We start from the raw sequence: 57,671 nt of genomic DNA, 5'->3' as shown, positions 1-57,671 counted from the left end.
GACATGGCACCAGGAGATCTGCACCCAGCTCGTGGACCGGGCACTGGCCGTCGCCGAGGCCTCCGGAGCGGCCGTCACCCTCGCTCGCGTCACCGGGGCCGTGGAACTGCCCGTCGTGGCGCAGGAGCTCGCGCGCACCCACGACGCCGTGGTCGCGCTCGGCGTCGTCATCCGGGGCGCCACGCCCCACTTCGACTACGTCTGCCGCTCGGTGACCGACGGCCTCACCCGGATCGCCCTCGACGAGGCCACGCCCGTCGCCCACGGCGTCCTCACCACCGAGGACGAGGACCAGGCCCGCGACCGCGACGGCCACGAGGGCGCAGCGGAGGACAAGGGCGGGGAGGCGGTGGCCGCCGCGCTCGGCGCCGCCATCGCCCTGCGCGAACTGAGGACCATCCGATGAACGGCACCTGGGAGTTCGAGCACACCCCGCGCCGGATGCGCACCACCGTCATCGCGCTGGCGGTGCTCATCGTCATCATCCACGTCGTGTGGGCCGTCATCCTCGTCCGCGGGGACACCGGCGTCACCATCGGCGTCGCCGACCAGCTGGCCTTCGTCGTCACCGGCCTGATCTTCGCCGGCGTCCTGCTCACCCTTCTGCGCATCCGCGTCCGCGCCGGAGAGCAGGGCGTGGAGCTGCGCGGCCCCCTGCGGACCCGGGGGTGGGGCTGGGAGGACATCGTGGGCGTGACCTTCCCCCGCTCGAGCTACTGGCCCCGGCTGGAACTGCCGGCCTATGAACACGCGGGGATCTGGGCGATCCAGTCCTTCGACGGCCGGGACGGCGTCGAGGCCATGTCGCGACTGCGCGAGGTCATCCGCGCTCACAAGCCCTCGGCCGCCGACCCCGAGACCGTCGCCGACCGCTGACGCGCCGTGGCCGACCCGCGTTCCTACCGCCCGGCCCCCGGCTCGATACCCACCGAGCCGGGGGTGTACCGCTTCCGTGACGAGCACGGTCGCGTCATCTACGTGGGCAAGGCCAAGAACCTCCGCAGTCGGCTGAGCTCGTACTTCGCCGATCTGTCACTGCTGCACCCGCGCACCCGGCAGATGGTCACCTCCGCCGCCGGCGTGCAGTGGACCGTCGTCTCGACCGAGGTCGAGGCGCTGCAGCTCGAGTACACGTGGATCAAGAAGTACGACCCGCGGTTCAACGTCCGCTACCGCGACGACAAGACCTACCCGATGCTCGCCGTCACCGTCGGCGAGGAGGTGCCGCGCGCGTTCGTCTACCGCGGCCCCCGCCGGCCCGGCACCCGCTACTTCGGCCCCTACTCCCACGCGTGGGCCATCCGCGACACCCTCGACACACTGCAGCGGGTGTTCCCCGTGCGCTCGTGTTCGGCCGGCGTGTACAAGCGTCAGGCCCAGCTCGGGCGGCCCTGCCTGCTCGGCTACATCGACAAGTGCGCGGCCCCGTGCATCGGCCGGGTCACCCCGGACGAGCACCGGCTGATCGTCAATGAACTCATCGACTTCCTCGCCGGGCGGACCGACGCCATCATGCGGCGCATCGAGAAGCAGATGATGGAGGCCTCCGCCGATCTGGACTTCGAGCGCGCCGCGAGGCTGCGCGACGATCTCGGCGCGATGCGCCGGGCCATGGAGAAGCAGGCCGTCGTGCTGGGCGACGGGACCGACGCCGACGTCGTGGGCGTCGAGGTCGACGAGCTCCAGGTCTCTGTCCAGGTCTTCCACGTCCGCGGCGGACGTATCCGCGGTCAGCGCGGCTGGGTGGTCGAGCACGCGCACGGGATCGACGAGGACGGCGAGTTCGACGCGGCCCGGGCGATCCCCGGCGTGGTCTCGGACTACCTCGCGCAGTTCTACGGCGGGGAGGCGGACCTGGCCGAGGCCGCCGAGTCCGGTGACATCGCCTCCGCCGTGCCCCGCGAGGTGCTGGTACCGGCCCTGCCCGAGGACTCCGACGAGCTCGCCGACTGGCTCTCGGGCCTGCGCGGCTCCCGGGTCTCGCTGCGGGTCCCGCAGCGCGGGGACAAGCGGGCCCTGGCCGAGACGGTCCACCGCAACGCCGTCGAGGCCCTGACCCAGCACAAGCTGCGCCGCAGCGGCGACCTCACCGCGCGCTCCGCCGCCCTGCAGGAGATCCAGGAGACCCTCGAGCTGGACTCCGCGCCGCTGCGCATCGAGTGCGTGGACATCTCGCACACCCAGGGCACGGACGTCATGGCGTCCCTCGTGGTGTTCGAGGACGGCATCCCCCGTAAGAGCGACTACCGCCTGTACCGCATCCGCGACGCCGCGGGGGACGGCCACTCGGACGACGTGGCCAGCATCGCCGAGGTCACCCGCCGACGCTTCCGTCGTCATCACGAGGACCCGGCGCTCACCCCGGACGAGACGGACGGACCGGTCGACGACGAGGCGGGCGACCCGGAGGCGGCCCCGCCCGCCCGCCGGTTCGCCTATCCGCCGCAGCTGTTCGTCGTCGACGGCGGGCGCCCGCAGGTCGAGGCGGCCGCCGAGGTGCTGTCCGAGCTCGGCGTCACCGACGTCCCGGTCATCGGCATCGCCAAGCGACTCGAGGAGATCTGGCTGCCGGGCGAGGAGTACCCGGTGATCTTCCCGCGTCACGGCGAGGGCCTGTTCCTGCTCCAGCGCCTGCGTGACGAGGCCCACCGGTTCGCCATCCGCGCGCACCGGGGCGCGCGCTCCAAGCGGATGACCACCTCCGTACTCGACGACGTCCCCGGACTCGGCCCCGCCCGCCGCGCGGCGCTGGTCGAGAAGTTCCCCACCGTCTCCGCGCTGCGCGCCGCCACCGTCGAGGACCTGTGCACGGTCCCCGGCATCGGTCCCGGCGTCGCGGCGTCGATCCTCGCGACGCTCGGAAACGGCGGGTCGGTCGGTACCGGGCCCGACGACGGGGCCGGGGCGGCGGGGGAGCCGGCGACCGACACCGACACCGATACCGGGCCCGGGGACGCGGACGGCACCGACGTGGAAGACTCGGCGGGGCGGCCCGGGCCGGGCGAGACGAACGACGCGAGGTGACACGATGAACGACGACGGCGACGACCCGGGGCGTGAGCTCCTCCTGATCAGCGGCATGTCGGGAGCCGGCAAGGGGACCGCCTCGAAGGTCCTCGAGGAGTTCGGGTGGTACGTCGTGGACAACCTCCCGCTGCCCTTCGTGGGGGAGTTCCTCGGCCGTTTCGACGACTCGGACGACGAACCCCGCAGGCTCGCGATCGTCGCCGACACGCGCAGCCTCGGCTTCGACGAGCACCTGGGTGAGCTGCTCGAGCTGTTCGCCGGCCGGCAGCGGTCCCGCATCCTGTTCCTGGACGCCTCCGACGAGGCGCTGGTGAACCGGTTCAACAACGTGCGCCGCTCGCACCCCCTGCAGTCCGGCGGCGGGCTCATCGACGGCATAACCAGGGAACGCAGGACCCTCGAGGTCCTGCGCGGACGGGCCGACGTCGTCGTGGACACGACCGCGCTCAGCGTCCACGACCTGCGCCACCGACTGGAGACCCCGTTCGGCGACCTCGGGTTCGACTTCCACCTCACCGTCGAGTCGTTCGGCTTCAAGTACGGCGTCCCGGTGGACGTCGACATGCTCCTCGACATGCGCTTCCTGCCCAACCCGCACTGGATCCCCGAACTCCAGCCCCACACCGGGCGCGACAAGCCCGTGCAGGACTACGTCCTGGCGGACGAGTCCATCGAGGAGTATCTGCGCGCCGCCGTGACGATGATCCGGCTCGCGATGACCGGCTACCGACGCGAGGGCAAGCGGTACATGACCATCGCCGTGGGGTGCACCGGCGGCAAGCACCGCAGCGTGGCCATCTCCGAGTCCCTCGCGGGCCGGTTGACCGGCCTGGACGCGGTCGACGTTCACGTCCGCCACCGCGACCTCGGACGGGAGTGACCCGGCGATGACGGAACCCACGAAGCGGATCCCCTCGCTCGTCGCGCTCGGCGGCGGCCACGGCCTCTCGGCGACCCTGAAGGCCGGTCGGCTCGTCGCCGACCACGTCACCGCGGTGGTCACCGTCGCCGACGACGGGGGCTCCTCGGGACGCCTGCGCCGCGAGCTCGGCATCCTCCCGCCCGGTGACCTGCGCATGGCGCTGTGCGCCCTCGCCGGTGAGGACGACGAGCACGCCCGCCTCACGAGGCTCTTCCAGCACCGCTACGGCGGGACCGGGGCCCTGGCGGGCCACGCCGTCGGCAACCTCGTCTTCGCCGGACTGTGGGAACTCCTCGGCGACCCGATCGAGGCCCTCGACGCGGTCGGGTCGATCCTCGGCGTCACGGGACGGGTCCTGCCCATGTCCCCGGTGGCCCTCGACATCGCGGCCGAGGTCGTCGGTCTCGAGGCCGACCCGAGGGTCGTGCGCACCATCATCGGGCAGGTGGCCGTGGCGACCACGCCGGGCAGCGTCCGACGGGTGCGCCTGATCCCCGACGCCCCGCCCGCCGCGGACGGGGTGGTCGAGGCGATCGACCGGGCAGACCTCGTCGTGCTCGGCCCCGGCTCGTGGTTCACCAGCGTCATCCCCAACGTCCTCGTGCCGGAGATCGCGGCGGCCCTCACGCGGACCGCCGCCACCAAGGCCCTCGTGCTCAACCTCGTCCCGCAGCCGGGGGAGACGGCGGGCTTCTCCGCCGAGCAGCACCTGCACGTCCTGCGCCAGCACGCGCCACGGGTCGATGTCGACGTCCTGCTCGTGGACCCGCGGATGCCGCTCAGCGCCACCGAACGCGAGCACCTCGAGCGCGCGGCGGCCGGGCTGGGTGCCCGCGTGGTGACCGCGGAGATAGCCGAGACCGGCTCGGATGGGACCATGAGGGCTGTCCACGACCCCGCCTCGCTGGCGAGGGCACTCGCCGCCTCGCTGCCGGGGGGCGCGGGGTGATGACCGGAGAACGAAGGAGCAGGGCGTGTCGCTGACCGCACAGGTCAAGTCCGAACTGGTGAGGGTCCCCGTCGGGAACACCGAGACCAGGAGGGCCGAGGTCGCCGCGCTGTTGAGGTTCGCCGGAACGCTCCAGGTCCTCTCCGGCCGGCTCGTCATCGAGGCGGAGGTCGACTCCGGCGAGATCGCCGACCGGCTCGCCGCCGAGCTCGACGCCCTCTTCGCCGTGACCTGCGAGATCCACCCGATCGGGGGCTCGGGCGGCCGGCCCGCCCGCAAATTCGTCCTCCGCGTCATCGACCGGGGTGCCGACCTCGCGCGCCAGCTGGGGCTCATCGACAACGCCGGGCGGGCCGTCCGCGGGCTCCCCGCGGCCGTGGTCGGCGGGTCCGTCGCGGCGGCCGAGGCCGCGTGGCGGGGGGCGTTCCTCGCGCACGGGTCGCTCACCAAGCCCGGTCGCTCGTCGGCGCTCGAGGTGACCGCCCCCGGGGCGGAGGCGGCGATGGCGCTCGTGGGTACCGCGCGCCGACTCGGCGTCACCGCCAAGGCGCGCGAGGTGCGGGGAGGGGACCGTGTCGTCATCCGCGACGCGGAGGCGATCGGGGTCCTGCTCGCCCGCCTCGGGGCCACGTCGACCAGGGACATCTGGGAGGAGCGTCGTTCGCGAGGCGAGGTCCGCGCCACCGCCAACCGCTTGGCGAACTTCGACGACGCCAACCTCCGTCGGTCCGCCCGCGCAGCCGTCGCCGCCGCCGCCCGCGTCCAGCGGGCGCTGGAGATCCTCGCCGAGGACGTCCCGGACCACCTGCTCGCGGCCGGCGAGCTCCGCGTCCAGCACCGCCAGTCCTCGTTGGAGGAACTCGGACAGCTCGCCGATCCGCCGATGACCAAGGACGCCGTCGCCGGGCGCATCCGGAGGCTGCTGTCGATGGCGGACCGCAAGGCCGCCGAGCTCGGCATCCCGGACACCGAGTCCGTGGTGACCGAGGACATGCTCGACGACGCCTGATCGACCCCCAGAACACCCTGCACGGGGCCGGGCACCGGCGGGTAGTCTGGGTCACGTCCCCGGGCCCCACCCGGCCCCGGTGACGTCCAGCGTTCTCGCACCACCAATAAGGAGACATCACGTGACCGTGCGCGTAGGCATCAACGGATTCGGACGTATCGGCCGCAACTTCTACCGCGCGGTGGAGGCTCTCAAGGCCGAGGGCAAGACGGACATCGAGATCGTGGCCGTCAACGACCTGACCACGAACGACATGCTCGCTCACCTCCTCAAGTACGACTCGATCCTCGGTCGCCTCGGCAAGGACGTCACCTACGACGACAGCTCGATCACGGTCGGCGGGACCAAGATCGGCGCGCTCGCCGTCAAGGAGGGCCCCGCCTCCGTCCCGTGGGGTGACTACGGCGTCGACGTCGTCGTCGAGTCCACCGGCATCTTCACCTCGGCCGAGAAGGCCCGCGGCCACCTCGAGGGCGGCGCCAAGAAGGTCATCATCTCGGCCCCCGCGTCGGACGAGGACATCACCATCGTGATGGGTGTCAACGACGACAAGTACGACGGCTCGCAGACGATCATCTCGAACGCCTCCTGCACCACCAACTGCCTCGCGCCCGTGGCCAAGGTCCTGTCCGACGAGTTCGGCATCGTCAAGGGCCTCATGACCACGATCCACGCGTACACCCAGGACCAGAACCTGCAGGACGCGCCCCACAAGGACCCGCGTCGTGCCCGCGCCGCCGCGCTGAACATGGTCCCGACCTCCACCGGTGCCGCCAAGGCCGTCTCCCTGGTGCTGCCCGAGCTCAAGGGCAAGTTCGACGGCTACGCCGTGCGCGTCCCGCTGCCCACCGGCTCCCTGACCGACCTCACCGTCGAGCTCGAGAAGAAGGCCTCGGTCGACGAGGTCAACGCCGCGGTCAAGGCCGCCGCCGAGGGCCCGATGAAGGGCATCCTCAAGTACACCGAGGACCCGATCGTCTCCTCTGACATCGTCACCGATCCGCACTCGTCGATCTTCGACGCGCCGCTGACCAAGGCGATCGACGGCCAGATCAAGATCGCCTCCTGGTACGACAACGAGTGGGGCTACTCCAACCGCCTCGCCGACCTCATCGGCCTGGTCGGCAAGTCGCTCTGAGAGCCTTCAGGGCCTGACGACACCCGTACCACCACCGGGCCCGGTCCGGGGACGCCGCGAGCGTCCCGGCCGGGCCCGGCGCACATCGACCGGCGCCGCACGGTCAGCCCACCCACCCGGTGACCCACCGACAGTTCTTCCGACAGGAGTTCCACCACATGGCCGTGAGCACGCTCTCCGACCTGCTCGACGCCGGCGTAGAGGGCCGCAAGATCCTCGTCCGCTGCGACCTCAACGTCCCGCTCGACGGGAAGACCATCACCGACGCCGGTCGCATCACCGCCTCGCTGCCCACGCTCAACGCGCTCCTCGACGCGGGCGCGGCACTAGTGATCACCGCCCATCTCGGCCGCCCCAAGGGCGAGGCCGATCCCGAGTTCTCCCTCGCGCCCGTGGCGGAAAAGCTGGGCGACGAGCTGGGACGGTACGTCCAGCTCGCCGGTGACGTGGTGGGCCCGGACGCGCGCGAGCGGGCCAACGGCCTGACCGACGGCGACGTCCTGCTGGTCGAGAACGTCCGCTTCGATCCCCGCGAGACGAGCAAGGACGAGTCGGAGCGCGCCGCGTTCGCCGCGGAACTCGCGAGCCTGGTGGGCGAGGACGGCGCGTTCGTCTCCAACGGCTTCGGCGTGGTCCACCGCGCCCAGGCCTCCGTCTACGACGTCGCCAAGCTCCTGCCGGCCTACGCGGGCGACCTCGTGCAGAGCGAGGTCGACGTGCTCGCCGACCTCACCGGTGACCCGAAGCGTCCGTACGCGGTGGTCCTCGGTGGATCCAAGGTCTCGGACAAGCTCGCCGTGATCGAGGCGCTGGCGCCGAAGGTCGACACCCTCGTCATCGGCGGCGGCATGTGCTTCACCTTCCTCGCCGCGCAGGGTCACGGCGTGGGCTCCTCGCTGCTGCAGGAGGAGATGATCGACACCTGCAAGGACCTGTTGGCCAAGTACGGCGACGTCATCACGCTTCCCGTGGACGTCGTCGCCGCCGACGGTTTCGCCGCCGACGCCCCTCACACCACGGTCCCGGCCGACGCGATCCCCGAGGGCAAGATGGGCCTCGACATCGGCCCCGAGTCGGTCGCCGCCTTCGCCGAGAAGCTCACCTCGGCCAAGACCGTGTTCTGGAACGGGCCGATGGGCGTGTTCGAGTTCGAGGCCTTCTCCGCCGGCACCCGCGGCGTCGCCGAGGCGATCATCACCGCGACCTCCGCCGGCGCGTTCTCCGTCGTCGGCGGCGGCGACTCGGCGGCCGCCGTGCGCACCCTGGGGCTCGGCGAGGAGAACTTCTCCCACATCTCCACCGGCGGCGGCGCCTCGCTGGAGTACCTGGAGGGCAAGGAACTGCCCGGCGTCACCGCCCTCGAGCGCGGCAACTGACCCGGACACCCAGGAACCACAAGGAGAGAACATGGCACGCACCCCGCTCATCGCCGGCAACTGGAAGATGAACCTCAACCACCTCGAGGCGATCGCGCTCGTGCAGAAGGTCGCCTTCTCCCTCCCGGAGAAGTACCTCGAGAAGGTCGACGTGGCGTTCATCCCGCCGTTCACCGACATCCGCGGCGTCCAGATCGTCATCGAGGGAGACAAGCTGGGCTTCGCCTACGGCGCCCAGGACGTCTCGGTTCACGAGTCCGGCGCCTACACCGGTGAGATCTCGGCCTCCATGCTCGCGAAGCTCGGCTGCACCTATGTCGTCGTGGGCCACTCCGAGCGCCGCGACTACCACGCCGAGACCGATGAACTGGTGGCGGCCAAGGCCGCAGCCGCCCACCGTCACGGCCTGACCCCGATCGTCTGCGTGGGGGAGAAGCTCGAGGTCCGCGAGGCCGGTGACCACGTGGACTTCGTGGTGAACCAGCTCAAGGGTTCACTGGAGGGTCTGACGACCGCGCAGTTGGCCTCCACGGTCATCGCGTACGAGCCGGTGTGGGCGATCGGAACCGGCAAGACCGCCTCCGCCGCCGACGCGCAGGAGGTGTGCGCGGCGATCCGTTCGGCGCTGGCCGAGCTCGCCGACGCCGAGACGGCCGAGTCGATGCGCGTGCTGTACGGCGGCAGCGTCAACGCCTCGAACGTCGGCGAGCTGCTCGAGCAGTCCGACGTCGACGGCGGTCTGGTGGGCGGGGCGTCGCTCAAGCCCGACGAGTTCGCTCAGCTGTGCGCGATCGCCGCCGGCGGCCCGCTGCCCTGATCCGTTCCAGCCCCCGGCGGGTCGGGCCCTCGTCGGCCCGGCACGCCGGGATCAACCGCGGACGCCCGACCGGGTAGTCTGTAGCGGTCGCACCCGACCGCCCGACCTGACGTGAGGCACGATCCCTACATGAAGCTCGCCCTGGATATCTTCCTCATCATCACCAGCCTGCTGCTGATGCTGTTCATCCTGCTGCACCGCGGCAAGGGCGGCGGCCTGTCCTCGCTGTTCGGTGGCGGTGTCCAGTCGAGCCTGTCGGGCTCGAGCGTCGTCGAGCGCAACCTCGACCGGGTCACCGTGGTCGTCGCGGTCCTCTGGGTGATCGCGATCATCGCCGTCGGCCTGCTCGTCCGCTTCGGCTGATCCCCGCTCGGGGCCCATACGCGCGAAACGGGGTGCGCGCTCTCCCATGAGGGAGGGCGCGCACCCCGCTTCGTCGTACCGGGTGATCCGACGTGGCGCCGGGCCGACTCCGTGGCGCCGGGCCGACGAGCAGTGCCGGGCCGGCTCTGCGGCGCAGGGCCGGCGTCAGCTCACCAGCGAGGCGGCGGGCCCATCGAGGTGGTAGGTCGTGGACTCGGTGCCGACGGCCCCGGCGACCGGCCAGTCCGCCGGATCGGCGCCACCCAGACCCTTCGCGACCGCCTCGGCCTTCCCGTCTCCGGTGGCCACGACGATGACATGCCGGGACCTGCGCACCGCCGGCAGCGTGAACGTGAGTCGCTCCGGCGGCGGCTTCGGACAGTCGCGGACGCCCACCGCCAGCCGGTCGGTCTCGGCGATCGCCGGGGTGTGCGGGAAGAGGGAGTCGATGTGTCCCTCCGGCCCCATCCCGAGGAGGGTCACGTCGAACAACGGCTCGTCGCCACCGGGCAGGTTCACCTCGGCGAGGAACGCCTCCGCAGCGGCGTCGACGTCGTCGAACTCGTCGCCGCGAGCCGGCCAGCGATGGACGGTCGCCCGGTCGCCGATGGCATCGAGCAGGGCCTCGGCGAGCTGTCCGTCGTTGCGCTCGGGGTGATCGGCCGGGACGAAGCGCTCATCCCCGAGGAAGATCGTGACCCGACTCCAGTCGACCTCGGTCCCGGCGAGGGCGGCGGCCGTCTTCACGCCCACCGAACCACCGGTCAGGGAGAGGGTCGCCCGGCCGGACGCGGCGATGCGTTCGTTGAGGTGCCCGGCCGCGGCGAGTGCGGCGGCCTCAGCGAGGGACTCCGCGTCCTCATGGACGAGATGACGGCTGACTGACATCGACGCTCCTGTCGTGATGGTGGGGTGATAACGGACGCGGGCGCCGGCCTTTGCCGACCCGGCTCAGCGAACCGACGCCGAGGTGTAGATAACCCGATCATGGTTGGCCAGCGCGTCCGCGTACACACCATCAGTGTCCATGCGGCGCAACTCCTCCGCCAGACAGTCGGCCACACTCCGGCCCACGAGAGCGACCCGCGTGGGGGACTGCCCGGTGATACGCAGCTCCGCGGAGGTTGCGCTGACCTGCTCGATGACGATGGATCCGGAGGCCCGCTCCAGCACGACCATCCTCGGCCCGACCGCGCGCAGAACATCGATCCCCAGTCGGGACGCGAGCCACCCGCCGGCGAGATCGACCGACGCCGCACGCTCCGGGCCGCACACGGTGGCGCCGGTGATCGGCTCGAAAGGAGGTCGGTCGAGGGTCGCGGCCAGGAGCGACCGCCAGTGGGTGATGCGCGCCCACGCCAGATCCGTGTCGCCGGGGGAGTACCCGGCCGCTCGCTTGGCCAGGGCGTCGGTCGGATGCCCCTCGGCGTCCGAGTCGACGATGCGGCGCCGGGCGAGCCGACCCACGCGGTCCTCGGACAGCAGGGTCGGGGAGTGGCGGGGCCACCACACCGCGAGCGGGGTGTCGGGCAGCAGCAGCGGCGTCACGAGGGACGCCGACTGCGACGCCATCGCGCCGGACGTGCGCAACACGACGACCTCCGCCGCGCCGGCGTCGCCGCCGACTCGGATCTGGCCGTCCAGCCGATCGGCGTCAGCGCGCCGCCCCCGGATCACCACAATGACGCGGCACGGATGCTCCCGGCTGGCCTCGTTCGCCGCGTCGATCGCCGATTCGCTGCCACGGACGTGATCCGTGATGACGATGAGCGTGAGAACGCGGCCGATAGTGCTCAGGCCCGCCTCCTCGCGGATCTGCACGAGCTTCTTGGCGATTGCGCGGGTCGAGGTGTCGGGTAGGTCGATGATCACGGTCGCCTCCATGCGCGGCCGCTGCGGGCCAGGATCTCGTCGGCACCCCTGGGACCCCAGGTGCCCGCCTGGTACTGCTCCGGTTGGCCCTCGGACTCCCACTCACGCAGGACCGGGTCGAGCAGTTGCCAGCTCAGCTCCACCTCACGCGAGACGGGGAAGAGGGACGGCTCGCCCAGCAGCACGTCGAGGATGAGCCGCTCGTACGCCTCGGGCGAGGATTCGGTGAACGCCTCGCCGTAGGCGAAGTCCATGTTGACGTCCCGGACCTCCATCGCCGTCCCCGGCACCTTCGACCCGAACCGCAGGGTGACCCCCTCGTCCGGCTGGACGCGGATCACGAGGGCGTTCTGCCCCAGTTCCTGTGTCATCGTGGCGTCGAACGGCAGGTGCGGGGCGCGCCGGAAGACGACCGCGATCTCGGTGACGCGGCGCCCCAGGCGCTTACCGGTGCGCAGGTAGAACGGGACGCCCGCCCACCGTCGGTTGTGGACCTCCAGGGTGATGGCCGCGTAGGTCTCGGTCGTCGAGGACGGGTCGTAGCCCTCCTCGTCCTTCAACCCGACGACCTGCTCGGAGCCCTGCCAACCGCCGGCGTACTGACCACGCGCGGCGGTCTCGGAGATCGGCAACGCCAACGAGGTGGACTCGAGGACCTTGGTCTTCTCCGTGCGCAGCGCGGCCGCGGAGAAATCGGTCGGCTCCTCCATCGCCACCAGCGCCATCAGCTGGATGAGGTGGTTCTGGATGACGTCGCGCGCGGCACCGATGCCGTCGTAGTAGCCGGCCCGCCCGCCGAGACCGATGTCCTCGGCCATCGTGATCTGGACGTGGTCGACGTGATTGGCGTTCCACACCGGCTCGAAGAGCTGGTTGGCGAAGCGCAGCGCCAGGATGTTCTGGACCGTCTCCTTGCCGAGGTAGTGGTCGATACGGAACACCGAGTCCTCGGGGAACACCGCACCCACGACCGCGTTGAGCTCGCGCGCACTGGCCAGGTCATGACCGAAGGGCTTCTCGATGACCACCCGGCGCCAGGACCCCTCGGGGCCCCGCGTGCACCCGGTGCGATCGAGGTGCCGGCACACGGTCGGGAAGTCATCCGGGGGGATCGACAGGTAGAACGCGTAGTTGCCGGCCGTGCCCCGCTCCGCCTCGAGCGCGACCAGCTGGTCCGCCAGGCGGTCGAAGCCCTCGTCGTCGTCGAAGGTCCCGGTCACGAACCTCAGTCCCGCGGCGAGCTGCTCCCACACGTCCTCACGGAACTGTGTCCGGCAGCGCTCGCGGGCCTGTTCGCGGGCGAACGCCGCGAACTCCTCGTGCGCCCACTTACGCCGACCGAACCCGATGAGGGAGAACCCCGGCGGGAGCAGACCGCGGTTGGCCAGGTCGTAGATCGCCGGGATGAGCTTCTTCTTGGACAGGTCACCGGTGACGCCGAAGATCACCAGGCCGGAGGGCCCGGCGATACGCGGCAGCCGCCGGTCGCGGGGGTCCCGGAGCGGGTTGACCCAGCCCTCCGGGGCCCCGGTCGAGGTGTCGGCGCCGGACGTGTCCAGACGGTCGGGGTCGGTCACGAATCCGACGGGATCTCGTCGATCCGCGCCCTCACCGTGTCCAGCAGGTCGTCCCAGGCGGTGACGAACTTCTCCACGCCCTGGCGCTCGAGCAGCGCGAACACCTCGTCCAGGTCGATGCCCTCCGCACGCAGCGCGTCGAGGGTGGCACGGGAGGCCTCGGCGGTGCCCCGCACCGTGTCACCCTCGACCACCCCGTGGTCTGCGAACGCCTGCATCGTCGCGAAGGGCATCGTGTTGACGGTCCCGTGCGTCACCAGGCCCGTCACATACAGCGTGTCGGGGTACGCCGGATCCTTGACTCCCGTGGAGGCCCAGAGCAGTCGCTGCGGCCGGGCTCCGCGATCCGCCAACTCGCCGAAGCGGCCGGCGGGGTCGAAGACCTCGTCGTAGACCTCCTGGCACAGGCGGGCGTTCGCGAGCCCGGCCTGACCGCGCAGTTCCGACGACTCCGGCAGGCGCGAGTCGATCTCGGTGTCCAGACGGGAGACGAACACCGACGCCACGGAGTGGATCGACGACAGATCGTGCCCGGCGGCCACGGCCTGCTCGAGGCCGGTGAGGTACGCCTCCGCGACCTTCCGGTACTGATCCACCGAGAAGATCAGCGTGACGTTGACGTCGATGCCCTTGCCGATGACGTCGGTGATCGCCGGCAGTCCCGCCGCGGTGGCGGGGATCTTGATCATCACGTTGGGCCGGTCGACCGCGGCGGACAGCTCGACCGCCTGCTGGACGGTCTCCGCCGTGTCGTGTGCGAGGCCCGGGTCCACCTCGAGCGAGACGCGACCGTCCACGCCGTCGGTCGCCCGATAGGTCGGCGCCAGCAGGTCACAGGCGTCCCGGACGTCCGCGGTGGTGAGCGCCCGGATCACGGAGGCGAGTTCGCGGTCCTCACGCACCGCCTCGGTGAGCGCGCCCTCGTACGCCGACGAATCCGCCAGCGCCGACTGGAAGATCGCCGGGTTGGTGGTCACGCCCACGATCGAGTATTCCGCCATCCGCTTCTCGAGCTCACCGGAGGCGAGGAGCTGACGGGACAGGTCGTCGAGCCACACGGAGACCCCGGCGGCACTGAAAGCGGCGAGATTGGCGTTGGTCATCATGCCTCCCCGGCAACGGCCGCGAGCGACTCGCGGGCGGCGGAGACCACCGCGTCGGCGGTGATCCCGAACTCGGTGAACAAGGTCTCGTAGGGCGCGGAGGCGCCGAAGTGCTCGAGCGAGACGGCCCGGCCGGCGTCTCCGAGGAACCGGTGCCACGGCATCGCGATGCCGGCCTCGACCGAGACCCGGGCACGCACGGCACGCGGGAGGACCGACTCGCGGTACTCGGCGTCCTGCTGGTCGAAGAACTCGACACAGGGCATGGAAACCACTCGCGTGGGCACGCCCTCGGCCTCGAGGGTCTCCCTCGCGGCCACGGCCAGCTGGACCTCGGACCCGGTACCGAGGAGGATCACCTCGGGGGTACCCGTCGACGCCTCGGCGAGGACGTAGCCGCCCCGCTCGACACCCTCACGGGCGAGCTGCGCGGTGCCCTCGAGCACGGGCACGTTCTGCCGGGTCAGGCACAGCCCCTTGGGCCCGTCGAGCGCCTCGAGCATCGCCCGCCAGGCGGCGGCGGTCTCGTTGGCGTCCGCAGGACGGAGGACCGCCAGTCCCGGGATGGCCCGCAGCGCGGCGAGCTGCTCGACCGGCTGGTGGGTCGGGCCGTCCTCGCCCAGACCGATCGAGTCGTGGGTCCACACGTAGTACGCGTTGCTGCCCTGGAGCGCGGCCAGCCGGACGGCCGGCCGCATGTACTCACTGAAGATGAGGAACGTCCCGCCGTACGGGCGGGTCGGACCGTGCAGTGCGATGCCGTTGAGGATCGCGCCCATCGCGTGCTCACGGACACCGAAGTGCAGGTTCCGCCCATAGGGGGAGGCGGTCCACGTGGCGGTGGTGATCGACGCGGGGCCGAACGAGTCCGCGCCCTTGATGGGGGTGTTGTTGGAGCCCGCGAGGTCGGCGGAACCGCCCCACAGCTCCGGAAGCGTGGCCGCGAGGGCCTGGATGGCCTCGGCGGAGGCCTTGCGGGTGGCGACGCCCTTGGGATCGGCCTCCCAGGTGGGCAGGTCCGCGTCCCAGCCCTCGGGGAGCTGACCCGAGTACAGCCTGTCGAACAGTGCCTTGCGCTCCGGGTTCGCCTCCGCCCACGCGTGGAACATGTCGCTCCACTGAGCGTGGACGCGGGCGCCGCGGTCGCGGGCCGCGCGGGTGTGGGCGATCACCTCGTCCTCGACGGTGAACGGCTCCGTGCCGGCCATGCCGAGCGCCTCCTTGACGGCGTCGACCTCGTCCTGGCCGAGCGCGGCACCGTGCGCGGCGCCCGTGTTCATCGCGTTGGGCGCCGGGTAGGCGATGATCGTGCGCAGGACGATGATCGAGGGCTTGTCCGTGACGGCGCGCGCGTCGGCGATCGCCTCCTCGATGGCGGCCACGTCCTCACCGCCGTTCACCGTCTGCACGTGCCAGCCATACGCCTCGTAGCGGGCCGCGACATCCTCATTGAACGCGATCTTGGTGTCGTCCTCGATCGAGATCTCGTTGTCGTCGTAGATGGCGATGAGGTTGCCGAGCTGCTGCGTGCCCGCGAGCGAGGCGGCCTCGGCCGTGACGCCCTCCTGGATGTCGCCGTCGGAGGCGATCACGTAGATGAAGTGGTCGAACGGGCTCTTGCCGGCGGGGGTGTCCGGGTCGAACAGCCCGCGCTCGTAGCGGGCCGCCATCGCCATACCGACCGCGGAGGCCAGTCCCTGTCCGAGCGGGCCGGTGGTGATCTCGACCCCGTCGGTGTGCCGCCACTCGGGGTGGCCGGGGGTCTTGGAGCCCCAGGTGCGCAGGGCCTTGAGATCCTCGAGCTCGAGGCCGAAACCCGCGAGGTACAGCTGGATGTACTGCGTGAGCGAGGTGTGCCCGCAGGACAGGATGAACCGGTCCCGTCCCACCCACGTCGGATCGGACGGGTCGTGCCGCATGATGCGCTGGTAGAGCGTGTACGCAAGCGGGGCGAGGCTCATCGCCGTGCCCGGGTGACCACTGCCGCACTTCTGCACGGCCTCGGCGGCGAGGACGCGCGCGGTGTCCACTGCACGGGTGTCCAGTTCGGTCCAGTCGGATGGGTGGCGGGCGGTGGTGAGCTCGGTGATCTCCGACGCGCTGGTCACTTGTGGTTCTCCCGGGTCTGAGGGTGCGGCGCGGATCCGCGCGTATGTCGTGAACCACCTTAGTGGTCGCCGCCACGGCGGGGCGTACCGTCCCCGCCCCCGCTCTTTCGCGGACCGCGCAGGGGGGACGTAGTATCGGCTCGGTAGTGCGTTGACGTCTGCTGCGAGGAGTTCCGGTGCACGATTCCACCCCGACCCGGAGTGGGGGGCCATCAGTCTCCCCTCCAGAGTCCACGGGGCGGCCGGCTCCGGCGAGCGGGCGGGCCCGTGTTGTCGACGTGGTGATGGCGTACATCGCCCTCACCAAGCCGCGGGTCATCGAGTTGCTCCTCGTCGCCGCGATCCCCGCCCTGTTGCAAGCGGACCGTGGGAACATCCACCTCTCCCTGGTCCTGCTCACCCTCGTCGGCGGCTGGATGGGCGCGGCGAGCGCGAACTCGCTGAACATGGTCGTCGACTACGACATCGACCAGGTGATGAAGCGCACCGAGCGCCGCCCGCTCGCGCGCCACGCGATCACCCCGCGGGCCGCGCTCGTCTTCGGCCTGGTGCTCGGCGCGGCCAGCATCCTCTGGCTGGGGCTCCTGGCCAACAGCTGGCTCGCGGCCTTCTTCATCCTCATCACGATCCTGTTCTACGTAATCGTGTACTCGATGATCCTCAAGCGCCGCACCGCTCAGAACGTCGTCTGGGGCGGCGCCGCGGGCTGCATGCCGGTCTTCGTCTCGTGGGCCGTCATCACCGACAACCTGCCGGACGGTCAGCCCCATAACTGGTGGCAGGCGGTCGTGCTGTTCCTCATCATCTTCTTCTGGACGCCGCCGCACACGTGGGCCCTCGCCATGCGCTACAAGGAGGACTACAAGGCCGCCGGCGTGCCGATGCTGCCCGTGGTCATGGGCCCCGAGGGCGTGACCCGCCGCATCACCATCTACACGTGGGTCACCGTGCTGTGCACGTTCGCGCTCATCCCCGCGGCGGGCTGGGTCTACGCGGCGGGCGCGATCGGCTTCGGCGTGTGGTTCATCGTCATGGCGCACCGTCTCGAGGCGGGTGTGCGCCGCGGCGTCGAGGTCAAGCCGCTCAAGCTGTTCATCCTGTCGAACAACTACCTCGCCGGAGTCTTCGTAGCGCTGTCCATCGACGCGGTGCTCGGGCTTCAGACCGTGGCGGAACTCCTGCCGCTGGCCTGACCGCGCCCGGCGGGCGGCGGTCAGCGCTCGGGGTCGAGTGTCACCGAGCCCGTCGTCCGCCGCTCCTGCAGTGCGCGGTGCGCCTCCGCGGCCTCCGACAGGCCGAACGTCGCCCCCACCGACAGCCGCAGCGCGCCGTCGACGACCCCCTCGAGGACCTCGCCGGCCCGGCCGCGGAACTCCTCGGTCGTCGCGATGTAATCCGCGAGGGTCGGGCGGGTGAGGAACACCGAACCGGCCGCGTTGAGTCTCTGCGGGTCCACCGGCGGGACCGGGCCGCTGGCCGCCCCGAACAGCACGAGCGTGCCGCGCCGCGCGAGGACCGCCAGACTGTCGTCGAAGGTGTCCCTACCCACGCCGTCGAAGACGGCGGCGACGCCCCCGTCCGCCAACCCGCGCACCTTCTCCGGCGTCGCCTCCGGGTAGAGCAGCACGTGGTGCGCCCCGAGATCGCGGCAGAGGTCGGCCTTCTCCTCGGTCGAGGTCGTCGTGATCACCCGGAAGCCGTGGGCCACCGCCAGCTGGATGAGGAGCTGGCCGACGCCGCCCGCCCCGGCGGTGATCAGTACGTGATCGCCGGCCGAGGCCCGGTGGGTGTCGGTGATCAGATAGTGCGCTGTGAGCCCCTGCAACAGCATCGAGGCCGCCACGTCGTCGTCGATCCCCTCCGGCACGGTGACCACCGACTCGGCGGGGGCGACGACGTACTGGGCGTAGGACCCGGGCACCTGGCACCAGGCCACCCGGTCGCAGGCGACCAGGTCGGGCGTGCCCTCGCCGACCGCCTCGATCACCCCCGCGCCCTCGCTGCCCGGGATGAACGGCAGGTCCCGCTCGTAGACGCCCTCGCGGAAGTAGGTGTCGATGTAGTTGACCCCGATGGCGCGGGTACGGACGAGCACCTCACCCGGGCCGGGCGACGGCACGTCGACCTCCACGGGAGTGAGCACCTCGGGTCCGCCGTGTCGGGAGATCTGGATCGCACGCATGGCGCCCAGTATCCGGTAGGGCGCGGCCCGCCGCAGCCGGAGCGCCGTCAGCGGTTCGGGGCAACGCGGGAGTGCCGACCGATCCACGGCGGGGGAGGCGATAGGCTACGCCCCATGAGCCTGCAGATCCTTTCCCAGTACGCCGGGGGGCCGCGAGTCCGGGCCACCGGCAGGTCCGAGATCACCACGACGGGATCCGATACGGCATCCGAGCCCGTCCAGTCGTCGACGGACGCTCAGGAGACGACGGCGACCCCCGCGGCGGCGAAGGCCGAGTCGTCCGGATCCGGGGCGGACGAGCAGGCCTCCACCGTCCAGGACGCGCCGGAGGCGACGGAGCCGGCCGCGAAGGCCGGGACCCAGGAGAAGCCGAGCCCGGCCCCCGCCGCAGCCGGCGGGGGCGGTGCGGGCGGCGGTATCTCTCTCGGCCGTCGCGCCCCGCGCGCCCCGGGCGGCGGTGCGTCGACCCTGCACGGCTCGCGCATCACGGAGCTCGGTGGCGGTTCTGCCCCGGCGCCCTCCGCGTCCGAGCCCACTTCCACCGAGTCTGCGCCGGCGGCGTCGTCCACCTCGGCCACCGAGGCGGACGCTGCTCCGGCAGCGCCCGCGGCGAAGACCGACACCGCTCCTGATACGAAGGCCGACGCCGCGCCCGAGGCGCAGGACGCGGCGCCCGACTCGCCGAAGCCGGCGACCGGCGCTCCCGCGTCCGGTGGCGGCCTCAAGCTCGGTGGCGGGTCCAAGGCCAAGGCCCCCGGCGGCGGTTCGGCCGCCAAGCTCGTGCTCGGGGGCGGCGCCGCCGCCGCCGCGGCGGGAGCCGCCGGCACCCCGGAGAAGTCCACCGCGGCGGGGGAGTCCGCCCCGGCTCCGGCGTCCGGGCAGGCCGAAGCGAAGAACGAGCCGAAGAGCGAGGCCGCCGACACCGCTGCGCCCGTCGCAGAGGAGAAGGCCCCCGACACCGCTGCGCCGGCCGAGAAGAAGTCCGGCGGTCTCACCCTGGGTGGCGGTTCCGGTGCGAAGGCACCGGGCGGCGGCGCGTCCGGCGGCCTGACGCTCGGCGGCGGGTCCAAGGCGAAGGCCCCCGGCGGAGGCAAGTCCGGTGGCCTCACGCTCGGTGGCGGCGCGGCCGCCGCGAAGCAGACCGCGGAGCCCACCACTGACGCGAAGAAGTCCGACGCGCCGTCGGCCGCCGATCGCCCGGCGGACGCCCCCGCCGCGTCGCAGCCCGCCGCGGTGCCCCCGGCGGAGGAGCCGGCCGAGAAGCAGGGCACGCCCGCCGCGGCATCGGACAAGCCCGCCGGCAAGACCCCGGCAGACAAGGCCGCGGCAGACAAGACCGAGAAGGCCCCGGCCGAGAAGATCGAGGCCGCGCCGGTTCCCGCGGGTCCGACGCCTCCGGCCAAGACCGCCAAGTTCGTGGAGAAGTTCCTGGCGCGCCACGGCGGGTCGGCGGACGTCGTCCTCCAGCCGGTCGGTCGTCGCGGCGTCCGTATCACCCTCGTGGGTGCCGACGGCGTCCTCGGGGACACGATGGTGGACTCGCTGTCCGAGGCCGAGGCGGTCCGCGACGGAATCTCCGGCCTCACCGGCTCGGACTGGACCCGCGAGCTCGTGTCGCGCACCGATGTCCCGGCCGGGCACTGGAAGCGCATGGCGGGATCGGGCGCCCTGGTCTGACCGCTCGGGCGCCGGACCCGCTCCCGGGCCCGGCGCCGGAACGCGAGAATCTGCTACTCCACCCGCAGATCCGCTACCCGTACAGGGGTAGCGGATCCAGAATCGGGGTAGCGGATTCCGGCGTTTCAGGGGGTTCGGGGCGCGGGCGTCGACCGGCGCCCGCCCGCTCCGACGCCCACTCCGGGGTCGGTCAGCGTGCGGCGGACGCGGGGATCCGGTCGCGGATGACCCCGGCGGCCCACAGGGCGCCGGTCACGGCGGTGATCGCGCCGGCCAGTGTCACGTGCGCCACGACGAGGACCTCCGGGACGCCGAGCTGGTACTGGGTGATGCCGATGACCGCCTGCGCGGCGATGAGCCCGATGAGAATCGCACAGCGCCGGATCGCGGGCCCCTCGGTCCGCAACGCGATGAGTCCGGCGAGCAGGCCGATGAGCAGGCAGACGTAGCCGATCATCAGCTCGGCGTGGAAGTGGACGAGCCACTGGATGGGCAGCTGCAGGCGGTCGGCGGCCTCGATCCGGGCATCCCCGGCGTGGGGGCCGGCGCCGGTGACCATGGTCCCGGTCGCGAGGACGCCGGCGAGCAGGACCGCCGACAGTGCCGTGAGCCAGGCGAGCGGCCGGGGCATCACGCGCCTGGGCGGGGCGGTGTCGTCTTCTCCGATCCGGACGTACAGTACCGCCGCCACCCAGGCCAGGAGCATGGACGGCAGGAGGTGCAGCGCGACGGTCCACCACACCAGCCCGGCGAGCACGGTGATGCCGCCGATGACCGCCTGCGCGACGATGCCCAGCGGCATGGCGAGGGCGAGCACCTTCAGTTCGGTGCGTCGCCCCGCCCGGAAGACCGCGAGGATCAGGGCCGCGGCGACCGCCACCAGGACAAAGGTGAGGAGTCGGTTGCCGAACTCGATGGCCTGGTGGATGGCGGGCCCGGCGCCGGGGACGGGGACGAAGCTGTCCTGGTTGCAGCGCGGCCAGGTTTCGCACCCGAGCCCGGAGGCGGTCACGCGGACGGTGACGCCGGTGGTCATGATGCCGATCTGGGCGATCACGTTCGCCAGGGCGATGCCCTTCTGGACCCGCAGCGACGGCATCGGCAGCCGGGAGAGCGGACCGCCGGATCCCTTCGACGCGGGCGCGGCCGGGGCTCCGGAGGTCGGGGCGTGCGATGTCGAGGTCACGGCCCCGATTCTAGGCCGCGCGGCGCCGGCCTCTGCTATCAGGTGAACGAGAAGTGACGCACGGCAAAGCCGCCGCAGACGGCCGTCCACAGGGCCAGGGACAGCGCGGCCAGTGCGGGGACGCCGCCGCCGGTCGCGGTGACCAGTGCGGTGGTCAACGCGTAGGAGGGGACGACGACGAGGAGGTCGTGGACCGCGGTGGGGAGATCGACCACCCCGATCGCGAGTCCGGCCCCACCGATGAGGACGAACCAGATGAGGTTGGCCAACGCGAGGACGATCTCCGCACGCAGGGTGCCCCCGAGGAGCAGCCCCATCGAGGAGAACGCGACCGAGCCGAGAGCGACCGCCACGGCACCGAGCGAGAGCCCGGCGAGGTCGGGACGCCATCCGAGTACGGCCGCGATTACTCCGAGGATGACGGCCTGCCCGGCCACCAGCACCAGGGTCGCGAGCATCTTGCCCGCGATGATGACGGCCGGTGGGAGCGGGGTGCCGCCCAGACGTTTGAGGGCGCCGTAGCGCCGGTCGAAGCCGACGGCGATCGCCTGCCCGGTGAACGCGGTCCCCATGACGGAGATGGTGAGCACCGCGGTGATCGCGTGGTCGATCCGCGGCTCGGGCACGGCTCCGAACTCGACGGCGGTGAGGGCGAACAGGATCGCGACCGGGATGACGAGCGCGACCAGCAGTTGCTCGCCGTTGCGCAGGAACAGCGCCAGTTCCATGCGGGTCTGTGCCGCGGCCATCCGGGCGACGGACGCCGGGGCGGACGGCCGGGCGAACGTGCCGGGGGCGAAGCGGTTTCCGTCTTCGGGGGCGTGGGTCATCGCAGTTCCCGTCCGGTCAGGTCGAGGAAGACCTCTTCGAGGCTCCTGGTGCGGGTGGCCAGGGAGGTGAGCTGCACATCGGCCCGCTCGAGCGCGGCGCACATCGCTGTCATGAGGCCGGGGGAGACGGGGCCGTGGACCTCCAGAACGCCGGCCGCGGTCCCCTCGGCGACCGTGTGCTCGTCGCCGAGGACGTCCGCGAGCAGGGACGGGGACACCTCGCCGTCGACGACGAGGGTGACCCCTTCGGCGGTCCCGGCGCGTTCGAGTTCCGCCGGACTGCCCGAGGCGACGCGCCGTCCGTGGTCGACGATCACCACCTGGTCGGCGAGTGACGCGGCCTCGTCCATGAGGTGGGTGGTGAGCAGGACGGCCGCGCCGTCGCGACGCAGCGCGTGGACGAGGTCCCACACGGCCCGCCGTGACTGGGCGTCGAGCCCGGCGGTGGGTTCGTCGAGGAACACCAGTTCCGGCCGTCCGACCACCGCGATCGCCAGGGACAGTCGCTGCTGTTGCCCGCCGGACAGCCGGCGGTAGGGGGTCCTGACGTGGTCGCTGAGGCCGAGCTCGCCCAGGAGCCAGTCCGGGTCGAGGGGGTCGGCGTAGTAGGAGGCCACCAGGTGGAGCATCTCGCCGACCCGCGCGGCCGGGTAGGCGCCGCCGCCCTGCAGCATCATGCCGATGCGGCTGCGTACCCGCTGGCGGTCGGTCAGCGGGTCGAGGCCGAGGACGCGGACCGTTCCGGCGTCGGGGCGCACGAAACCCTCGCAGATCTCGACCGTGGTGGTCTTGCCGGCGCCGTTCGGTCCGAGCAACGCCATGACCTGACCGCGGTCGAGACGCAGGTCCAGTCCCGCGACCGCGGTGGTGGCGCCGAACCTCTTGACGAGTCCCTCGACGTGCAGTGCGGGGGAGTCCGTCGATGAGGTCACGGGTGCCGATTGTAGGCCCGCCCGGCTACCGGTACCGCAACAGCCCCGGCCACCGGAAGAGGGCGATCAGCAGCGCGGCGACGATCACCACCGTCGCCGCCCACGCCTGGACGGTGACGAACGGCGGCAGCCCCGCGCCGGGCGGCAGGGTGAAGCAGGCGAGGACGGCGCTGACCGCGACCACGGGGACGCGGAACTCCCACCGTGACGCCCACGCCGCGAGGGGGACGAGTGCCCACAGGATGTACCAGGGATGGACCACGGGGAAGCACAGCACGATCGCCGCCATCGAGACGCCGAGCCCACCCACCGGATCGATGCGTCCGGCCTGGACCGCGAAGAGCATGCGGACGGTGAAGGCGCCGGCGATCACGAGGGCCGCGGTCTGGACCATCACGAGGATCTGCGCGGTGTGGTCGCCCAGCCCGAGGTGCTGACCGATCCCGCCGACCAGCACACCGAGGGCGGTCGGCGGGGAGAGCCAGCTCCGCAACGAGGTGGCGGCGCCGAGCTTGGTGACCCAGCCGAGGCCCGACGAGGTGGCGACCATGGCCACACCGGTCGTGACGCCCGAGATCAGGACCATCACGGCCGTCGCCCGGATCGTGGCCCGCCAGTCGCCGCCCCATCGGCGGGCGAGTGCCATGCCGACGAAGCCCAGGGCGACGATGGTCGGCAGCTTGACCAGGGCCGAACCGGTGATCAGGACGGTTCCCAGGACGAAGAGCGGGATCGCGCCGCGCCCGCGGCCCGCGTGGTCGACGGCGCGGAGGGCCAGTACCAGGCCGACGGCCAGGAGGCCCATCATCAGGGACTCGGAGTGGATTCCGGAGACCAGGTGGAACAGCACGAGCGGGTTGGCGACCGCCAGCCACAGCGCCGCCACGTCCGACACGCCGCAGTACTCGGCCAGTCGCGGCACCGCCCAGCCCAGCATGAGGATGCCGAGCACGGCCACGACGCGGTGCAGGACGGTCCCCGCCACCACGTCGTCGCCCGTGAGCCCGTGGATGGCCTTCTGCACGCCCAGGAAGAGCGGGCCGTACTGGTTGGGCGTGTCGCGCCAGATGTCGGGGACGTTGATCGTGAGCGCGTGGCCGGTCCCGAGCGCCGAGACCGGTCCGCGCTCGTAGGGGTCGTCCAGCGCGTTGCCGATGGCGCCCTGGGCGAGGTAGCTGTAGACGTCCTTGCTGAACATCGGGGGCGCGAGGGCCAGCGGGAGCGCCCACGAGGCGATCACCCTGTCGAGCGTCGCCCGGTCGATGCGCCCGCTCATCCGGCCCCGGCGATCGCGCCCCAGCACGTACGGGGCTAGGAGCAGCCAGCAGAGCGTGACGACGACCATCCCGGCCATGACCACCGTCATCGACGACTGCTGGAGGCGGAGCCAGAGCCCGAACAGGCGCTCACCGGCGATCGGGTTCTGCAGCACCGGCAGCGCGCCCGCGCCGAGGGCTCCCACCGCCATCGCGACGGATGCCGTGGTGCCGATACGCCGGATGCGCCACAGTCGCGCCATCTCCGCGGACGGCGGGGAGCCGGTGAACCGCTCCTGCGCGTGGAGCCGCGAGGTGACCGAGCCCGCGCCACGTGTTGGGACGTCGCGTGCCATCGTCTCGTCCCTCCTCCACCTGGACCTGTCGGGCATGTCGGCGCCCCGAGGGACGCGCCCGGGGGTGGGGGAATAATTCCGAAACGAAAGTGTTGCGTAATATCAGGAGGTGCGCCCCGCCCGGGCGCACAGAGCATATCCGGAAGGGAGTGGCGTATGAGCGTGCAGCACGCGATGGACAGCGGCACGCGCCCCGACACCCGCTCGACGATCCGGGAACTCCTGCTGGAGCGCGGAGCGCTGACCGCGGCCGAGATCGGACAGGAACTGGGGCTCACCGCCGCAGGGGTCCGACGCCATCTGGACCACCTCGTCGAGGCCGGCGAGGTGGAGGCCGCACGCACCCGTCCGGCGGGAACCCGCGGTCGCCCGGCCAGGGCGTTCCAGGTGACGGCCACGGGTCGGAGCACCGCACGGCACGGGTACGATCACCTGGCGGTCGAGGCCATGACGGCACTGCGTCGCATCGGCGGCGCGGAGGCTGTCTCGGAGTTCGCCCGCGAGCGGGTGCGCTCGGTCATCGGACACGTCCGACCGGCCGAGGGTGCCCACGACGTCGAGCGCGCCGCGACCGACATCGCCGTGGCCCTGTCGAAGGCGGGCTACGCGTCCTCCGTGGAGGACGCCGGGACGGGGCTGCAGATCTGTCAGCACCACTGCCCGGTGTGGAACGTCGCCTCCCGGTTCCCCGAACTCTGCGAGGCCGAGCAGGAGGTGGTGTCCGAGATAGTGGGCACCCACGTCCAGCGTCTCGCGACCATCGCGGGCGGTAACTGCGCCTGCACCACGAACATCCCGACAGGGACCGTGACCGCGGAGGATCTCGCGGCCACGATCCCCGCACCGGCCGGCGCACCCGCGTCGGCACCGACCGCCGAAAGGACAGTGCGATGACCCTCACCCCCGACCAGGTGACGGCCGACGTCACCGAGCCGACCACCGATGAGGAGCGGATCGCCTCCATCGGCCAGTACAACTACGGCTGGCACGACTCGGACGATGCCGGTGCCGCCGCGCAGCGAGGCCTGTCCGAGGCGGTCGTGCGTGACATCTCCGCCAAGAAGAACGAGTCCGAGTGGATGCTCGACAAGCGGCTCAAGGCCCTCAAGATCTTCGACAAGAAGCCGATGCCGAAGTGGGGCTCGGACCTGTCCGGGATCGACTTCGACAACATCAAGTACTTCGTCCGGTCCACGGAGAAGCAGGCCACCAGCTGGGAGGACCTGCCCGAGGACATCAAGAACACCTACGACAAGCTCGGCATCCCCGAGGCCGAGAAGCAGCGGCTCGTGGCCGGAGTGGCCGCGCAGTACGAGTCCGAGGTGGTCTACCACCAGATCCGCGAGGACCTGGAGAGCCAGGGTGTCATCTTCATGGACACCGACACCGCGCTCAAGGAGCATCCGGAGTTCTTCGAGGAGTACTTCGGCTCGGTCATCCCCTCGGGTGACAACAAGTTCTCCGCCCTGAACACGGCGGTGTGGTCCGGCGGCTCGTTCATCTACGTCCCCAAGGGCGTCCACGTGGACATCCCGCTGCAGGCCTACTTCCGCATCAACACGGAGAACATGGGCCAGTTCGAGCGGACGCTGATCATCGTCGACGAGGACGCCTACGTCCACTACGTCGAGGGCTGCACGGCGCCGATCTACAAGTCGGACTCCCTGCACTCCGCGGTGGTCGAGATCATCGTCAAGAAGGGCGGCCGTTGCCGCTACACGACCATCCAGAACTGGTCGAACAACGTCTACAACCTCGTGACCAAGCGCGCCCGCGCCGAAGAGGGCGCGACCATGGAGTGGATCGACGGCAACATCGGCTCCAAGGTCACCATGAAGTACCCGGCCGTCTGGCTGACCGGTGAGCACGCCAAGGGCGAGGTGCTCTCGGTGGCGTTCGCCGGCGAGGGCCAGCACCAGGACACCGGCTCCAAGATGCTCCACCTGGCGCCCAACACCTCGTCGAACATCGTCTCCAAGTCGGTGGCGCGTGGTGGCGGACGCTCGGCGTACCGCGGGCTGATCCAGATCAACCCCGGCGCCAAGGGCTCCAAGTCCAACGTCGAGTGCGACGCCCTGCTGGTGGACAACATCAGCCGGTCCGACACCTACCCCTACATCGACATCCGCGAGGACGACGTCACGCTGGGGCACGAGGCCACGGTCTCCAAGGTGAGCCAGGACCAGCTGTTCTACCTCATGAGCCGCGGGCTGGCCGAAGAGGAGGCGATGGCCATGATCGTGCGTGGCTTCGTCGAGCCGATCGCCAAGGAGCTCCCCATGGAGTACGCGCTCGAGCTCAACCGCCTGATCGAACTGCAGATGGAAGGATCGGTGGGCTGACCCCATGACCGACACGACCACCCCCGAGACCGGGTCCGCCCCGGCCCCCCTCACGGATCGCTACGGCGTCCCCGTCGACGCGACGAAGGGTGACCAGTTCACCTCGTACGACGTGGGCGCGTTCGAGGTCCCCAGCCACAAGGACGAGATCTGGCGGTTCACCCCGCTGCGTCGTCTGCGCGGTCTCCACGACGGCTCCAACGTCACCGCGACCGGTCGCCTGACGGCGTCCGTCGGCGAGCGCGAAGGCCTCACCGTCGAGACCGTCGCGATGGACGACAAGCGCGTCGGCGAAGCCGGGGCCCCCCGCGACCGCGTGGCCGCGCAGGCGTTCAGTTCGGCCGCCGAGGCCTCGGTCATCACCGTGGCCAAGGAGGTCGTGCTCGACGAGCCCGTGTACGTCACCGTCGACGGTCCGGGCGAGGGCCAGCTCGCCTACGGCCACACCCAGGTCCGCCTCGAGCCGTTCGCCAACGCGACCTTCGTCGTGGACCAGCGCGGTGGCGGCACGATCGCCGAGAACGTCGAGTTCATCGTCGGCGACTCCGCCCACCTCGAGGTCGTCCTCATCCAGGACTGGGACGACGACGCCCTGCACATGGCCGGGCACCACCTGCAGGTCGGCCGCGACGCGACGCTGACCTACACCACGGTGACGTTCGGCGGCGAGGTCGTGCGTATCTCCCCGTTCGCGCGGTTCACCGCGCCCGGCGGCACGGTCACGCTCAACGGCCTGTACTACGCCGACGACGGGCAGCACCTCGAGCATCGCCTGCTGGTCGACCACTCGGTGCCCAACTGCACCTCGCGCATCCTGTACAAGGGCGCGCTGCAGGGGGACGCCTCGTCGAACCTCCCGGACGCGCACACCGTCTGGATCGGCGACGTCCTCATCCGGGCGGCGGCACTGGGCACCGACACGTACGAGATGAACCGCAACCTCGTGCTCACCGACGGCGCCCGCGCCGACTCGGTGCCGAACCTCGAGATCGAGACCGGCGAGATCGCCGGTGCCGGCCACGCCAGCGCCGTCGGCCGGTTCGACGAGGAGCACCTGTTCTACCTCATGTCGCGGGGCATCCCCGAGGACGTCGCCCGACGCCTCGTCGTCCGCGGGTTCTTCGGCGAGGTGATCAACCGCATCGGCGTGCCCGAGGTGCGCGAGCGGGTCACCGAGGCCGTCGAGCTGGAGCTGCAGTCCTCCGGCATCTGACCGAGCCCGCAGGCCCCCGATCATCCCCCGAAGACTTCTCACACAGATTGCGAGCACACCAATGACCACTCTCGAGATCAAGGGCCTGACGGCCCGCGTCGCCGCGACCGAGGACTCACCCGAGACCGTCGAGATCCTCAAGGGCGTCGACCTGACCATCGAGTCCGGGCAGACCCACGCCATCATGGGTCCGAACGGCTCCGGCAAGTCGACCCTGGCCTACGTCATCGCCGGCCACCCCAAGTACGAGGTCACCGGCGGCACCGTGACCCTGGACGGCGAGGACGTCCTGTCCATGGAGGTCGACGAGCGGGCCCGCGCGGGCCTGTTCCTGGCCATGCAGTACCCCACCGAGATCCCCGGCGTCTCCACCGCCAACTTCCTGCGCACCGCGGCCACCGCGGTCCGTGGCGAGGCGCCCAAGCTGCGCCACTGGGTCAAGGAGGTCAAGGAGGCCATGTCCGACCTCGACTTCGACCCCGCGTTCTCCGAGCGCAGCGTCAACGAGGGCTTCTCCGGTGGCGAGAAGAAGCGCCACGAGATCCTCCAGCTCGACCTGCTCAAGCCGAAGATCGCCGTGCTCGACGAGACCGACTCCGGCCTCGACGTGGACGCGCTGCGCGTGGTCTCCGAGGGTGTCAACCGCTACAAGGCGGAGGAGAACGGCGGCATCCTGCTCATCACGCACTACACCCGGATCCTTCAGTACATCAAGCCCGACACCGTCCACGTGTTCGTCGACGGCCGCATCGCCGCCTCCGGTGGCGCCGAGCTGGCCGACGAGCTCGAGGCGAACGGGTACGAGAAGTACCTGACGCCCGCCACCGCCTGATCGGAACAGCTGGGAGAACATGACCTCGACCCTCGACCTGACAGCAGTCCGCGCGGATTTCCCGATCCTGTCGCGGACGGTCCGTGACGGAAAGCCCCTGGTCTACCTCGACTCCGGGGCGACGTCGCAGCGCCCGACCCCGGTGCTCGACGCCGAGCGGGACTTCCTCCTGCACTCCAACGCCGCGGTCCACCGTGGCGCGCACCAGCTCGCGGAGGAGGCCACGGACGCCTACGAGGGCGCCCGCGCGGACATCGCGCGGTTCGTCGGGGCCGACGTGGACGAGCTGGTCTTCACCAAGAACGCGACCGAGGGGCTCAACCTCGTGGCGTTCGCCCTGGGGGACCAGCGGTTCGGCGACCACGCCGTCGGCCCCGGCGACGAGGTCGTCATCAGCGAGCTCGAGCACCACGCGAACCTGGTGCCGTGGCAGGAGCTGTGCCGGCGCACCGGCGCGACCCTGCGCTGGTACGGCGTGACCGACGACGGGCGTATCGACCTCGACTCGCTCGAGCTCACCGACGCCGTCAAGGTCGTCGCCGTGACGCACCAGTCCAACGTGACCGGCGCGGTCACCGACGTGACCCGCGTGGTCGAGTCGGCCCGGAAGGTCGGCGCGCTGGTCGTGCTGGACGCCTGCCAGTCCGTCCCGCACATGGCCGTCAACTTCCACGATCTGGGCGTCGACTTCGCCGCCTTCTCCGGACACAAGATGCTCGGCCCCACCGGTATCGGCGTCCTCTACGGTCGTCGCGAGCTGCTCCACGCGATGCCGCCCGTGCTCACGGGGGGATCGATGATCTCCACCGTCACGATGGAGGAGTCGACGTTCGCCGAGCCGCCGCAGCGGTTCGAGGCCGGCGTGCCGATGGTGTCGCAGGCCGTCGGCCTGGCCGCGGCCGTGCGCTACCTCGAATCGGTGGGGATGGAGACCATCGCCCGCCACGAGGAGGCGCTCACCGTGGCCGCGCTCGAGGCGCTGCAGCAGATCCCGGGCGTCCGCATCGTCGGACCGGAGAACATGGTCTCCCGTGGCGGCGCGGTCTCCTTCGTCGTGGACGGCATCCACGCGCACGACGTGAGCCAGGTGCTCGACGACGACGGCGTCGCCGTGCGGGTGGGCCACCACTGCGCGTGGCCGCTGCACCGGCGTCTCGGCGTCCAGTCCACGGTGCGGGCATCGTTCGCGCTGTACAACACGCTCGACGAGGTCGAGACGTTGGCCCGGTCCCTGCGCCGTGCCCAGGAGTTCTTCGGAGTCGACGGGGGTGGTCTGAAGTGAAACTCGAGCAGATGTACCAGGAGGTCATCCTCGACCACTACCGCCACCCGCACCACAGCGGGCTGCGGGAGCCCTTCGGCGCCGAGGTGCACCACGTCAACCCGACGTGCGGTGACGAGCTGACGCTGCGGTTGCGCTTGTCCGAGGATCTGGCCACGGTGGAGGATGTGTCCTACGACGCACAGGGATGCTCGATCAGCCAGGCGTCGACCTCGATGATGGCCGACCTCCTGGTGGGCCGTCGGGTCGAGGAGTCACTGGAGGTCGTCGACGCCTTCCAGGCGATGATCTCCTCCCGCGGCCAGGACGAGGGCGACGAAGAGGTCCTCGACGACGCGGTGGCCCTGGCCGGGGTGTCGCGGTACCCCGCGCGCGTCAAATGCGCCCTGCTGGGCTGGATGGCGTTCAAGGACGCCCTCGGCCGACAGACCGAACACCATCAGGAGTGATGTGACATGACCGAGCAGATGACACCTGCCAACGATCCGACGGTCGACGACCCCATGTCGGCCGCCGAGAACGACACGCCCGCGGGCACCGCCTACAACGGGGAGTTCCGCCCGGACCCCAACCGGCCCGAGCAGTCGGAGGAGGACCTCGCACTGGTCGCCGACATCGAGGAGGCCATGCGTGACGTGGTCGACCCCGAGCTCGGCATCAACGTCGTGGACCTCGGTCTGGTCTACGACATCTGGGTCCGCCCCGGCGAGACGGAGGGTTCGACGATCGCGCGCATCGACATGACGCTGACGTCGGCCGCCTGCCCGCTCACCGACGTGATCGAGGACCAGGCCCGCTCCGCGACCATCGGCTCCGACCTGGTCAACGAGCTCGAGCTCAACTGGGTCTGGATGCCGCCGTGGGGACCCCAGATGATCACCGACGAGGGACGCGAGCAGCTGAGGGCCATCGGCTTCACCGTGTAGCCCTCCTCGCGGCGCCGCCGCCGCGATCCGCGTGCCCGCTAGAGCGCCCGCCCCGTTCCGGACGGGGCGGGCGTCTCCGTGTCGTCGCCGGCGATTACGGTTCCGTTCGGCCGACATTTACGCTGGGGGACATGTCCGCATCCGCTGATCACATTGTTGGCGACCGGTCTGAGGCCGAGAGTGGGGGCGGGCGTGTCAACGAAGGAACCCGCCTCACCCAGGCGACGGCGTGGCTGGTGTTCCCCCCGTCGCTTCTGCTAGCCCCGCTGTCGGGTTTCCTGCTCTACATGGTGCACGCCACTGGCAGCGATCAGCCGTGGCACGTCTGGAACCTGCTGTGGACCGCCTTCGACATCGGTGCCGAGGGCAACGCGGCCGTGTGGTTCGCCTCGGCGGTCTGGCTCCTCGTGGGCGCCTTCGCGGCCCTCGCCGCCGTCACCACCGCCCGTTTCCGCTCGTCGTGGTGGCTCTTCTCCGCGGTCGCCGTGACCGCCTCCGTGGACGAGGCGGGCGCCCTCCACGAGCGGCTCTTCGTGGTGGGGGACCGGCTGGCCCCGTACCTGCCGTTCGACACCTACTACAACTGGGTGATCCCCGGCGCCGTGATCGCCCTGATCGTGGGCGGTCTGCTCATCAGGCTGGTCCTCGCTCTCCACCGCCGCGTCGCCGTCTCGTTGATCGCGGCGGCCGTGGTCTTCCTGTCCGGCTCGCTCGTGATCGAGAGCCTCACCGGGCTCGTCGACCGCGAGATCGGCGCGTCGTCGACTCTCTACCTCACACTGATGTACATCGAGGAGACCTTCGAACTCCTCGGCGTTGCGGGGGCCGCGGTCGCGCTGTCGTCGATGTTCCGCGTCGCTCGCCGCCCGGGCGGCCTGTTACTCACGTTCGACGGGTTTCGGTCCCGCGACGCCTGACAGAGCCGCGGGACCGCGGGCAGAGCGCCGCAGGACCGCGGCCACCATCCCGGCCTTGTCGCGCACGGGCATGGTCACCCACATGTCCCACATCGCGGCAGCGACCTGGTACGACGGGCTCGCCCCGTCGAGGAACCGCCGCTGGCGGCGGCCGTCGAGGCGCCCGAACGCCGCGAACAGCGCCCGGAGGGTCCGGTCGTCCGCACGGAGTAGCGCCCGCAGGCCAACACCGTGAAGGGTCGTGCTCAGGGGGGACCGCGGCTCGGGAAGCGGGTAGCCGGCCCCGATCGCGAGGACGGCCGCGGGGACGGCCGCGAGCATCGCGGCCACCGAATACCCCGTCGCCGCGTGTCCGTGCCCGCCCGCGGTGCCGAACGCCTCGACCAGCGGGGTCCCGGACCCGCCCGGCCGCGGCAGGAGCGGGATGTGCACCCGCTCGACCGATAGCGGGTCGTCGATCGCCGCGCTGGGCACCCCCCGGCCCGCCAGGCGCGAGCGCAGTCGGCTCGCCAGGACGGCGGGATCCGGGGCGGGCAGCCCCGCCAGACACGTCTCCTCCAGCAGAACCCGATCCGCGGACAAGGGGATCGCGTACAGGAAGCTGGGGCCGATCTCGTCGTCGTCGTTCCCGTCACGCGCGTAGTCGGTGCGCCAGTCCATGAACAGGGCCGCCTCCCCACCCAGCGCGGGGGCGGCATCGGCGGCGTCCAGCACGATGCCGTAGGCCGTCTGCAGCGGGCCCGAGTTGAGCCGGCCCCCCGCGCCGCGGCAGTCCACCACGCGGTGGGCCCGGGCGGTCAGGGCAGGCAGTGCCTCGTCGTCGATCGCCTTCCGCTCCACGGTGACCCCCGCCCCGAGCGGGAGGGCGCGCCGCAGTGCGTCGTTGTCAAGCACCGCGTACTCGCGGTGGAGCACCGCGCGCCCGGGCGCGTACAGGGCGGGGGAGGAGACCCGGTGCGCGAGCACGTCGATCCCACACACTTTCGGACGCAGCCACGGCGGCACCTGGTCGGTCCACACCGACAGGGTCTGATGCCACGGCGCGTCGGGCCGCGGGTCGAGCGCCAGGACCGTGAGACCGTCTGCGGCGCAGCGGGAGGCGAGCGCGCGGCCGGCGGGGCCGAGCCCGACGACGGCGACGTCGAACAACTCGTCACCCGTAGCATTCATACGGACCGACACTACCGTCGCGCGAGAGGAACCCATGTCCGGCGCGTTCTACCAGCAGATGGACCACGGTCGCTTCGAGTCGACCGCGCTCACCGCAGGCCCGTGGTCCGCCGAATCGCAGCACGCCGGGCCGCCGAGTGCGCTGCTGGTGAGGGCGATGGAGAGGTTCGAGGCGGACCCGACGCTGCGGCTGGCGCGGATCTCGGTGGACGTGCTGGGCCCCGTTCCCATCGCGCCGCTCGACATCGAGGTCCGCACCGTGCGCCCGGGACGCAGCGTCGAACTGCTCGAGGCCAGCGCCTCCGTGGCCGGTCGGCCCGCGCTCGTCGCCCGCGGGTGGCGCATGCGCCGCACACCCGACGACTTCCCGACGGTCGGGACCCACGACGGGCCGCCCGTGCCCGCCACACGCGAACGCGGACCGATGATGAGCTTCGCCCACGCCGACGGCTACCTGTCCGTGGTGGACTTCGCCTTCGTCTCCGGCGGCGGCGACGAGCTCGGGCCCGCGGAGACCTGGGGCCGGGCGCGCGTCGACCTCGTGGAGGGGGAGCGGATGACCGGCTGGCAGCACACCGTGGTGGTGGCCGACTCCGCCAGCGGCGTGTCCCTGGCCAGCGATCCGCTGAGTCACCCGGCGGTCAACTGCGACCTCGTGGTCTCGCTGCACCGCGACCCCGAGCCCGGCTGGGTGCACCTGGACAGCGAGACCGTCGGCGGGCCCGGTCAGGGAGTGCTCACCGACACGGTGATCTCGGACGATCGAGGGCGGCTCGGCCGCTGCGTGCAGAACCTCTACGGTCGACGCGCGGGCTGAGCTTTCGCAGCCGCCCCTCACGATGGCGTCTGGCCTGCCCCGATGCGCGGGCGAGACGCCATCGTGAGGGGCGAGGAGGGCTGTCGTGGACATCTGCAGGAGCGAGACGCCAGGCAGACGAGCGGCTGTGCGGAATCGCGACGCGGCCGCGCCGGGCGGGAATGCACGGGCGGGAGCGATGAGCCAGGGCCGGGAGCAGCTGCACACAGTGGACGCCTGGAAGGCCGCCCACAGACCGCAGCGAACGAAGCGCGGCGGGAGAATCCGCTCGAACGCCGACCCGGCGTGGTCGCTCTGCTCGCGGAGACCCACGTCACCGGACTCGTCGGCTCACTCGCGCCGCAGGTAGAGTGGCAGGTCGGCCCGTACCCGTCAGCGGGCGGGCCGCCGAGTGTTTCCCGAAAGCTACAGCGAGGTACCCGCGCACGTGATCACCATCGACGACCTGGAGGTGCGCGCCGGCGTGCGCACCCTGCTCCACATGGACGGGTCCTCGTTGCGGGTCCAGCCCGGCGACCGGATCGGCCTGGTGGGGCGGAACGGCGCGGGTAAGACGACGACGATGAGGATCCTCGCCGGCGAGGGTGAGCCGTACGCCGGGAAGGTCACGCGCAGTGGGGAGCTGGGGTACCTGCCGCAGGACCCGCGCGAGGGCAATATGGACCAACTGGCCCGGTCCCGCGTCCTCTCCGCCCGCGGGCTCGACGTGCTCATGGCCGATATGACCGCGGCCCAGCAGCAGATGGTCGACGCCCCCGACGACAAGGCGATGGACAAGGCCGTGCGCCGCTACGGCCGGCTCGAGGACGAGTTCTCCGCCCGCGGCGGGTACGAGGCCGAGAGCGAGGCGGCGCGGATCTGCAGCAGCCTGGGCCTCGAGGACCGGATCCTCACGCAGAATCTCGGCACGCTCTCGGGCGGTCAGCGCCGCCGCGTGGAGCTGGCGCGGATCCTGTTCGCCGCCTCCGACGGTGCCGGCAAGTCGCAGACCATGCTGCTGCTCGACGAGCCCACCAACCACCTCGACGCCGACTCCATCACCTGGCTGCGCCAGTTCCTCGAGAAGCACGAGGGCGGGCTGATCATCATCTCCCACGATGTCGAGCTGCTCGAGGCCGTGGTGAACAAGGTGTGGTTCCTCGACGCCGTGCGCGGGGAGATCGACGCCTACAACATGGGGTGGAAGAAGTATCTCGACGCGCGCGCCACGGACGAGGCCCGGCGCCGACGTGAGAAGGCGAATGCGGAGAAGAAGGCCTCGCAGCTCAAGATGCAGGCCGCCAAGCTGGGCGCCAAGGCCACCAAGGCGGCCGCCGCCAAGCAGATGATCCGGCGTGCCGACGCCATGATCGACAATCTCGACGAGGTCCGCGTGGCCGACAAGGCCGCGCGGATCAAGTTCCCCACTCCCGCGGCCTGTGGCAAGACGCCGCTGTTCGCCAAGGGCCTGACCAAGATGTACGGCTCGCTCGAGGTGTTCGCCGGGGTGGACCTGGCGATCGACAAGGGCAGCCGCGTGGTGGTGCTGGGCTACAACGGTGCCGGCAAGACGACGCTGCTCAAGCTGCTCGCCGGTGTGGAACGCACCGACGGCGAGGGCGGCGTCGTCTCCGGGCACGGGCTCAAGATCGGCTACTTCGCCCAGGAGCACGACACCCTGGACATGGACGCCAGCGTGTGGGAAAACATCCGCCACGCCGCGCCGGACGCGGGGGAGCAGGAGCTACGCAGCCTGCTGGGGGCGTTCATGTTCACCGGCCCCCAACTCGAGCAGCCGACAGGCACGCTCTCCGGCGGTGAGCGCACGCGTCTGGCGCTGGCCGGACTGGTGTCCTCGGCGGCCAACGTGCTGCTGCTCGACGAGCCCACGAACAACCTGGACCCGATCTCGCGCGAGCAGGTCCTCGATGCTCTACGGACGTACGAGGGTGCGGTCGTGCTGGTCACGCACGACCCCGGCGCCGTGGAGGCGTTGGAGCCTGAGCGGGTCATCATCCTGCCGGATGGCACGGAGGACCTGTGGAGCCAGGAGTACATGGAGATCGTCGAACTCGCGTAACCCAGCGCAGCGAGGGCACGCGGACGTTCGCGCATGTGACCGTCGAACTCGAGCAACTAACGGACTGCGGCTATTGCCCCTCGAAAACCACACCACTCCACGAGTGGCCAAGGCGCCGCCTACATCGCACGGTACTTGAATTCTTCGTACCTCTGGAACAAATTCTCGATCTCTCGCTCCTCAATCAAGAACTCATGGTTGCTTGAGCCAATTCTCTCCCAGAACTTCCCGTCGTACTGGATTGGCGCATCGACTGCCGGCGCATGGATAGATATGACAGTGCGGATATCTCCCTCCGCTGAATGCAAACGAATCGGGCGAACGCCATTGATCAGTGCGCGCTTGAATGCGTTGTTCGATTCGGGAATTAAGTCAGTCGCCAGGATCCAATTCTTGATCGTCTCGAGCAATGTATCCAAGTCGACGCCTAGGACACGGAATTCGTGGTCTATACCGATTACGCCGTTCGGCAGACCTTCCGCAGAATCCGCAATACGTATAGGCTTAACGCCGTACTTCGCCTCCACCGCTGTGGTTGTTCCATGCGAATCCGATATGCCGACATATATTACCCCGGTCGCCCCGGGGGCAGTATTCGACATCGCAACACTGGTCTTAATTAGCTTCTCGACGAACTCCTTACGCGTCTTGAACGGCTGGACGCTAGGGGCAGAAGCAGAAAGGTCGGTGAACCCTTGCTTGAGTTCGTAAAATCGGTTCTCGGACGCAAAACGCAGATAATCTTGTCTCAGCCTCTCAGAATCCTCGCGATGGACGGAAATCTCCGGCGAGGTCCGCTCACTAAATCCATCCTGGATAGCGCCGATAAATTTACGGACCTGCGTTTGTCTTGAACTTGATTTCCACGTGCCTCCTAGATCAAGATTCTGGCCCGTCCAATATCCTTCCGTCGCCTTCACGACGTAAGCCAGGTTCGAAACCTCCCGGTCCTTCTCATACATCAGAGTATAAAATGCGCGAAATGCGATATAGAAAAAACGGGCCGCTGGATTGTTAGTGGACTTCCCCGTGTGCTGGGTCCACGACTTTCCCCCAAGTTTGGAAATCTTGCTCATTAGCTGCAAGATAGCAGTGAATTGAATAAGAAGAACATCTGGGTCAGACAATTTCGTAAGCTCGGAATCGACTACTCGGCCCACTTCGGACCCAATGTCGTAAACACTATCCCGCACCTCGGTGGAGGTATCAAACTTTCCGCGGGTAAGTATGTCAACCAAGAGATCCAAAACCAGCTGCTCGTCTTGAGAAGACCTCAAGTCATCACGGCGCAAGATCCTTTCCGAAATCCAGAATATCTCCTCGACTGGGATCCCGTCGCCTTCTGAGTCCTCTTTCCAGCGGAGCGAAATCTGAGACATTTCCGAGAGTGGAATATAATCGCTGCGCGACACATCGCCTCGGATCCCTGCGGAGATTCTTCTCACCACGTGGGAAATTTGGCTGGTGCTCCCGGCTTGTCGGACTTCCTGCATTCCAAGCTTCCTGCCAGAAGAGTTAATCCGGCGAAACGTCTCATCGACCAAGCTCGAAGAGCTTGCTTTATATGTGGAGACTGGGAGTTTATACTGAGCGACTCGGAGCGATGACTCTCTAGACATAATAGGGGTTTGCTGAACCAATTCTCCGTTGTCGCGTAGATACTTCGTCAGGCCCAACGCTTCCAAGTTGAAGTAATCTCCGTCGAACGAATACTTGTTCTCAAGAAAGGAGACTATTGCGTTGATCCGCTGGAGACCGTCAATGATTTCGTAAGAGCCATCCACCTGCTCTGACTTGGCGAGCAAGATAAGGGGGATGGGGATATCCCTCAGTATCGAGTCAATAAGTGACTCCTTCTGCGAAAGGGACCAAACGAGCTTGCGCTGATAGCGACGGTTCACGTTGAAGTAACCGCCATTATACTGCTCGAAGATCCACTCAATCCTCTGGCCTTCAACCTGCGTTTGAGCCTTAGCTGCTTTGCGAATTTCCGACATCGCTTTTCCTTACGAATTATTGTTACGTGTGGGCGTTTCCAGCCCCCGAGTTTCGTACAGGTTAGCAGGCCTCTAAGCGGATTCGCCGAGGTATCGGTCATCGATATGTGGCACGTCTTGCAATTACCTCGATGGCCCACTCGACGGGAAGCGCCTCGGAAAACTTGAGTTTTTCCACCAGTGTGGGCGGAACCGCAGGGAGCGGCCGCTCACTCTCCGGTAGGGACTCCCAGAACTCGAGCCGCTCCGCTGCAGGCCCGGTGGGCATGCCCTCGTGCAGGGTAATCGCGTCGGGCTGGACCAACCCTCCCTGCGGAGCCAGCTCTTCGCCCAAGGCCGGCCCGAGCGCCGCTTGGTAACGACGATTGGCAGCACTGCCCTCGTAGGTCCACCATTTCCGGACGTTGTCCGTGGTGGTCCACACCGGGCCGTGTGGGCTCACCGTGTGACGCAACCGGTCCTCATCGTCGGCGAGCGCGGCGCGGGCGCGGGCGGTGAGCCGAATCTGCTCGGGGAGCTCTCCCAGCAACACAGCGCGCATGCCCTGCGCGACCTGCCGACCGATGTCGGCGCCCCCGAACCCGTACCGTGCTCTGCCGCCGCCCGCGGCGGGCTCCACCTGCACCCGGTGCCTGGGCCAGTTGATGTCGGTGACCTTCCAGGACCGCCCGGCGAGAAGCAGATGAATTGGCCCATCGCCGCTAGTGAGAGCCCTCCACTCCACGGTGCCCACCTCCTGCCGGCCGGCGAGAACGGTGAACTCTCGCGGCATCGCGAAGGTAGTGAGCAGGTCCATGAAATGTCGGCGGCCAAACACCCGCTCAGCATCGGGCCCGAGGAACATGGCGCCGCCGTCGACGTTGAGGTACCCGCGCTCCACGAGGAAGTCGACGATCAGCTCGGCGGGACGCTCCAGGGTGTCCACATGCATGAGCGGGGTGGCCGCCCACCGGTCCTGCCAGCCATACCGCGGCAGCGCGCCCTCCTGCAGCATCGCCGCCATGATCTGCTGCGCCACCAGGTGCAGCGGGACCGGTGGAGGGACGACGGGCTCGACGTATCCCGTGCCCCAGGCATGCAGGAGCCCCAGCGTCCGGAGCAAGTGCCGGGGCTCGGTAGCGATGAACAGGCAGTTGCGGACGGTGCCAGCGCGGCGTCCGGTCCGGCCGAGCCGCTGGAGGAAGCTCGACACGGTGGTCGGGGCACCGATCTGGATCATCCGGTCCAGGTCCCCGATGTCGATGCCCAGCTCGAGGGTTGAAGTCGCCACGATCACGCAGTCGCGCGCTTCGGCAAAGGCCAGCTCGGACCGCCTCCGTTCCTCGGCGGAGAGCGACGAGTGCGAGAGGTACACGTCCACGTCGAAGCCCCGGAGCATCGATGCGAGCTCCTCGGCCTGCCGTCGACTGTCCACAAAGACGAGCCGTTTCTGCCCCCGGTACAGCTTGGACAGCAACACAGCGGCGGAGTCGAGGGTGTCGACGGCGTCTACGACGATGTCGGCGTCACCGGCGACAGGCCGGACCGCCTCACCCACGGCGACGCCAGGCGCGATCACACGGCCGGCCCTCCCGTCGACACCGCCCTGCAACCACTGCAGCAGCTCCTCGGGGTTGCCGACGGTCGCGCTCATCCCGATCCGCTGCAGCGGCCGCCCGACCAGGTGCTCGAGGCGCGAGAGCACGGCGGAGAGGTGCCAGCCGCGGTCGTCGCCGGCAAAGGCGTGGACCTCGTCGATCACCACGGTGCGCAGGTTCGCGAACAGCGTGCGGTGGTCGGTCTTGGTGGAGGCGAGCATCGCCTCAATGGATTCGGGTGTGGTGAGCAGGATGTCCGGTGGGTCGGCGCGGATGGCTCTGCGGGCACTCTCGCCGACGTCCCCGTGCCACACCTCGACGCGGCGGCCCATCCACGCGGTGTAGTCGACCAGACGCACGGCGAGGTTGTTGAGCAGTGCCTTGAGCGGGGTCACGTACAGGACGGTCAGGCTGGCCCAGTCCTCGTGGGCCATGCGGGTGAGTACGGGGAATACGGCGGCCTCGGTCTTACCGCCGGCGGTCGGCGCGAGCAGTAGGGCGTCCTCGCCGTCGATGAGCGGCCGGACGGACTCCTCCTGCAGCGGCCGCAGGCCGGGCCAGCCGAGGGAGTTGACCACGTGGTGCTGCAGGAGCGGGTGCAGCGCGGGGAAACCCTGCGGGGCGCGGTGGTCCATCTAGAGCTCGATGGCCTCGGGGTCGTCGATGATTGACGACGACGAGCTCGCCACCGCGGACCGTTCGCTCTGGCTGAGGTCGGTCGCATCGAGCGTGGGCGTGAAGTGCTGCCGCGGGAGGAAGTCCGGGAACATCTCGACGCGATCCAGGCAGTCGACGAGCATCCGCAGGTACTGGCGGGGTGCGATCCCCACCTGGCCGCCGAGTTTTCCCGCCACGGACTCGGCGAGCACGCGCAGGTAGGCGTCGTCGACGAGGGTGGTGACCCGCTGGGCGACGGCGGGGTCGAGGCCGACCGCGTAGAGGTCACGCACGCGCGACCCGACCTCGACCAGTCGGTCGAAGTCGAAGGCTTGAAGCCGGATCTGCGGTTGCCGGGGGTTGTCGAAGCGAGGGTCGGCGTCGAACTTCACGCCGATCCGCTGGTCGAGCGGAGGCAGTCGCTTGATGCCCTGTTGTCCTTCGAAGAAGGCGCTGGTCCCGGTGATGAGAAGGTACATCCCGGGGTAGCGGCCGGAGTCGAGCTCGTCGATCCACTGCCTCAGTGCGTTGAGGGCCTTCTCGCGAACGTCGCCGCGCATGCGCTGCAGGGTCTCGACCTCATCCAGGACCAGCAGGAGCCCGCGGTGGCCGGAGCCGGCGAGCACCTGGAGCAGTCCCTGAAAGAATCCCATCGCCAGGAAGTGGTCGAGTTCGCCCTTCACCCCGGCGGCTCGTTTGGCCGACGCGGCGACGTTGCGTTGACCACCGAGCCAGGCGGCAAGCCCGTCGGCAACCTCGGTATCACCGTTGAGCAATGCGTCCCGGTACCCGCGCAGAGCGAGTGGGAACACGGGCGCAGCATCGGCGACGGAGCGCAGTCGCTCTTCGAGCAATTCGGCGCCGTCTGCTCCAGAGGAGGCCGCGTCGTCTTCCACTCCGAGGAGCCAGTCGTCGAGCACCGCCCGGAATGCCTGTCGGGATACCGCGGGGGTACGGAGTTCTTCGCAAGATCGCCGGTAGACGGTCTCCAGCCTGTGCAACGGGGTTTCCAGCTCGGAGATCTGGACTTCAGCCACGGCGAAACCCCGCTCGATGGCCTGCTGTTGCATCCAGCGTGCGAAGAACGTCTTGCCCGAGCCGTATTCGCCGCGGACGGCCTTGAAGACCGCTGCGCCGCCGGCCACCTTGTCCAGTTCCTCCCCGATCACCGGGGCCAGGCGATCCAGGCCCACGGCGAGTTGGTCGAGGCCTTCGGCGGGCACAGTGCCCTTGCGCAGGGCATCGACGATGGCGGTGCGGCGGGCGGGGGACAGGCTCATGGGAGTCCGTACTGTTCGCGGAGAAGCTCGGGGCTGAAGACGACATCATTCCCGTCGATCTCAAGGACCGGCATGCCGTCAATGTTGACCACCTTCTGCATGCGGGTCAGTGTGCCCCGCAGACGGATGGCGTTCAGCCCCACTCGTTCGGCGAGTCCTGCCATCGGCATCCGCCCATTGTTGTGGGCGATGGCGCGAAGGGCATCAGCGAACTCGCGCGGTTCGAGCCCGATGTTGTGCGCCTGGACCTGGTCCCTGAACTGACGGTTCCTGGCCAGGGAGGTGTACAAGTCGCTGGTGCGTGATGTCGCCTTGGACGAGGGCGGCGGCTCGGGATCGTCGAACAGCGAGCTCTGCAGTTCACTGGGTGTCGAGGTCGGCGGCGGCGTGGGCCATTCCGGCTGACTCGCGCCGGCAGTGTCCGCCCCCCGAATTGCGGGCTCGGGTGCGCCGAGGTCCCACCATGCGGGCCACGGGTCCGACATCGGAAGCGCAGCGGGAAAAAGGGAATCTTCGTCGAGCCCGTCGAGCGACTGTACGAGCACGGAAATGGGAGCGCAGATCTCAGCTGGCGCGGCGCCACCGTGGTAGCCCGCCTTCTTCCCCGTGTACCGCAGGTCCTCGTCCACCGCCAGAATTGCCGATCCGCCGGGTGACAGCACTCTGGTGCCGGAGACTTCCCGTTCCCGGTCGTCGGCGGGGGGTCCGTCGCTGGGGCGCCAGCGGGCGCTGACCGCGGTGTCCGCATCAGCTTTGGGGATCTGGCTGCGTTCCACCACGTGCCCGTGATCGGACACGATCACCACGTCTCGACCGACGGCGCGGGCGTACTCCAGGAGCTTGTCCATGTGGGTGATCCGCTGGGTGGTCCAGGTGGCGGCAATGGGGTCCGAGCGATCCAACGCGTCGTCGACAGTATTGAGGACGGCCCCGACGACCGGAGTGTGGGTGGTGTCGTAGATGGTCTGCCGGACCTGGTCTGCGATCCCGGAGTCGAGTGCGGCCTTGTGGAACAGTCGAGCTCCGGGCAGGGCTGCAGCGAAGCCCTGCGTCTCCTCGGTCTGCCCGCCTGCCATGAGCGTGCCGGTGAGCAGCGAGGTCCGGGAGTAGGTGGTGACCGACGGCAGTGTGGTTGCCGCCACGTGGAGGCCGCGGGCGCTCAGATCGAGTTGCTGCCAGACGGTGCCGTGTCGGTTGCGGAGGTCCTCTGAGAGGCCGTGGGCTGCCGCCATCGAGAGCCCGTCGACCACCAATACCAGCAGCGGCCGGCGCTTGCGCTCTTCGCCGGAAACCGGTCCGGACTTGTGGAGCGGCTCGATGACCTTGCCTATGACGTCTTCCACGAGCAGGGCCGAGCCAGCGGAGGCTCCGTCGGCGAGCCTGCTGGCGGCCAAGGCGCCGAAGGCCCGGTCAATTCGCTTACGCGTGTCGAGCACGCGGTTGGTGACGTCGCGGGTGAGCGCATCGGGGTCCACGGTGGAGTGTCCAGCATCCGGTTTGGGGTCGGCGGAGAATCCCCTCCAGGCGGTGTTGACGGCCCGGTCCACCCAGCTCAACTCAGCGGCATACTCGCGCATCGCTTGTTCGATGGTCGCGGTGCGCATCGACTCTTCGGCGTGGTCGGCTGCGGTGTGGTGCCATCTCAGCAACCGCAGGAGCGCGGCGGCGGTGTCGATGTCGCCGGAGTAGGCCCGCCCGGCGTCTACGTGTTGCCGCATGTCCTCCAGGGCGTGCAGTGCGGGATGGTCATCGCCCCCTGCCAAAACGGGAGCTAGGGTGCGGACGAACCGGTCCAGCCGGCGCTGGAAGCCGCCCGGAAGAATTGTGGATGCGGCGAGCAGGGGACTGTCGGAGGTGTCGTCGACGTGGTCGAGTAGCTGACTGGCCTCGGCGAGGGCCGCGGTCACCGGCTGGCCGTGGTCGAGCATCGACCGTATGGCAGTGGCTGCGCCTCGTCCCCAGTCACGAAGGGTCTCCTCATCCTGAGGTTGCCCCACGTGCTTGCGGAAGAGTGCACGTGGCACCGCGAGGTTCCGTCCGTCGGTGCTGCTGGCGCCCTGGCCCAAGGTTTCGGCCACGACTCCTGCTGGCAGGAGGGCTCCGGGCCCCCGCGCGGACCACAGGGCCCGGATGCTTGATCCGGTGAGGGTGAGCCCGCGACAGATCCACGTCAGGAGCGACTGGCGGGTGGGTTCGGACAGTTCGTCAGCGACGTGGTCCCAGGACTCGGTGGCCTCGGGGGTTGCACTCCAGGCGAGCAGGTCAGCGAGTCGGGTGTTCTCGGCCAATCCGAGCACGTGACGGGTGACTTCGGCATAGAGGTGATCTGCGGTGAGGACGGGCGTCGAGGTGGGTTCGAGCGACGCCCGGTGCGGGGAGAGCAGTGCGACGAGCCCACGTATGTCCTGCCGATTGCGGGGAACGCGACCGCCGGTCCGTGCGGCCGAGAACAACCCGAGGAGCGTGCGGGTGGGGTCGAGTTCGAGTGATCGGCCCACTGGTTTGAAGTGCTCTTTGACGCCGTGGGGGATGTCGTCGTCGCGGAGGTCGGTCAGGACCACCCGCCACGGCGTGTCCGGGTCGTTTCGGTGCCGGATGACGTCTCGGAGTTGGAGAACCGTCCTGCAGCAGTGAACGGGGACCATGAGGTCCTCGACCGAGATTGCGGTCGGGCCGTCCCAGCGCGGCTGGGCGTGGACGACGAGCAACCCTCTGCGGACGTTCTTGTCGCGGTAGAGACCGACGAGGAGGCCCCGTATGTCGTCCTCGGTCGCGGTGGCGGGTGACGACGACGAGGTGTGCACCTGCGACGCCATGCTCACGCTTGGTCCTCCTCAACCGCGATGTCGATGCGGTAGCGAACGTGCTCGCCATGAGCTTCTCGGAGCTCGTTCAGGGCGGTCTCCACTGCCGACGCCACTTGCGACCGTTGGGCCGAGAAGTGACGGCGGGTGCCACTGCCTCTGATCTCGATCTCCGTTGCCGAAACCGGCGGATTCGGCGGATCGGGATGCACCGGATCGTCTGGCGGATCAGGAACGACTGGCGGGGGAGGGTCGACTGGCGGGGAAGGATCAACCAATCCCACGACCTTGGTAATCCACGCTTGAGCGGCTTTCTCGAACTTGCCCACCGCGGTGGCCAAGTTGGTCACGAACTCGTGCTGGCCCACGCCGGTGGCGAGCCCGGACACGATCGTCTGAGCGTCCGCCCCCAACGCTCCGGGCCTTTCGCGTCCCGCGAGCAGGGTTTCAAGGCTCTGCCCCACGTTCCGTGCCACCGCGGCCACGTCAGCGGCGCTGGTGATGGACAGGCTCGCCTCTGTGGTTGTCGCGCCGAGGTACCGGTTGCCGGACTCCTCGGTGGCGGCCAAGGCTGCAACGAGTTCTCCGGGCCGGTCTTTCTTTGTCGCCAGAGTCCGGAGGAGTTCTGCCTGCCGGCGGGCAAGTGCGAGCCGGGCCCCATCCTCCGGCAGCTCCAGTCGCGCACTCAGCTTGGAGAGCTGCTGGACCAGGTCCTCGCTGCCCTGCTTGTGTTCGGCGGCGTAGCTGGCCACCTCGGTAGACAGGCGGGTGAGGTTGGTGGGGGACAGGTGGTGCCGCTCGGGCAGCCCGAACAGGTGCTGGGCAGCCCGAACGGCACGGGTCCAGTCTTCCTGCGCGGGCAGGACGGGCTCGCGGAGCTGGTGGTGGAGCTGGATGTCCTTGAATGCGGGAGCCGCGATCGGCGCGTTGTGCAGGAACCAGCTCCGGTCTCGGGACTCGGCCCACGCAGCGGCGAGCAACACGAGACTTTCCTTGGTGAGCCCCGCGGTCTGCCGGAGCTTGTCGATCACCTGAGTGAGGTCCCCGACAGTGACGGTGCCGTGGGCGTCTGGGCCGAGTCCGCTGTCCTGCAGTCCCCGGTCGATCTGTCCTGCAAACGTAGAGAACTCCGAGCTGGGGAACACCAGGTGTGCCTCGTACACGTTGGCTACCCGCAGTCCTCCGAGTACCAGCGCCACGGAGCGGCGTACGGATTTGTCGAAGTTCGCCCGACCGTCCGCGTGGGAGTCGGACGCTCGGAGCGTCTCGAGGGCGCGACCGAAATCGGCCTGGGTGAGCGCGGTGGTGGTGTCGAACCGCGGGTGGTCGGGGTACCGCTGGTCGAAGGCCTGCTCGTAGAGGCGCCGTGCGGCTTCACCGAGGGTCGCGCCCACGGGCCTCTGGACGTCGACGGTGGTATCCATCGAACGGACGGGAGGTTGCCCTTCGGGGAAGGTCTCACCGCCGGTGACGCCGTACTTCTGTCGCAGAATGGCCGCGAGCTGCCCCGCGAGCTGGTCGCGCTGGGTGTACATGACCTGCCGCACCCGCTCGCGGTCACCCTCGGCGAGGTAGCTGGTGTAGCCACGCCACTTCTCCGGCTGAAGCACCCAGTCGATCGTGACGAGCCTTCCCAAGTCCTCCATCTGCTTGCGGTCGAGAAACGCGGGCAGCCAGGCGAGGCTGAACGCGTCGAGGCCGTCGGCGCGCATCCGGTCGAGGCGGGCGTGGTCATCGGTGACGCCGTACTTGTCGTCGTCATCGAGGGGGAGATCCACGATCACCCGCAACGCCCCGGGCGCCACGGGGGAGACGAGGTGGTCGGGTACGGACTCGGGGTCTCGGACGTTGCCGAAGGCGATTTCGACGGTGCGGGTGGTTCCACGCCATACGATCTGCGTGCTGCGGGCGCTGTCCTGCTGAACCGGTACCGACTCGATTCCGAGTTCGTTGATCAGGATCGACCTGAGCCGCTCCCGGCGCCGCGGGTAGGTGTCTTCGGCCCGGGCGCGGTCGAGGATCTCGTCGAACGGCAGCTCTTCGAGGGTGATGGAGATGAGCGGGTCGGTGGTGTCGGTGCCCACGGTGATCTCGGGGACCGAGGTGTTCCATTCGCGTACCGCCTGCAGCGCCTGGGCGGGAGCATCGCTGGCCACCACGACGGTGAGCTCACCATGGTTGAGATGCGCGAGCCGGCTGGCGGTGAGTGCCTTGAGACCGGGCACCTCGGGCGCCAAAGCCGAGAGCAGCAGCGTCTTGGCCAGCCGCAGCCGGGCGCGAACACCGCGTGGTTGCTGCAGGTCGGGAACTGCCGGGTCCTGGTCGGGGAACTGCGCGAACACCGCAGGCCGGAGCTTGTCGTGCCACAGGGTACGCGCGGTCCGGAACCGCGCGGCCACTGCCTCGTCGGCGCCGCCGCGCTGGTTGCCTTCGATGATGTAGTCGAACACTTCACCGACGGGGATGACCTGGTCGATGGTCATGGTGTCGGCGAGGTCGACGAGCATCGTCTCCATTACCTTGAGCGCGGTTCGGTCACGCTGCATGGCGGAGGAGAGGTTGATGAGGGTGTCGATGAGGACGGGGCTGAACGGGTAGGTGAGCCGGAAGTCGTCTTCGCTGGAGCCGCGGTGCTGATCGTCGGTGTTGACCTTGTCCAGAAGGACCGGCTTGACGGCGGCCGACAGGTGCAGCTTGTCGAACGATTCCTGGAGTGCGGCTGCTGCTGAAGCATCCTTGGGTGAGAGGAGTCGGCGATGCGCGATCTGCGGAAGGTTGGCCGTCCCGAGGGTGATGGAGGAGAAGCGTCCTTCCTGGTGGGCGATGGACTTCTCGCGGATGCTGGCGGCTTCGCCGGCTTCGATGGAGGAGTCTTTCCATGCCTTGAGGTCGTGCTGGCGGGCGATGAAGCTCACCACGGGGATCGACATGCGTCCTTGCGCGGATTCGATGAATCCGGTGAGTTTCTGGATCTCCCGACCGAAGAAGTCGCGGTTGGAGAAGTGGAACGTCAGCCACAGGATGAGTTCGTCGAGCAGCAGCACCACGGCCTCGTAGCCGAGCCCTTTGGCGTGAGCCGAGATGGCGGCGAGACCGTCGGGTAGGTGCAGCCAGTCGGTGTTGGTGCTTGCCGAGGTGAACCAGGTCTGACTGAGTGCGGAGATGAGGTGGTCGCGGTCGATGCGGTCGGCCGCGGGGTGACGGGCGCGATCGTAGGTGGCGGTGTCCCAGGTGCGGGCGGGAGCGCCGCCGAGCGCTGCCAGGTCGAGGCCGCCAGGTGTCGACGACGACGAGGTGGTCCCGTCCGGTCCTGTGGTCGCTTGCGCGAGGGTCGCGAAGAATTGTTCGTCTCCGACGGTCGCCCGCATCTGTTCTGCGTTCTCCAGCAGCCCTTCGGCGCGGTGCAGAACTGGCGGGGTGGCGCCGGGGTGCAGCTCGGCCAGCTGCTCTAGATACCCGGTGAAGAGAGTGTCCTCGATGGAGTCGGAGCCGAGGAAGTGGAAGGGCAAGGTGAGGATTGTCGAGTTCGTCGCACGGGGGTGGCGGGCGACGTGTTCTTGTAGCTCGGGGATCATCCGGGCTTGAGGGTTTCCGCTGAGCAAGGCCATGAGCACAGCCATGAAGTGCGATTTACCGGAGCCGAAGGAGCCCTTGAGGAAGGCTCCCTTGTTCTCTCCTTCGGCGATGGCGCTGTCGACCAGGGCGAGTGCGGCGTCGAAAGCGTCGGCGATAGAGGGGGTCACCACGTAGTCGGCGAGGGTGGCGCCCAATTCGTCGGCGGTAGTGGCCTCGGAGAGCTGGAGTACGAACGTCGAGGTACCCGAATGGTCGGGAATCGAGAAGATCTCCCGCAGGGAGGGGCTTGTGCCGGGTGCTGGGGCGCCGGGTGGGGTGAAGGCCATGGGTCTAGCTTTCCGTAACGGGTGCAGTAGCGGTTGATGCGGCGCGTCTGCGGCCGCGGGTCGCTGGGGCGGGCCGCCAGTTGGCGAGGTCGTCGACGGCAACGCCCACGTTGTCGGCGAGGGTGGCCAGTTGGCCGTTAAGGTAGTCGGCCCAGTCCAGTCCGAGGGTGGCGTCCATACCGGAGTGCCACTGCCTGATCCAGGGCATGACCTCGGCCAGTCCGGCTACAAGCGGGACGAGTTGCTCGGTCGGGGTGTCATCTTTGCGGTCGTCGTACAGCGACAGCAGCGCGATGCCTTGCTCTGCGTGGTCCCAGCCTGCCCACCCGAGCATCGGGGTGGGATCATCGGGCCCGGAGGCGTCGGGGTAGGAAATGAACCGTTCCTTGGGCACGTCGAGTTTGCCGCGCGCCTGCCAGTAGGACGACTTCCGGAAATCGGCCGAGGTGTACTTGGGAGGAACCGGCACCTCGGCAGTGGTGATCTCGCCACGGTCCTCAGCCCGCTGGGCGTCCCAGGTGTCCTGCCACGCAGCGAATTTCCGCAGCCCGGAGTCTTTCAACCGCATTGCAGCCAGATGGGGTACCGCCTCGTCCTTCAACAGGTCGAGAAGGTTGGCCAACACCCCGGCTTGACGCTTGGTCGACCACAACTCCAACGCCCCGGCCACGCCTTCCAGCAGTGGATCGGTCTCTACTCGTGCGGCGAGCTGACGCACTGACTGCGGCTGCGGATACCCGTTGCCGGCCTTCCACAACTGCGGGTTCTCGAGCCGGTCCAGAATCCACGACGCCAGCGCCTGCCGGACCCGGTCCTGCCACGGGGTGGAGGACCAGCGCCGCTTGTACTCGGGCCGTTCCAACAATTCCAGCGACCGATCCTGTCCGATCAACTCAAGCCGACGCTCCACAACCTTCCGGTACTCCTCGGGCAAATGCTCAGGGATCTGAGTGATCGGGGTGGAGCGATGCCGCTCGAACCACGCCGTTTCCGCCTCACCGGCAGCCACCCTCCGTGCGAGAGCGATCTCAAATGCACGTTCACCCAGCGCGATGCCCGGAACTTCGCCTACAGGCAGCGACTCATCGGCCCCGGTGAACCCGTACAGGTGATACACCTGCCAATCGAGCTCTTCTTGCTCGGCGATCATCAGCGATCGGATGCGCTCCCACTCCGCCTCGCCACGAGCAAACAATTCCGCCGACGGCAGTTCGCGCTCCAACAACGCCGCCGGCTCGGTCGCCGTCAGCTCCTGTGCAAGGCCATCAATTCGCCGCGCACGGTCCAGAGCAGACCCCGTAGGAAGCGGGAAATCCTTCAACGTCGTCCCAGTAAACTCGAAGAACTCGTCGAAAAGTTCATGTCGCGACTCTTGATTCACGCCTCCAAGCCCTTTGCCGAAGCAGTTTTGCTTGAGCCAGAAGCACGCCGTCGACGAGTTCAGTACACCGAGGAGCTCGAGATGCTCGTCCTCACCAGCACCCTCCGGCAACTTAATCACCGGCGCGGATTGCTTGAATACCTTCCCGCCCCGGTCCAACACAAAATGGTTATGCGTCGCAACAAAAGCAAACGTGATGGACAGGGGAGTCCGGTATCGCTCAGCCACCCAGCGGTACCACCCCCACCAGGCGGAATCTGCTGATTCCCGAGTTTCTCCAGCGAACCCCGTGACTGCTCGAAGCAGACGGCGATTTCTCCAGAGCCAACGATGCCAACCGGAATGCTGATCGAGAGCTATTAGTCCGGCATCGTTTCCGTACGGAGCCAGAGCGACTTCGGTGGATCGTATATCCCAATCCCGCACCACCTCGCCGACAACCAAGTCTCGCAGGACGTCGAGCTCAATCCCACGAGCCACAAAGCTGTTCTTCGGAGCAAAGAACGCATCGTCTAGACCAGGAAAACTCGCAAACCCTATCCGACGGCCCAGCCTGCCCTCGAGCACTTCTCGGTTTTTACTTAGGCGTGCTGTCACTTCCGGGGCGGCCCCACCCTGCAACGACCACGGATGGTTGGTCAACCCCTGCCGCTCTAGGCTAGTAACGCTAATCCACTGATTTTCGTATCCCGAAGAGTCGATGTGTTCGATGATGCTTCGCCATACGAGACCCTGCGCGGCGTCGTCCGGTGTTCCCGGTTCGCCTTGGATTCCCAAGACTGCGCGGACAGAGTCTGCTTGTGGTGGCCGGTTCCGCGACACCAGCGTCACCGTTGGCGTGCCATGGCCGGGGATGTAGGCGCCGGAGGTATCGATTACCTCGAGAAGGTCCTTCCGCGGCAAAAATTCTTCGATGAGAGGGACGCCGAATTCGCGCGCCATGAACGAGTTAGAGGTGATTTGTCCGATCCATCCCGCACGCAACTTGTCCAGTGTTCCGGATTTGGCGAGGGCGTGGAATTGCTCCATGAACGGCACCGTGAGTGCGTAGGTGCCCTTACAGTAGCTGTACAACTCGCGGTAACGCTGATTGAGCGCCTTGTCCTTGACCGTGATGTAGGGGGGATTTCCCACCACCACGTCGTACTGATCCCGCGCCAAAACTCGACGCAGAGCCTCGACGTCCTCGGTGGTCAGTTGCGCGCCACTCGCCACCGCGTCCGGGTCGAAGGAGATGCCGTACTCAAGACCGGACTGGCCAGCCGAGTCTTCGCTCCACAGCAACGAGTCACCCGCGTATACGTTTAGCGGCAGCTGGGGTGCGTCCAACAGACTCGACATGCCCATCGCCTGGAGCGCCGCTACCACCAGTCGGAACCTGGCGATGGCGACAGCGAACGGATTGATGTCCACCCCGTGAATCGACTCCAGCGCCAGCCGGGCATGCTCCGCCGGATCAAGCCCCGGCTCATTCTGTCGCCAATAGTCCAGCAATCGGCCGAACGCCCCGAGGAGGAAGTGGCCCGAACCGCACGTCGGGTCAATGACCTTGAAGTCCACCGGAGTAGTGCGCCCATCATCCTCAACCCGGGGACGGCGAGGACGACGCTCCACCAACGCCGGCGTCAAGGTGCGATCGAGAATGAACTCCTCCACGAACTCCGGTGTCTGCAGCAACGCGTACTTCTTCTTCGCGTACTCGGACAAATCTTGATACATATCGCCAAGAAATCGCGTATCGAGCTGCGGATCTTGCAATGCCCACACGGTCGCATTCTCCGCGTCAGCCTGGCGCCAGAATTCCACCAACCGCTGCGCGGCCTGATCACTCGGCTCAGCAATGTGGATCGCCGCATGCTCACCCACCAGTGACGCGGCAGCAGGAGAACGCTCAAGCTGCGCAAACGCATACCTCAGATACCCGCGGAACCCCTGATCAAGGTTCTGCGTGAAAAACCGCTCCTGTTCATCCACCGCCCGGGCCCGCCCATCAGCATCAGCGCCGCTGATCCACCGCTTATGTCGCCCCAGCAGGTCGTTGTCCTCACAGAAACGCACAAACACGCTGGTGAGCACCCACCCCACCGCAGCCTGCGTGAGCTGGTCCTCCACCCAATCTGTCCATGTAGCACCAGTGCGCTGTGCCTCCACCAACCCGGCATGCCGCGCCCTCCACACAGCCGCCTGGTCGGCGTCGTCCTCCAACCGCTCGCGCATGTCCTCAACCAAATCACGCACCACCGGCTGCAACGCCTGCGTCAACGTCTGATCCTGAGCCTTCCGCCCGCCCCGCGCACGACCAGCCATGTGGCACATCCTTTCCTTGAGGGCGGCTCCGGAAACCGGGCCATCCGAACGATCTTGAGAAGTGATAAACGACTAGACGCTGACGAGTTGCGAATCACTTGTGATCGGCAACTGTCGGCCCTCCACCTGATCCGGCTGCCCCGGGGCATCCGTGGGGCGGCTGGTGATCAGCACCACCGGCCGCTGCGGTGGGGCGGAAAGGTTGGTCCACCGTGAGAGCTGATCGAGTTGCGAATACCCCGCCAGCAGCGATGCCTCCGTGAGGACCACCACGGGGTCGGGCAACGCATCCACCTCGTCCAGGACCGACCGAACATGGGTCTCCATCACCGGCCGCAGCTGGTCTGGGGCGAGTTGCAGGACCTCATCGCGTTTGCTTTCCTGCCCGCTCGCGATGAGCGCTTCGTCGAGCCTGCCCAGCACCTTGTCGGACAGGTCCACCACCTGACCTCCGACGTGCATGGCGAGCTGGTCTGCGATCTCGTCACTGCGCCCATATGGCACCGACACGGAGACGAAACCTGCTCCGGAGAGCGCCCTGCTCAGTTGCTCCACCACGGGATCTTCGCCGGCGCCGACCCGGGTCCGGTGCGAGGACGGGGTTCGGGTAAGAACTGCGCTCAGACCAGCCGGCGTGTCCGAGAAGTACCGGAAGACTCGGCGTGCCGAGTCGTACGCCATGCCTGGCATGGCCTCCGACAGCACCGCTTCCACGTCGTCGCGCCGAGGTGCGCGACTAGCAAGCTGCGGGAACCTGGCCCGGATCGAGTCCGAGAGGAGCTCAAGAGAGAACTCCCGTGCAGCCTGGGGCAGCGTCAGGCTGATGAGGTCTCGTACTTCAATGTGGGTCGAGTACAGTTCCCCCGCCGTGTTGATCGACATATCCGGGTCACCAGCGACGGCGAGTTCCCGAAGTGTCTCGATCCCAACCCGTTCCCGGGAAACCGCGAGTTTGCTCAGCACGCTTGTGGCGACTGAACCCAGTTCCTGATCGACCAGCTCGGGGGAGACCACTTGGACCCCTGGCTCCTGCAGCAGGTCTCGCGCGGCCTGGTGCACCTCGGAGGCGAGCGGTTTGGCCCATTCCGGGTGCAGCGTCATGCCGATGACGTGACCTATCCGGCCGCGCCGGATCAGCTCGACTCCCGAGCCGGCCCCATCGGCGGCGCGGTGCAGACCGAGATCGAACATGCGCAAAATGCCCAGCCGCAGTCGCTCGAAATCCTCGCGGCTACGGCTGGGGTCGGAGCCCAGGAGCTGCTCCAGAGCGGCGGCGAGCTGACGGATACTGGCGACCCCTCCCCGCCGAACAATCTCGCTGTGGATGGCTCCGCAAATCGCTTCGAATGAGTCCCGCAGAAGGGGAGAGGACTTCCACAAGTCCGGGAACTTGCCGGTGATCTGCGGAATCCGGCCCTGCGTCACCCGCAATGTCTCCGCGAACGCCGACATCGCCTGGAAGGGATCTGCTGGTGAGTCATCTGCGAGTCCGAGGATCGCCCGGACCAGCTTGTAGTCGGATGTGCGGGAGCTCCCCGATTGCGCCAGCAACTCGTCGGCAAGCTGCCCCATCCCCGGGAGCGCGACAGTCGTGGCGGTCAGTGTGTCGCCCCTTCGCGCAGTGACGTCCCTGCCGATCACCGTCGCATTAGTAGCTTCTGTAGTGGGAGAGGCATGACGGGGGGAACGCTCTTGATCGCCGCCGTACAGGGAAGTCGCCGTAGCGAGCGCGTCACGGAACTCCTCTGCGGAGCCGTAGCGGCTGCGCACGTCGCCGTCGAGGAGCCGGTGGAAGATCGCCGTCATGGCGTCCACGACCTCGTCGCTCCACTCAGCGGGGAAGGTGTCCTGGTCGATGGCCACCCGGCCGTCCGTCAGGGACGGGTCCGTGAGTCCGTCCCCATACGTCGGGGTACTCCCCGTGGCCATCTCGAAGAGCACCACTCCCGCGGCGTACCGCTCGGCCGCCGAGTCCGCGGTGCGACGCCCGTGGCGGCCAAGGAACGGATCCCTGTACGCGCCCGTCCCCACTTCGGTGTGGTGCAGGGACTCGCGGGAGGCGGAGAAGTCGAACAACGCCAGGTGCGCGTTCTTGCCCGGCCGTCGTATTCCGAGGTTGGAGGGCTTGATGTCCCGGTGGGCCACGCCCGCCGCCTCCAGGGCCACTAGCATGTCCGCCAGATTGGCGGCGAACTTCCAGAACCTGCTCTGGGCGACCGGACCCAACTGGAGTGCACCGGCCAGGGTGACTGTGCCGCAGCTGGACAGCACCAGGCAGGTACGGTTGTTGTGGACCACCATGGGGTCTGCCAATAGCGACACGAACAGCTTCGAGTACTTGGCTGGCAGTCCCTTGGCCAGCGAGCGCAGTACCTCCGCTTCCCCACGCAGACGAGCGGCTGCCTGGTCGTCACGCCCCACCTTGAGCACCTTCGGGGGACCGTCCGGGTCGTCCGTGTCCTCGACCAGGATTCCCAGTGCCGTCGAGCCGGAGCCGAGGACCTGCTTCACCACAAACCGGTCGGCGATCTTGCCGTCGATCATCGGAGCCGCAGCATCCATCTGCGGGCTCGATGCGCGGGTGTCGTCCTGGCCCGCTGCCGAGTCCCACTTCTCGACGAACACGCGCACCGGAGTGTCTCCGGGCGTCGCGCTGGTGGGCAGGAAACTCTTGATCCGATCAGAGACCACGGGCGCGGTGGCCGTCTTGACCAGATCTCGGAGGTGTTGGTCGAATTCGTTGGTCACCGCGGTTACGTCCAGACCCCGGTCGCGCTCGAGGCGATCGAGCAGGTCGGATCGGTCTGAGGCCGGCTCCGCGCCGGTGAGGACGTAGTACGCCACCGCGCCCAACGAGAACAAGTCAGCAGCGAGCCGGTCCGGCGTGTGCATCCCCGAGGCCTCGGGTGCCTGAAACACCGCTGTTGCGTCGTCGACGCTGACGCTGGTCACAGCCGACCCCGTGGCCCCCAGGACCGTGCCGGACGCTTCCGTCGTTCCGGCCCGTGACCAGCCGTCGACCTTGACCTCGATCCGCCCGGGGCGGTCCACCGGAAGGGAGGACACACGCTCCACGTTAAGCAGGACTGTGGCGGGGTCCAGCCCGCGGTGAACCACCTGATGCTGGTGGGCGTAGAGCACGGCGCTGGCCACCTGGTGGACGATCTCGGCCCGCTCGGCAGCAGACAGTCGGGCACCCGGCAGAGCGACGTCCAGCGGCTGGTATTCCGGTAGCGCCGGGTAGACGACGACTTCCTCGGAAGTACCCCGGAGGGTCTCCATGCTCCGCGGGGAAACGATGTGCTGATGGTTCAGCCCTGCGAGCAACTCGTACTCGCGGCGCAGGTTCTTGCGCATGCTCAGCCGCTGGCCCTCGTGAGCCACCGAATCCAGGTTGAGCACTCGTGCCCGGATCGGGTCGCCTGTCTCCTTGTGTTCGCCGTCCCACTCGTGGAACCGGGGATCGGGAGAGTCCAACCGGTCGTGCAGGAGGAAGGAACCGGCGTACTGATCGCGTACCGCGATTCCAGCGATCGACTGCATGGCCACCGCGATGACCAGTTCCTGCAGCTCGTTGATGCGACTGCCGCCGGAGGGTTCCTGGATCCGCTCACTGATCGGTGGCAGACCGGTGTCGAGGGTCTCGAAGGGAAAATCGGCGGGGTCCACGCCGAAGATGTTGTGCGCCTTACCGGGGGGCAACGAGGATCGGATGGCCGGGTTGTGGAGGAACACCGCTTCCTGGATCCACGGGATCCTGCCGAACTTCGCCGCCGCCTCGCGGACCATTCGTGTGTTCTCCGGGTCCCGGGCGATCTTGGAGATCTCCTCTTCGAGCCGAGACTTGAAGCGCTGGGCCTTGCGACGGGTGGCGACCATGGGGGAGCGCATGCGATCCACCCGGCCGCGACGTTCGGTCACCCACAGGTGCTCATCCCCGCCGAGCCGGCCATGGTAGGACTTCAGCTCCAGCAGATGGATCCGGGATTGGCCCACCACGAGGGCGTCCACCTCGTGCCATTGCCCGTGAGAGTCCTGGAACTCGAAGTTGGCCCACACACGGTACGGGGACGAGTCCGGAACCGCGCCCGCCAGCAGTGCCAGCCCCTGCTTTTCATGGTCGAAAGCCGACCGGGAAACCTCGGTCCAGCGCTCGCTGTCCTGCCGCACCGTTGACCGACCTCCTGATAGCGCGTGTGACTAAAGAAACCCTAGTGCACTACTCCGACAGCCACGCTTCAAGACGCGCAACCCGTTCACATCAGTCCAACAAGGCGCACTCGGGAGCGGGTCATCATCCTGCCGGACGGCACGGAGGACTTGTGGAGCCAGGAGTACATGGAGATCGTCGAACGAGCGTAACTGCGCGCTGCCAGGGCAACCCGACTACGGTGAGAGGTGTCGTCGGTGCACGACATGTCCAGCGCCGTCGACGAACTCGTCGAAGGAGGAGCGCTCATGGACACAGGACCAGTCGTCGTCGGGGTGGACGGTGGCCCAGATTCGCGCCGGGCCCTGACCTGGGCGGCGAACCATGCACGCACTGTCGAGGCGCCGTTGGTCGCCTTGACGGTGTTCGACGTCCCGCCCGTGTACGGCCCGTACGCGATGTCGGGCTGGGAGTCGGCCACGGAACTCGAGGCGCAAGCGAGGCAGGTACTGGCCGACACGGTGCGCGAGACCCTCGGTCCGGATGCGGTGGTGCAGCAGACGGTGATGCGTGGCCACCCGGCGGAGGCGATAGTCGCGGCGTCTCGAGATGCCCGGCTCGTGGTCGTGGGATCACGGGGGCGCGGGGGCTTCGCCGGGATGTTGCTCGGGTCGGTGAGCCAGCACGTCGTCCCGCACTCCCATTGTCCGGTGGTGGTTCTGCCGCGACAGGAGAACACCTGACCCGGTACTAGCCGGCCGGCGCCGCCGAACGCCCGCCGTTCGATCCCCGGCCCGAGGCGCGCCGTCGATTCGCCGGTCACATAGGCCACCCTTACCAGGCCTTATGTCCCTCCGGCCTGAGAGAATCGCCGTATGGACATCGTCTTCAACATCGTGCTCATCCTGCACTTCATCGGCCTGGCGGGCATCATCGGCGGCTGGCTGGCGACCATCAAGGCGCCCCACGTCAACAAGGCGATCCTGCACGGCGCAATCCTGCAGGTGGTCACCGGCCTGCTGCTGGTGGGCCTGCGGGAGATGGACGACGTCGACGTCAACCACATGAAGATCGGCATCAAGCTGGTCATCGCGATCGCCATCCTGGTGGTGGCCATCCTCGGCGTCCGCAAGGAGGCCCGCGCGCAGGGCACCACCGCGACGCTGGCCCACGTCGCCGGCGTGCTCGGCATCGTCAACGTCGCGATCGCGGTCTTCGTCTGACGCACCCCGCACGGCGCACCGCCCCTCGACCTCGAGTCGGGGGGCGGTTCTCGTCTGCTCACTCCATGACGGCCGCGAGGTAGGCGCGGACGAGCCGGGCCCCGACGTCGGCGGGGAGGCGTTCGACCGCCGCCATGAGTGGAGCCATGCCGCCG

43 protein-coding genes (2 of these 43 cut by a window edge) are annotated in these 57,671 nt (G+C 68.9%); 24 read left to right on the top strand and 19 right to left on the bottom strand.

Annotated features, from left to right (window positions below; all coding sequences use genetic code 11):
- The 10 genes from ribH to secG all read left to right on the top strand — a co-directional run.
- On the top strand, positions 1-406 hold the 3' portion of the coding sequence (gene ribH / locus KHA85_RS00475) for a 6,7-dimethyl-8-ribityllumazine synthase (RefSeq protein ID WP_213184415.1). The gene continues 71 nt to the left of window position 1, outside the view; the window shows 406 of its 477 coding nt (coding positions 72-477); its start codon lies off the left edge, out of view; its stop codon occupies positions 404-406.
- A complete protein-coding gene (locus KHA85_RS00470) occupies positions 403-876 on the top strand; it encodes a PH domain-containing protein (RefSeq protein WP_213184414.1) in 474 nt (157 codons plus the stop codon). Before ribH ends, KHA85_RS00470 begins: the two co-directional genes overlap by 4 nt.
- Before the next feature lie 6 nt (positions 877-882).
- Positions 883-3,024 (top strand): excinuclease ABC subunit UvrC, encoded by a 2,142-nt coding sequence (gene uvrC, locus KHA85_RS00465; RefSeq protein ID WP_082904581.1) that lies wholly within the window; start codon positions 883-885, stop codon positions 3,022-3,024.
- A gap of 4 nt (positions 3,025-3,028) precedes the next feature.
- On the top strand, positions 3,029-3,907 hold the full coding sequence (gene rapZ / locus KHA85_RS00460; RefSeq protein ID WP_213184413.1) for an RNase adapter RapZ: 879 nt from the start codon (positions 3,029-3,031) through the stop codon (positions 3,905-3,907).
- A gap of 7 nt (positions 3,908-3,914) precedes the next feature.
- On the top strand, positions 3,915-4,898 hold the full coding sequence (locus KHA85_RS00455) for a gluconeogenesis factor YvcK family protein (RefSeq protein ID WP_213184412.1): 984 nt from the start codon (positions 3,915-3,917) through the stop codon (positions 4,896-4,898).
- Positions 4,899-4,923: 25 nt separating this feature from the next.
- Positions 4,924-5,907, top strand: a complete 984-nt coding sequence (gene whiA, locus KHA85_RS00450) for a DNA-binding protein WhiA (protein WP_213184411.1) — start codon at positions 4,924-4,926, stop codon at positions 5,905-5,907.
- Between the two features lie 121 nt (positions 5,908-6,028).
- Complete coding sequence (gap, locus tag KHA85_RS00445; RefSeq protein WP_213184410.1) at positions 6,029-7,045, top strand: type I glyceraldehyde-3-phosphate dehydrogenase; 1,017 nt, start codon at positions 6,029-6,031, stop codon at positions 7,043-7,045.
- 158 nt (positions 7,046-7,203) lie between these two features.
- Entirely contained in the window at positions 7,204-8,421 is a 1,218-nt protein-coding gene (locus tag KHA85_RS00440) for a phosphoglycerate kinase (RefSeq protein ID WP_007628578.1), read from the top strand.
- Positions 8,422-8,452: 31 nt separating this feature from the next.
- Positions 8,453-9,238, top strand: coding sequence for a triose-phosphate isomerase (gene tpiA / locus KHA85_RS00435; protein ID WP_213184409.1), 786 nt, complete (start codon positions 8,453-8,455; stop codon positions 9,236-9,238).
- Positions 9,239-9,367: 129 nt separating this feature from the next.
- Positions 9,368-9,601, top strand: coding sequence for a preprotein translocase subunit SecG (secG, locus tag KHA85_RS00430; protein WP_007628575.1), 234 nt, complete (start codon positions 9,368-9,370; stop codon positions 9,599-9,601).
- A 165-nt stretch (positions 9,602-9,766) separates the two neighbouring features.
- Here secG and pgl read toward each other — a convergent pair whose 3' ends face one another.
- The 5 genes from pgl to tkt all read right to left on the bottom strand — a co-directional run bounded on the left by pgl (position 9,767) and on the right by tkt (position 16,261).
- The gene (gene pgl / locus KHA85_RS00425) at positions 9,767-10,489 is read right to left on the bottom strand and encodes a 6-phosphogluconolactonase (RefSeq protein ID WP_213184408.1); all 723 of its coding nucleotides are present in this window, start codon (positions 10,487-10,489) and stop codon (positions 9,767-9,769) included.
- Between the two features lie 63 nt (positions 10,490-10,552).
- Positions 10,553-11,473: a glucose-6-phosphate dehydrogenase assembly protein OpcA gene (locus tag KHA85_RS00420; protein WP_311199433.1), complete on the bottom strand. Its 921-nt coding sequence runs from the start codon at positions 11,471-11,473 to the stop codon at positions 10,553-10,555.
- Entirely contained in the window at positions 11,470-13,050 is a 1,581-nt protein-coding gene (zwf, locus tag KHA85_RS00415; RefSeq protein ID WP_438802034.1) for a glucose-6-phosphate dehydrogenase, read from the bottom strand. The genes KHA85_RS00420 and zwf overlap by 4 nt, the downstream gene beginning before the upstream one ends.
- On the bottom strand, positions 13,047-14,156 hold the full coding sequence (gene tal / locus KHA85_RS00410) for a transaldolase (protein ID WP_438802033.1): 1,110 nt from the start codon (positions 14,154-14,156) through the stop codon (positions 13,047-13,049). Before tal ends, zwf begins: the two co-directional genes overlap by 4 nt.
- A complete protein-coding gene (gene tkt, locus KHA85_RS00405; protein WP_213184406.1) occupies positions 14,153-16,261 on the bottom strand; it encodes a transketolase in 2,109 nt (702 codons plus the stop codon). Before tkt ends, tal begins: the two co-directional genes overlap by 4 nt.
- A 284-nt stretch (positions 16,262-16,545) precedes the next feature.
- Between tkt and KHA85_RS00400 the strand changes: the two genes are divergently transcribed.
- Positions 16,546-17,454 (top strand): heme o synthase, encoded by a 909-nt coding sequence (locus KHA85_RS00400; RefSeq protein WP_007628568.1) that lies wholly within the window; start codon positions 16,546-16,548, stop codon positions 17,452-17,454.
- A gap of 20 nt (positions 17,455-17,474) precedes the next feature.
- On the opposite strand, the gene KHA85_RS00395 is transcribed toward KHA85_RS00400, so the two are convergent.
- Entirely contained in the window at positions 17,475-18,443 is a 969-nt protein-coding gene (locus tag KHA85_RS00395) for a quinone oxidoreductase family protein (RefSeq protein WP_213184405.1), read from the bottom strand.
- A 114-nt stretch (positions 18,444-18,557) separates the two neighbouring features.
- On the opposite strand from KHA85_RS00395, the gene KHA85_RS18225 reads away from it, so the two are divergent.
- A complete protein-coding gene (locus KHA85_RS18225; RefSeq protein WP_272875059.1) occupies positions 18,558-20,120 on the top strand; it encodes a hypothetical protein in 1,563 nt (520 codons plus the stop codon).
- Between the two features lie 190 nt (positions 20,121-20,310).
- Here the strand turns inward: KHA85_RS18225 and KHA85_RS00385 are convergent, their stop codons facing one another.
- Genes KHA85_RS00385 through mptB form a run of 4 tightly spaced genes read right to left on the bottom strand, consistent with a single transcriptional unit; the run spans position 20,311 to position 24,680 of the window.
- The gene (locus KHA85_RS00385; protein ID WP_007626499.1) at positions 20,311-21,306 is read right to left on the bottom strand and encodes a COX15/CtaA family protein; all 996 of its coding nucleotides are present in this window, start codon (positions 21,304-21,306) and stop codon (positions 20,311-20,313) included.
- Between the two features lie 38 nt (positions 21,307-21,344).
- Complete coding sequence (locus KHA85_RS00380) at positions 21,345-22,136, bottom strand: ABC transporter permease (RefSeq protein ID WP_063973577.1); 792 nt, start codon at positions 22,134-22,136, stop codon at positions 21,345-21,347.
- Entirely contained in the window at positions 22,133-23,068 is a 936-nt protein-coding gene (locus KHA85_RS00375; protein WP_061915178.1) for an ABC transporter ATP-binding protein, read from the bottom strand. Before KHA85_RS00375 ends, KHA85_RS00380 begins: the two co-directional genes overlap by 4 nt.
- A gap of 25 nt (positions 23,069-23,093) precedes the next feature.
- Positions 23,094-24,680, bottom strand: coding sequence for a polyprenol phosphomannose-dependent alpha 1,6 mannosyltransferase MptB (mptB, locus tag KHA85_RS00370; RefSeq protein WP_213184404.1), 1,587 nt, complete (start codon positions 24,678-24,680; stop codon positions 23,094-23,096).
- 156 nt (positions 24,681-24,836) lie between these two features.
- On the opposite strand from mptB, the gene KHA85_RS00365 reads away from it, so the two are divergent.
- From KHA85_RS00365 to KHA85_RS00330, 8 genes are all read left to right on the top strand, one after another.
- Positions 24,837-25,574, top strand: coding sequence for a helix-turn-helix transcriptional regulator (locus KHA85_RS00365; RefSeq protein ID WP_061915172.1), 738 nt, complete (start codon positions 24,837-24,839; stop codon positions 25,572-25,574).
- Positions 25,571-27,022, top strand: coding sequence for a Fe-S cluster assembly protein SufB (gene sufB, locus KHA85_RS00360; protein ID WP_061915168.1), 1,452 nt, complete (start codon positions 25,571-25,573; stop codon positions 27,020-27,022). Before KHA85_RS00365 ends, sufB begins: the two co-directional genes overlap by 4 nt.
- A gap of 4 nt (positions 27,023-27,026) precedes the next feature.
- Positions 27,027-28,235 carry a Fe-S cluster assembly protein SufD gene (gene sufD, locus KHA85_RS00355; protein WP_007626483.1) on the top strand — a complete coding sequence of 403 codons (1,209 nt, stop codon included), beginning with the start codon at positions 27,027-27,029 and terminating at the stop codon, positions 28,233-28,235.
- A gap of 61 nt (positions 28,236-28,296) precedes the next feature.
- Positions 28,297-29,067: a Fe-S cluster assembly ATPase SufC gene (sufC, locus tag KHA85_RS00350; RefSeq protein ID WP_007626481.1), complete on the top strand. Its 771-nt coding sequence runs from the start codon at positions 28,297-28,299 to the stop codon at positions 29,065-29,067.
- Between the two features lie 19 nt (positions 29,068-29,086).
- Positions 29,087-30,349 (top strand): cysteine desulfurase, encoded by a 1,263-nt coding sequence (locus tag KHA85_RS00345; RefSeq protein WP_063973583.1) that lies wholly within the window; start codon positions 29,087-29,089, stop codon positions 30,347-30,349.
- Positions 30,346-30,798: a Fe-S cluster assembly sulfur transfer protein SufU gene (gene sufU / locus KHA85_RS00340; protein ID WP_063935169.1), complete on the top strand. Its 453-nt coding sequence runs from the start codon at positions 30,346-30,348 to the stop codon at positions 30,796-30,798. The genes KHA85_RS00345 and sufU overlap by 4 nt, the downstream gene beginning before the upstream one ends.
- Positions 30,799-30,804: 6 nt before the next feature.
- Positions 30,805-31,275, top strand: a complete 471-nt coding sequence (locus KHA85_RS00335) for a metal-sulfur cluster assembly factor (RefSeq protein ID WP_007626475.1) — start codon at positions 30,805-30,807, stop codon at positions 31,273-31,275.
- 131 nt (positions 31,276-31,406) lie between these two features.
- Positions 31,407-32,192: a DUF8692 domain-containing protein gene (locus KHA85_RS00330; protein ID WP_236884923.1), complete on the top strand. Its 786-nt coding sequence runs from the start codon at positions 31,407-31,409 to the stop codon at positions 32,190-32,192.
- Here the strand turns inward: KHA85_RS00330 and KHA85_RS00325 are convergent.
- Entirely contained in the window at positions 32,154-33,362 is a 1,209-nt protein-coding gene (locus tag KHA85_RS00325; protein ID WP_213184403.1) for a lycopene cyclase family protein, read from the bottom strand. The two genes, KHA85_RS00330 and KHA85_RS00325, sit on opposite strands and share 39 nt — an antisense overlap.
- A 34-nt stretch (positions 33,363-33,396) precedes the next feature.
- Between KHA85_RS00325 and KHA85_RS00320 the strand changes: the two genes are divergently transcribed.
- Together KHA85_RS00320 and KHA85_RS00315 are read left to right on the top strand one after the other, a co-directional pair.
- Positions 33,397-34,179, top strand: coding sequence for a thioesterase family protein (locus KHA85_RS00320; RefSeq protein WP_213184402.1), 783 nt, complete (start codon positions 33,397-33,399; stop codon positions 34,177-34,179).
- A gap of 427 nt (positions 34,180-34,606) precedes the next feature.
- Entirely contained in the window at positions 34,607-36,238 is a 1,632-nt protein-coding gene (locus KHA85_RS00315; RefSeq protein ID WP_213184401.1) for an ABC-F family ATP-binding cassette domain-containing protein, read from the top strand.
- A 119-nt stretch (positions 36,239-36,357) separates the two neighbouring features.
- On the opposite strand, the gene KHA85_RS00310 is transcribed toward KHA85_RS00315, so the two are convergent.
- The 7 genes from KHA85_RS00310 to KHA85_RS00280 form a co-directional block, all read right to left on the bottom strand.
- Positions 36,358-38,235, bottom strand: a complete 1,878-nt coding sequence (locus KHA85_RS00310; protein WP_213184400.1) for a DUF262 domain-containing protein — start codon at positions 38,233-38,235, stop codon at positions 36,358-36,360.
- A 97-nt stretch (positions 38,236-38,332) separates the two neighbouring features.
- Positions 38,333-40,447, bottom strand: a complete 2,115-nt coding sequence (locus KHA85_RS00305; RefSeq protein ID WP_213184399.1) for a DEAD/DEAH box helicase — start codon at positions 40,445-40,447, stop codon at positions 38,333-38,335.
- Positions 40,448-41,749, bottom strand: coding sequence for a BREX system ATP-binding protein BrxD (brxD, locus tag KHA85_RS00300; RefSeq protein WP_213184398.1), 1,302 nt, complete (start codon positions 41,747-41,749; stop codon positions 40,448-40,450).
- Positions 41,746-44,565, bottom strand: coding sequence for a BREX-2 system phosphatase PglZ (gene pglZ / locus KHA85_RS00295; RefSeq protein WP_236884945.1), 2,820 nt, complete (start codon positions 44,563-44,565; stop codon positions 41,746-41,748). Before pglZ ends, brxD begins: the two co-directional genes overlap by 4 nt.
- A gap of 2 nt (positions 44,566-44,567) precedes the next feature.
- A complete protein-coding gene (locus KHA85_RS00290) occupies positions 44,568-48,455 on the bottom strand; it encodes a DUF6079 family protein (protein WP_213184396.1) in 3,888 nt (1,295 codons plus the stop codon).
- A gap of 4 nt (positions 48,456-48,459) precedes the next feature.
- The gene (gene pglX, locus KHA85_RS00285; RefSeq protein WP_213184395.1) at positions 48,460-52,143 is read right to left on the bottom strand and encodes a BREX-2 system adenine-specific DNA-methyltransferase PglX; all 3,684 of its coding nucleotides are present in this window, start codon (positions 52,141-52,143) and stop codon (positions 48,460-48,462) included.
- Between the two features lie 72 nt (positions 52,144-52,215).
- The gene (locus KHA85_RS00280) at positions 52,216-56,313 is read right to left on the bottom strand and encodes a protein kinase domain-containing protein (protein WP_213184394.1); all 4,098 of its coding nucleotides are present in this window, start codon (positions 56,311-56,313) and stop codon (positions 52,216-52,218) included.
- Positions 56,314-56,601: 288 nt separating this feature from the next.
- Between KHA85_RS00280 and KHA85_RS00275 the strand changes: the two genes are divergently transcribed.
- On the top strand, positions 56,602-57,036 hold the full coding sequence (locus KHA85_RS00275; protein WP_213184393.1) for a universal stress protein: 435 nt from the start codon (positions 56,602-56,604) through the stop codon (positions 57,034-57,036).
- A 132-nt stretch (positions 57,037-57,168) separates the two neighbouring features.
- Positions 57,169-57,516 carry a hypothetical protein gene (locus KHA85_RS00270; protein WP_131885935.1) on the top strand — a complete coding sequence of 116 codons (348 nt, stop codon included), beginning with the start codon at positions 57,169-57,171 and terminating at the stop codon, positions 57,514-57,516.
- A 58-nt stretch (positions 57,517-57,574) separates the two neighbouring features.
- Here KHA85_RS00270 and KHA85_RS00265 read toward each other — a convergent pair whose 3' ends face one another.
- A protein-coding gene (locus KHA85_RS00265) for a pyridoxal phosphate-dependent decarboxylase family protein (RefSeq protein WP_213184392.1) crosses the window boundary here: on the bottom strand, positions 57,575-57,671 show its 3' end. 1,466 nt of this gene lie beyond the right edge of the window; 97 of the gene's 1,563 nt are visible here — the last part of the coding sequence; its start codon lies beyond the right edge, outside the window — the gene reads right to left on this strand; its stop codon occupies positions 57,575-57,577.

This window comes from Dietzia massiliensis, assembly GCF_018390595.1.
Classification (GTDB): Bacteria; Actinomycetota; Actinomycetes; order Mycobacteriales; family Mycobacteriaceae; genus Dietzia; species Dietzia massiliensis.
This window is presented reverse-complemented; position numbering and strand designations above follow the sequence as displayed.

Bases quoted from the DNA above. Each gene is read 5' to 3' on its own strand.
- KHA85_RS00470 (WP_213184414.1), top strand. From the start codon at position 403: ATGAACGGCACCTGGGAGTTCGAGCACACCCCGCGCCGGATGCGCACC.
- rapZ (WP_213184413.1), top strand. From the start codon at position 3,029: ATGAACGACGACGGCGACGACCCGGGGCGTGAGCTCCTCCTGATCAGC.
- KHA85_RS00455 (WP_213184412.1), top strand. From the start codon at position 3,915: ATGACGGAACCCACGAAGCGGATCCCCTCGCTCGTCGCGCTCGGCGGC.
- KHA85_RS00440 (WP_007628578.1), top strand. From the start codon at position 7,204: ATGGCCGTGAGCACGCTCTCCGACCTGCTCGACGCCGGCGTAGAGGGC.
- tpiA (WP_213184409.1), top strand. From the start codon at position 8,453: ATGGCACGCACCCCGCTCATCGCCGGCAACTGGAAGATGAACCTCAAC.
- secG (WP_007628575.1), top strand. From the start codon at position 9,368: ATGAAGCTCGCCCTGGATATCTTCCTCATCATCACCAGCCTGCTGCTG.
- pgl (WP_213184408.1), bottom strand. From the start codon at position 10,489: ATGTCAGTCAGCCGTCATCTCGTCCATGAGGACGCGGAGTCCCTCGCT.
- tal (WP_438802033.1), bottom strand. From the start codon at position 14,156: ATGATGACCAACGCCAATCTCGCCGCTTTCAGTGCCGCCGGGGTCTCC.
- KHA85_RS00400 (WP_007628568.1), top strand. From the start codon at position 16,546: ATGGCGTACATCGCCCTCACCAAGCCGCGGGTCATCGAGTTGCTCCTC.
- KHA85_RS00395 (WP_213184405.1), bottom strand. From the start codon at position 18,443: ATGCGTGCGATCCAGATCTCCCGACACGGCGGACCCGAGGTGCTCACT.
- KHA85_RS18225 (WP_272875059.1), top strand. From the start codon at position 18,558: ATGAGCCTGCAGATCCTTTCCCAGTACGCCGGGGGGCCGCGAGTCCGG.
- KHA85_RS00380 (WP_063973577.1), bottom strand. From the start codon at position 22,136: ATGACCCACGCCCCCGAAGACGGAAACCGCTTCGCCCCCGGCACGTTC.
- mptB (WP_213184404.1), bottom strand. From the start codon at position 24,680: ATGGCACGCGACGTCCCAACACGTGGCGCGGGCTCGGTCACCTCGCGG.
- KHA85_RS00365 (WP_061915172.1), top strand. From the start codon at position 24,837: ATGAGCGTGCAGCACGCGATGGACAGCGGCACGCGCCCCGACACCCGC.
- sufB (WP_061915168.1), top strand. From the start codon at position 25,571: ATGACCCTCACCCCCGACCAGGTGACGGCCGACGTCACCGAGCCGACC.
- sufD (WP_007626483.1), top strand. From the start codon at position 27,027: ATGACCGACACGACCACCCCCGAGACCGGGTCCGCCCCGGCCCCCCTC.
- sufC (WP_007626481.1), top strand. From the start codon at position 28,297: ATGACCACTCTCGAGATCAAGGGCCTGACGGCCCGCGTCGCCGCGACC.
- KHA85_RS00345 (WP_063973583.1), top strand. From the start codon at position 29,087: ATGACCTCGACCCTCGACCTGACAGCAGTCCGCGCGGATTTCCCGATC.
- KHA85_RS00335 (WP_007626475.1), top strand. From the start codon at position 30,805: ATGACCGAGCAGATGACACCTGCCAACGATCCGACGGTCGACGACCCC.
- KHA85_RS00330 (WP_236884923.1), top strand. From the start codon at position 31,407: ATGTCCGCATCCGCTGATCACATTGTTGGCGACCGGTCTGAGGCCGAG.
- KHA85_RS00325 (WP_213184403.1), bottom strand. From the start codon at position 33,362: ATGAATGCTACGGGTGACGAGTTGTTCGACGTCGCCGTCGTCGGGCTC.
- KHA85_RS00320 (WP_213184402.1), top strand. From the start codon at position 33,397: ATGTCCGGCGCGTTCTACCAGCAGATGGACCACGGTCGCTTCGAGTCG.
- KHA85_RS00310 (WP_213184400.1), bottom strand. From the start codon at position 38,235: ATGTCGGAAATTCGCAAAGCAGCTAAGGCTCAAACGCAGGTTGAAGGC.
- KHA85_RS00305 (WP_213184399.1), bottom strand. From the start codon at position 40,447: ATGGACCACCGCGCCCCGCAGGGTTTCCCCGCGCTGCACCCGCTCCTG.
- brxD (WP_213184398.1), bottom strand. From the start codon at position 41,749: ATGAGCCTGTCCCCCGCCCGCCGCACCGCCATCGTCGATGCCCTGCGC.
- pglZ (WP_236884945.1), bottom strand. From the start codon at position 44,565: ATGGCGTCGCAGGTGCACACCTCGTCGTCGTCACCCGCCACCGCGACC.
- KHA85_RS00290 (WP_213184396.1), bottom strand. From the start codon at position 48,455: ATGGCCTTCACCCCACCCGGCGCCCCAGCACCCGGCACAAGCCCCTCC.
- pglX (WP_213184395.1), bottom strand. From the start codon at position 52,143: ATGGCTGGTCGTGCGCGGGGCGGGCGGAAGGCTCAGGATCAGACGTTG.
- KHA85_RS00275 (WP_213184393.1), top strand. From the start codon at position 56,602: ATGGACACAGGACCAGTCGTCGTCGGGGTGGACGGTGGCCCAGATTCG.
- KHA85_RS00270 (WP_131885935.1), top strand. From the start codon at position 57,169: ATGGACATCGTCTTCAACATCGTGCTCATCCTGCACTTCATCGGCCTG.